The 56,299-nt window shown below is 72.4% G+C and carries 55 protein-coding genes (1 of these 55 cut by a window edge); 19 read left to right on the top strand and 36 right to left on the bottom strand.

Annotated elements, in window-relative coordinates:
- Positions 1–863 precede the first annotated feature (863 nt).
- From QSK22_RS23640 to QSK22_RS23650, 3 genes are all read right to left on the bottom strand, one after another.
- Positions 864–2,066 carry an RNA-guided endonuclease InsQ/TnpB family protein gene (locus QSK22_RS23640; protein ID WP_285496521.1) on the bottom strand — a complete coding sequence of 401 codons (1,203 nt, stop codon included), beginning with the start codon at positions 2,064–2,066 and terminating at the stop codon, positions 864–866.
- A 367-nt stretch (positions 2,067–2,433) separates the two neighbouring features.
- Positions 2,434–2,883: an ATP-binding protein gene (locus QSK22_RS23645; RefSeq protein WP_285496522.1), complete on the bottom strand. Its 450-nt coding sequence runs from the start codon at positions 2,881–2,883 to the stop codon at positions 2,434–2,436.
- Between the two features lie 8 nt (positions 2,884–2,891).
- A complete protein-coding gene (locus QSK22_RS23650; protein WP_285496523.1) occupies positions 2,892–3,065 on the bottom strand; it encodes a hypothetical protein in 174 nt (57 codons plus the stop codon).
- A gap of 372 nt (positions 3,066–3,437) precedes the next feature.
- Between QSK22_RS23650 and QSK22_RS23655 the strand changes: the two genes are divergently transcribed.
- A complete protein-coding gene (locus tag QSK22_RS23655; protein WP_285496524.1) occupies positions 3,438–4,631 on the top strand; it encodes a helix-turn-helix domain-containing protein in 1,194 nt (397 codons plus the stop codon).
- 458 nt (positions 4,632–5,089) lie between these two features.
- The gene (locus QSK22_RS23660) at positions 5,090–5,917 is read left to right on the top strand and encodes a methyltransferase domain-containing protein (RefSeq protein ID WP_285496525.1); all 828 of its coding nucleotides are present in this window, start codon (positions 5,090–5,092) and stop codon (positions 5,915–5,917) included.
- Between the two features lie 58 nt (positions 5,918–5,975).
- Here the strand turns inward: QSK22_RS23660 and QSK22_RS23665 are convergent, their stop codons facing one another.
- Complete coding sequence (locus tag QSK22_RS23665; RefSeq protein ID WP_285496526.1) at positions 5,976–6,725, bottom strand: protein-L-isoaspartate O-methyltransferase family protein; 750 nt, start codon at positions 6,723–6,725, stop codon at positions 5,976–5,978.
- A gap of 474 nt (positions 6,726–7,199) precedes the next feature.
- On the opposite strand from QSK22_RS23665, the gene QSK22_RS23670 reads away from it, so the two are divergent.
- Positions 7,200–8,027 carry a methyltransferase domain-containing protein gene (locus QSK22_RS23670; RefSeq protein ID WP_285496527.1) on the top strand — a complete coding sequence of 276 codons (828 nt, stop codon included), beginning with the start codon at positions 7,200–7,202 and terminating at the stop codon, positions 8,025–8,027.
- A gap of 20 nt (positions 8,028–8,047) precedes the next feature.
- Here QSK22_RS23670 and QSK22_RS23675 read toward each other — a convergent pair whose 3' ends face one another.
- From QSK22_RS23675 to QSK22_RS23690, 4 genes are all read right to left on the bottom strand, one after another.
- Positions 8,048–10,033: an ABC transporter ATP-binding protein gene (locus QSK22_RS23675; RefSeq protein WP_285496528.1), complete on the bottom strand. Its 1,986-nt coding sequence runs from the start codon at positions 10,031–10,033 to the stop codon at positions 8,048–8,050.
- 195 nt (positions 10,034–10,228) lie between these two features.
- Positions 10,229–11,032 carry an SAM-dependent methyltransferase gene (locus tag QSK22_RS23680; protein WP_285496529.1) on the bottom strand — a complete coding sequence of 268 codons (804 nt, stop codon included), beginning with the start codon at positions 11,030–11,032 and terminating at the stop codon, positions 10,229–10,231.
- A 49-nt stretch (positions 11,033–11,081) separates the two neighbouring features.
- Positions 11,082–11,885 (bottom strand): SAM-dependent methyltransferase, encoded by an 804-nt coding sequence (locus QSK22_RS23685; RefSeq protein WP_285496530.1) that lies wholly within the window; start codon positions 11,883–11,885, stop codon positions 11,082–11,084.
- A gap of 154 nt (positions 11,886–12,039) precedes the next feature.
- A complete protein-coding gene (locus tag QSK22_RS23690; protein WP_285496531.1) occupies positions 12,040–12,969 on the bottom strand; it encodes a LysR family transcriptional regulator in 930 nt (309 codons plus the stop codon).
- A gap of 95 nt (positions 12,970–13,064) precedes the next feature.
- Between QSK22_RS23690 and QSK22_RS23695 the strand changes: the two genes are divergently transcribed.
- The 4 genes from QSK22_RS23695 (at position 13,065) to QSK22_RS23710 (ending at position 16,241) form a co-directional block, all read left to right on the top strand.
- The gene (locus tag QSK22_RS23695; RefSeq protein ID WP_285496532.1) at positions 13,065–13,649 is read left to right on the top strand and encodes an ATP-dependent Clp protease proteolytic subunit; all 585 of its coding nucleotides are present in this window, start codon (positions 13,065–13,067) and stop codon (positions 13,647–13,649) included.
- Between the two features lie 58 nt (positions 13,650–13,707).
- On the top strand, positions 13,708–14,187 hold the full coding sequence (locus QSK22_RS23700; protein WP_285496533.1) for a MarR family winged helix-turn-helix transcriptional regulator: 480 nt from the start codon (positions 13,708–13,710) through the stop codon (positions 14,185–14,187).
- Between the two features lie 90 nt (positions 14,188–14,277).
- A complete protein-coding gene (locus QSK22_RS23705) occupies positions 14,278–15,765 on the top strand; it encodes an MFS transporter (protein WP_285496534.1) in 1,488 nt (495 codons plus the stop codon).
- The gene (locus QSK22_RS23710) at positions 15,765–16,241 is read left to right on the top strand and encodes a pyridoxamine 5'-phosphate oxidase family protein (RefSeq protein WP_285496535.1); all 477 of its coding nucleotides are present in this window, start codon (positions 15,765–15,767) and stop codon (positions 16,239–16,241) included. The genes QSK22_RS23705 and QSK22_RS23710 overlap by 1 nt, the downstream gene beginning before the upstream one ends.
- A 13-nt stretch (positions 16,242–16,254) precedes the next feature.
- Here the strand turns inward: QSK22_RS23710 and QSK22_RS23715 are convergent, their stop codons facing one another.
- Together QSK22_RS23715 and QSK22_RS23720 are read right to left on the bottom strand one after the other, a co-directional pair.
- Positions 16,255–17,163 (bottom strand): M56 family metallopeptidase, encoded by a 909-nt coding sequence (locus tag QSK22_RS23715; protein ID WP_285496536.1) that lies wholly within the window; start codon positions 17,161–17,163, stop codon positions 16,255–16,257.
- Complete coding sequence (locus QSK22_RS23720; RefSeq protein ID WP_285496537.1) at positions 17,160–17,633, bottom strand: BlaI/MecI/CopY family transcriptional regulator; 474 nt, start codon at positions 17,631–17,633, stop codon at positions 17,160–17,162. Before QSK22_RS23720 ends, QSK22_RS23715 begins: the two co-directional genes overlap by 4 nt.
- A gap of 92 nt (positions 17,634–17,725) precedes the next feature.
- On the opposite strand from QSK22_RS23720, the gene QSK22_RS23725 reads away from it, so the two are divergent.
- The gene (locus tag QSK22_RS23725) at positions 17,726–19,186 is read left to right on the top strand and encodes a cytochrome ubiquinol oxidase subunit I (RefSeq protein WP_285496538.1); all 1,461 of its coding nucleotides are present in this window, start codon (positions 17,726–17,728) and stop codon (positions 19,184–19,186) included.
- Entirely contained in the window at positions 19,183–20,091 is a 909-nt protein-coding gene (locus tag QSK22_RS23730; protein ID WP_285496539.1) for a cytochrome d ubiquinol oxidase subunit II, read from the top strand. Before QSK22_RS23725 ends, QSK22_RS23730 begins: the two co-directional genes overlap by 4 nt.
- A gap of 105 nt (positions 20,092–20,196) precedes the next feature.
- On the opposite strand, the gene QSK22_RS23735 is transcribed toward QSK22_RS23730, so the two are convergent.
- The 10 genes from QSK22_RS23735 to QSK22_RS33810 all read right to left on the bottom strand — a co-directional run bounded on the left by QSK22_RS23735 (position 20,197) and on the right by QSK22_RS33810 (position 30,404).
- Positions 20,197–20,706, bottom strand: a complete 510-nt coding sequence (locus QSK22_RS23735; protein ID WP_285496541.1) for a flavin reductase family protein — start codon at positions 20,704–20,706, stop codon at positions 20,197–20,199.
- A 65-nt stretch (positions 20,707–20,771) separates the two neighbouring features.
- Complete coding sequence (locus tag QSK22_RS23740; RefSeq protein WP_285496542.1) at positions 20,772–21,923, bottom strand: LLM class flavin-dependent oxidoreductase; 1,152 nt, start codon at positions 21,921–21,923, stop codon at positions 20,772–20,774.
- A gap of 13 nt (positions 21,924–21,936) precedes the next feature.
- Positions 21,937–23,151 carry an SfnB family sulfur acquisition oxidoreductase gene (locus QSK22_RS23745; protein WP_285496543.1) on the bottom strand — a complete coding sequence of 405 codons (1,215 nt, stop codon included), beginning with the start codon at positions 23,149–23,151 and terminating at the stop codon, positions 21,937–21,939.
- 2 nt (positions 23,152–23,153) lie between these two features.
- Positions 23,154–24,581 carry an LLM class flavin-dependent oxidoreductase gene (locus tag QSK22_RS23750; protein ID WP_285496544.1) on the bottom strand — a complete coding sequence of 476 codons (1,428 nt, stop codon included), beginning with the start codon at positions 24,579–24,581 and terminating at the stop codon, positions 23,154–23,156.
- 25 nt (positions 24,582–24,606) lie between these two features.
- The gene (locus QSK22_RS23755) at positions 24,607–25,410 is read right to left on the bottom strand and encodes a carbohydrate ABC transporter permease (RefSeq protein WP_285496545.1); all 804 of its coding nucleotides are present in this window, start codon (positions 25,408–25,410) and stop codon (positions 24,607–24,609) included.
- Complete coding sequence (locus tag QSK22_RS23760) at positions 25,407–26,339, bottom strand: carbohydrate ABC transporter permease (protein ID WP_285496546.1); 933 nt, start codon at positions 26,337–26,339, stop codon at positions 25,407–25,409. Before QSK22_RS23760 ends, QSK22_RS23755 begins: the two co-directional genes overlap by 4 nt.
- Entirely contained in the window at positions 26,332–27,684 is a 1,353-nt protein-coding gene (locus tag QSK22_RS23765; RefSeq protein ID WP_285496547.1) for an ABC transporter substrate-binding protein, read from the bottom strand. Before QSK22_RS23765 ends, QSK22_RS23760 begins: the two co-directional genes overlap by 8 nt.
- A 42-nt stretch (positions 27,685–27,726) precedes the next feature.
- Positions 27,727–28,926, bottom strand: a complete 1,200-nt coding sequence (locus QSK22_RS23770) for an acyl-CoA dehydrogenase family protein (RefSeq protein ID WP_285496548.1) — start codon at positions 28,924–28,926, stop codon at positions 27,727–27,729.
- 23 nt (positions 28,927–28,949) lie between these two features.
- On the bottom strand, positions 28,950–30,158 hold the full coding sequence (locus QSK22_RS23775) for an SfnB family sulfur acquisition oxidoreductase (RefSeq protein ID WP_285496549.1): 1,209 nt from the start codon (positions 30,156–30,158) through the stop codon (positions 28,950–28,952).
- A 180-nt stretch (positions 30,159–30,338) separates the two neighbouring features.
- Entirely contained in the window at positions 30,339–30,404 is a 66-nt protein-coding gene (locus tag QSK22_RS33810; RefSeq protein ID WP_352231474.1) for a putative leader peptide, read from the bottom strand.
- 265 nt (positions 30,405–30,669) lie between these two features.
- Between QSK22_RS33810 and QSK22_RS23780 the strand changes: the two genes are divergently transcribed.
- Positions 30,670–31,461 (top strand): SGNH/GDSL hydrolase family protein, encoded by a 792-nt coding sequence (locus tag QSK22_RS23780; protein WP_285496550.1) that lies wholly within the window; start codon positions 30,670–30,672, stop codon positions 31,459–31,461.
- Between the two features lie 16 nt (positions 31,462–31,477).
- Here QSK22_RS23780 and QSK22_RS23785 read toward each other — a convergent pair whose 3' ends face one another.
- The 6 genes from QSK22_RS23785 to QSK22_RS23810 all read right to left on the bottom strand — a co-directional run bounded on the left by QSK22_RS23785 (position 31,478) and on the right by QSK22_RS23810 (position 35,690).
- The gene (locus QSK22_RS23785; protein WP_285496551.1) at positions 31,478–32,335 is read right to left on the bottom strand and encodes a MerR family transcriptional regulator; all 858 of its coding nucleotides are present in this window, start codon (positions 32,333–32,335) and stop codon (positions 31,478–31,480) included.
- A gap of 31 nt (positions 32,336–32,366) precedes the next feature.
- Entirely contained in the window at positions 32,367–33,257 is an 891-nt protein-coding gene (locus QSK22_RS23790) for a DUF2268 domain-containing putative Zn-dependent protease (RefSeq protein ID WP_285496552.1), read from the bottom strand.
- Between the two features lie 95 nt (positions 33,258–33,352).
- Positions 33,353–33,715, bottom strand: coding sequence for a DUF2516 family protein (locus tag QSK22_RS23795; RefSeq protein WP_285496553.1), 363 nt, complete (start codon positions 33,713–33,715; stop codon positions 33,353–33,355).
- Between the two features lie 160 nt (positions 33,716–33,875).
- Positions 33,876–34,352, bottom strand: a complete 477-nt coding sequence (locus QSK22_RS23800; protein WP_285496554.1) for a hypothetical protein — start codon at positions 34,350–34,352, stop codon at positions 33,876–33,878.
- On the bottom strand, positions 34,349–34,744 hold the full coding sequence (locus tag QSK22_RS23805) for a helix-turn-helix domain-containing protein (RefSeq protein WP_285496555.1): 396 nt from the start codon (positions 34,742–34,744) through the stop codon (positions 34,349–34,351). The genes QSK22_RS23800 and QSK22_RS23805 overlap by 4 nt, the downstream gene beginning before the upstream one ends.
- A 106-nt stretch (positions 34,745–34,850) precedes the next feature.
- Entirely contained in the window at positions 34,851–35,690 is an 840-nt protein-coding gene (locus tag QSK22_RS23810) for a neutral zinc metallopeptidase (RefSeq protein WP_285496556.1), read from the bottom strand.
- 231 nt (positions 35,691–35,921) lie between these two features.
- Here QSK22_RS23810 and QSK22_RS23815 point away from each other — a divergent pair, with 231 nt between their 5' ends.
- The 5 genes from QSK22_RS23815 to QSK22_RS23835 all read left to right on the top strand — a co-directional run bounded on the left by QSK22_RS23815 (position 35,922) and on the right by QSK22_RS23835 (position 40,612).
- The gene (locus tag QSK22_RS23815) at positions 35,922–37,718 is read left to right on the top strand and encodes a DUF2207 domain-containing protein (protein ID WP_285496557.1); all 1,797 of its coding nucleotides are present in this window, start codon (positions 35,922–35,924) and stop codon (positions 37,716–37,718) included.
- A gap of 78 nt (positions 37,719–37,796) precedes the next feature.
- On the top strand, positions 37,797–38,033 hold the full coding sequence (locus tag QSK22_RS23820) for a hypothetical protein (RefSeq protein ID WP_285496558.1): 237 nt from the start codon (positions 37,797–37,799) through the stop codon (positions 38,031–38,033).
- A 91-nt stretch (positions 38,034–38,124) separates the two neighbouring features.
- Positions 38,125–38,874: a FadR/GntR family transcriptional regulator gene (locus QSK22_RS23825; protein ID WP_285496559.1), complete on the top strand. Its 750-nt coding sequence runs from the start codon at positions 38,125–38,127 to the stop codon at positions 38,872–38,874.
- Positions 38,871–40,082: a CynX/NimT family MFS transporter gene (locus QSK22_RS23830; RefSeq protein WP_285496560.1), complete on the top strand. Its 1,212-nt coding sequence runs from the start codon at positions 38,871–38,873 to the stop codon at positions 40,080–40,082. Before QSK22_RS23825 ends, QSK22_RS23830 begins: the two co-directional genes overlap by 4 nt.
- 113 nt (positions 40,083–40,195) lie before the next feature.
- On the top strand, positions 40,196–40,612 hold the full coding sequence (locus tag QSK22_RS23835; protein WP_285496561.1) for a hypothetical protein: 417 nt from the start codon (positions 40,196–40,198) through the stop codon (positions 40,610–40,612).
- A gap of 12 nt (positions 40,613–40,624) precedes the next feature.
- Here QSK22_RS23835 and QSK22_RS23840 read toward each other — a convergent pair whose 3' ends face one another.
- Together QSK22_RS23840 and QSK22_RS23845 are read right to left on the bottom strand one after the other, a co-directional pair.
- Positions 40,625–41,611 (bottom strand): asparaginase, encoded by a 987-nt coding sequence (locus QSK22_RS23840; protein ID WP_285496562.1) that lies wholly within the window; start codon positions 41,609–41,611, stop codon positions 40,625–40,627.
- 59 nt (positions 41,612–41,670) lie between these two features.
- Positions 41,671–42,498, bottom strand: coding sequence for a beta-keto acid cleavage family enzyme (locus tag QSK22_RS23845; RefSeq protein ID WP_285496563.1), 828 nt, complete (start codon positions 42,496–42,498; stop codon positions 41,671–41,673).
- 19 nt (positions 42,499–42,517) lie between these two features.
- Between QSK22_RS23845 and dtd the strand changes: the two genes are divergently transcribed.
- Positions 42,518–42,943 (top strand): D-aminoacyl-tRNA deacylase, encoded by a 426-nt coding sequence (gene dtd / locus QSK22_RS23850; RefSeq protein ID WP_285496564.1) that lies wholly within the window; start codon positions 42,518–42,520, stop codon positions 42,941–42,943.
- Positions 42,944–42,970: 27 nt separating this feature from the next.
- On the opposite strand, the gene QSK22_RS23855 is transcribed toward dtd, so the two are convergent.
- From QSK22_RS23855 to QSK22_RS23870, 4 genes are all read right to left on the bottom strand, one after another.
- Entirely contained in the window at positions 42,971–43,471 is a 501-nt protein-coding gene (locus QSK22_RS23855) for a hypothetical protein (protein ID WP_285496565.1), read from the bottom strand.
- Between the two features lie 66 nt (positions 43,472–43,537).
- Complete coding sequence (gene ygfZ, locus QSK22_RS23860) at positions 43,538–44,530, bottom strand: CAF17-like 4Fe-4S cluster assembly/insertion protein YgfZ (RefSeq protein ID WP_285496566.1); 993 nt, start codon at positions 44,528–44,530, stop codon at positions 43,538–43,540.
- Positions 44,531–44,584: 54 nt separating this feature from the next.
- The gene (locus QSK22_RS23865) at positions 44,585–44,998 is read right to left on the bottom strand and encodes a Fur family transcriptional regulator (protein WP_285496567.1); all 414 of its coding nucleotides are present in this window, start codon (positions 44,996–44,998) and stop codon (positions 44,585–44,587) included.
- Positions 44,999–45,507: 509 nt separating this feature from the next.
- Entirely contained in the window at positions 45,508–46,008 is a 501-nt protein-coding gene (locus tag QSK22_RS23870; RefSeq protein ID WP_285496568.1) for a heme-binding beta-barrel domain-containing protein, read from the bottom strand.
- 252 nt (positions 46,009–46,260) lie between these two features.
- Here QSK22_RS23870 and QSK22_RS23875 point away from each other — a divergent pair, with 252 nt between their 5' ends.
- Entirely contained in the window at positions 46,261–46,623 is a 363-nt protein-coding gene (locus QSK22_RS23875; protein WP_285496569.1) for a DsrE family protein, read from the top strand.
- Positions 46,624–46,709: 86 nt separating this feature from the next.
- Here QSK22_RS23875 and QSK22_RS23880 read toward each other — a convergent pair whose 3' ends face one another.
- Positions 46,710–47,423 carry a type 1 glutamine amidotransferase gene (locus QSK22_RS23880; protein ID WP_285496570.1) on the bottom strand — a complete coding sequence of 238 codons (714 nt, stop codon included), beginning with the start codon at positions 47,421–47,423 and terminating at the stop codon, positions 46,710–46,712.
- Positions 47,413–48,651, bottom strand: coding sequence for a MurT ligase domain-containing protein (locus QSK22_RS23885; RefSeq protein ID WP_285496571.1), 1,239 nt, complete (start codon positions 48,649–48,651; stop codon positions 47,413–47,415). Before QSK22_RS23885 ends, QSK22_RS23880 begins: the two co-directional genes overlap by 11 nt.
- Positions 48,652–49,103: 452 nt before the next feature.
- On the opposite strand from QSK22_RS23885, the gene QSK22_RS23890 reads away from it, so the two are divergent.
- Entirely contained in the window at positions 49,104–50,603 is a 1,500-nt protein-coding gene (locus QSK22_RS23890; protein WP_285496573.1) for a hypothetical protein, read from the top strand.
- A 124-nt stretch (positions 50,604–50,727) separates the two neighbouring features.
- Positions 50,728–51,660 carry a hypothetical protein gene (locus tag QSK22_RS23895; RefSeq protein WP_285496574.1) on the top strand — a complete coding sequence of 311 codons (933 nt, stop codon included), beginning with the start codon at positions 50,728–50,730 and terminating at the stop codon, positions 51,658–51,660.
- A 54-nt stretch (positions 51,661–51,714) separates the two neighbouring features.
- On the opposite strand, the gene QSK22_RS23900 is transcribed toward QSK22_RS23895, so the two are convergent.
- Both QSK22_RS23900 and QSK22_RS23905 read right to left on the bottom strand, forming a co-directional pair.
- Positions 51,715–54,765, bottom strand: a complete 3,051-nt coding sequence (locus QSK22_RS23900; RefSeq protein WP_285496575.1) for an ATP-binding protein — start codon at positions 54,763–54,765, stop codon at positions 51,715–51,717.
- A gap of 42 nt (positions 54,766–54,807) precedes the next feature.
- Positions 54,808–56,299, bottom strand: the 3' portion of a protein-coding gene (locus tag QSK22_RS23905; protein WP_285496576.1) for a coiled-coil domain-containing protein. Its footprint extends 809 nt past the window's final position; the window shows 1,492 of its 2,301 coding nt (coding positions 810–2,301); its start codon lies beyond the right edge, outside the window; the stop codon is at positions 54,808–54,810.

Raw genomic sequence — 56,299 nt, forward strand, 5'->3', positions numbered from 1 at the left:
GCCAGACTGCGCGTCATCGACGGCACCGCACAAGACCCCGAGGACGACAACCGAGAACTCACCGCTTAACCTGCAGCAACAGGATCACGCGGAGGCCGACTCATACACCACTCCGCTGGACGTGACCAGAGAGACCACTCACCCCAGTGGGCCCGACCTGCGACTTTACTCTCGGGTCGCTCATCACCCCTAGAGGGATCGCAACCCGGCGAGGACCTGGTAGCGGCTGGTCTGCCCGTAGGGTCGCTCATCACCCCTAGAGGGATCGCAACCCTACGGACGGCGGGAGTTCATCCGCATCCGTCCGCGTCGCTCATCACCCCTAGAGGGATCGCAACCTTGGCGCCGTACCGGCCGTACTGCTTGCTCGGGTGTCGCTCATCACCCCTAGAGGGATCGCAACTCGATGACGGCGACCTTTTCCCAGAAGCGCTTCTCCAGAGGTCGCTCATCACCCCTAGAGGGATCACCTTGCGGCCCTTCGATCGGATCGCTGTGTCTCGTCGGTCGCACCCGCTAGCGGTCCTCGTCGAGTGAAGCGCTGATGCCGGGGCGTTCGCCGAACGAAACCACGCAACCACCGCACAGGCCACAGACACGGCCAACGCACCAGACACCGAAAGCTGATACGCAATTCGTTCGGCGAGCGGCCGGCAGGGGCGGCGTCACGCCACCGGCAGCGGCCCACGCCAGGCACCCGGCACTCACGCGGGGAGGGGACGCGCGAATGATGCGTCCCCTGGGCGTCGCGCTCGATCTGGTGTCGGCAGCCGGACGTACCTGACCACGCTTCTCACCCGCTGAGCGGCCTGGGCCCGGGACTTTTCATGTGGGCCTTTGGCATGGTTGACTTCCTCCCCCGCCTAAAGGCGGGGGATTCCCGCCCTCACGGGCTGGGCTTCCTGCTTCACAGCCGACCGCACCCGGGAGGACCCGGAGTGTCTCACGTCAGCTCCACAGGCCGACACCGCTCGACCAGCGGCCAGGATGTTCTTGGCGGCGTTGACGTCCCGGTCGTGCCGGGTGCCGCAGGACGGGCACGTCCAGTGCCTCGTGCTCAAGGACAGCTCGGCGAGCAGGTGCCCGCACGCCGAGCAGGTCTTCGATGTAGGGTGCCAGCGGTCGATCACGACCAGGCGGCGCCCGTACCGCTCGCACTTGTACTCCAGCAGGGTGCGGAACTCTCCCCACGCGCAATCGGAGATCGCCCGCGCCAGGCGGCGGTTGCGGACCATCCCGCGCACGTTGAGGTCTTCGATCGCGATCACGTCGTGGTCGCGGACCAGCCGGGTCGTGGTCTTGTGCAGGAAGTCCCGCCGGGCGTTGCGGACCTTGCGGTGCGCGGCGGCGACCTTCGCCTTGGCCTTTTCACGGTTGGCCGATCCCCGCTGTCTGCGGGCCGTCCTGCGCTGGTAGCGGGCCAGGTTCCGCAGCTTGCGTTCCAGGTGGCGCGGGTTGGGGATGCGCTCGCCGTCGGATGTGACGGCGAAGTCCTTCACCCCCAGGTCGACGCCGACGGCGCGGCCGGTGGCGGACATCGGCTCCGGCTCGGTGTCGGTGTCCACCGCCAAGGAGGCGTACCAGCGGCCGTCGCCGTCGCGGGAGATGGTCACCGTGGTGGGGGTGAGCGTGGCCGGGTCCACGTCCGGCCAGGACCACACCAGCCGCAGCGGGCCGTCCATCTTGGCCAGGTACAGCCGCCCGTCGCGCCAGCGGAACGCCGAGCGGGTGTAAGTCGCCGACTGGCGGCCGTGCCGGGACTTGAAACGCGGGTAGCGGGCGCGTCCGGCGAAGAAGTTCACGAACGCCGTGTACTGGTGCCGCAGAGTCTGCTGGAGCGGGACCGAGGACACCTGGTACAGGAACGCGAACTCGGGGTCGCGTTTCAGCTCGGTCAGATACCGGTCGGTCTCGGCGTAGGAGGTCTTCAGGCCCTCCTGGTGGTAGCGGGCATGCCGCCACGCCAGGACCTTGTTCCAGACCAGGCGTACGCAGCCGAACGTGCGGGTCAGCACCGCCGCTTGCTGCTCGGTGGGGTAGACCCGCACCTTGTACGCCGTACGCATGTTCGCGAATTTTACCAATCTTGCGATGATCGGTAAGCAACTTTCGTTGTGGGGTGCCCCGGCTTCGCCGGGCCACCCCGTGCGGGGTCCGGATTCCTCCCCGGCCTGAAGGCCGGGGCCTCCTCCGGAAGTCTCGGTGACCTGGTACTTCCGCCCTCGGGCGGACGCGTGGCGGCGGATCTGCGCGAACAGGCGATGCTCGGTGCAGGCGTCCAACGCGGCGGTGGGCTGGTCGCAGATCGGCAGCCGATCGCGGAGGAGGGCCACGCAGCCGAGTCATGCATGGAATGCGGCGCCTCGTCTTGGGGAAGAAAGACACGCGCTATGACTCGGCTGCGTGGCGGCTTGGGAGTGCTGGAATGATTCCCTAGCACTTCACCTCAAACCACACGTTTCGCCCTGCGGCGTCCGTGTAGTGATCCCAGCGGTGGGCGCAATTGCTCACGATTTCGAGCCCGCGACCTCCGGTGTCGGAATCCGGCTGGACATCGCGAACGCGTGGCGTGCGGTCGGGATCGTTTCCGCTGTCGATCACTTCGACTCTGATCAACGACGGCGCGCAGATGAGAATGATCGTGACTTGTTCGTCCTGCTGTTCGCGTCCGCCGTGCACGATGGCGTTTGTGATGACCTCGGACGCGCACAGTTCGACGGTGTCGATCACGTCGCGGGTGACACCGCCCGGGAAAACGAACGCCTCACCGATGCGCTGCGTGATCCAGGTACGCGCGTGCGCGACTTCACGCGCGTCGGCGGCGATGTCCAGGACCGCGATGACCTGCAGCAATGCTCCGTTCAGCGCGAAGCGCTGGGGCATCGGGCACGTCATGACGCCGGCCCGTAGAACAGCTCCACCTGTCCGATGGCCGCCGCGAGCCCCTCAGGGGTGTCGCTCTCCAGCAGGCCGGACCAGGGGTAGGAGCGCGGCGCCATGGCCCAGTAGCGGCGCGTGGCGCGCCCGAACCAGCACAGCCAGCGCCCTCGGGTCGTGGCTTGCACCGCGCGAGCCAGTACGTCCTCTGGCCTGCGACGTGGGTCACTCGCGATGAGAGAGCCCTGTGGGCCTCTCTGGTGATCGGGTAGGTTCCACATTGGGTTCGGACCTCCACCGTCCGGATCAAGGCCCGGGGCGGTGCTGGTCTCACCGCCTCCGGGCCGCCTTGCTTTTTGGATCTTGCGCCGCCGAGCGTGCGCACCCGTGCAAGTTTCAGCAGTCGGCAGAGAAGATCAACGATCAGAGATCGCCATGTTGATCGTTTTTACTGCCCGACTTCTTTCCCGATCTCGTTGTTCATTGCCGACCCGCCAAGACTGCAGTCCATTTGGTCGAACGGCCTAGCGCACCTTGACACCTCGGAATACCCTTGCCTCATGGAAGTTCGCAGCCTCCCCGAGGCGCTTGAAAGGATCATGAAAGAGCGCGGTTGGACTCAGTGCGACCTCGCTCAGGAGATAGGCAAAGGACAGCCCTGGCTGTCCAGGGTGATCAACGGTTCCCGAGGCACGTCGCTCAACACGGCGATGACGGTCCTCCAACGGGTCGGCTGGGAGCTGGCCATAAGACCCAAAAGGGACGGAAAGGGGGAAGGGTCGGTGAAGCGCCGAGAATTCCACGAGAAGGTAACAAAGGTGGCGGGTGCCGCGATCGCCGGGAAAGTGTCCGGTGTCGTACTCATCCCGTCGGAAAAGGTCAGCCCGTACCAGGACCTGGAATACCTCCGCGGCCTCGTCGAGCACCTGGGCACGATGTACGACCAGATCGGAGGGAACGCACTCGTCTCCACCGCCCGGCGGCACGCCGCTCGGATCAAGGCGGCTATGAACAGCCGAGACCGGCAACTGCAGATGGCGGCATCGGACCTCGCACGGAAAGCGTCGATCATCCTCAACAACGCACGCCACATCAAAGAGGCGAACGACGTCGGCATCTTCTCGCTCGCGCTCGCGAGGCGCGCCGGATACAGCGACGGGGTCGCACACTGTTACGAGAACCTGTGCTACTTCAACGCGGCAGAAGACCCACTCCAGGCCGCGCACTACGCGAAAACGGGGCTGCAGTACCCGGAACTGACCAGCGAGCATCGGGCGAGACTCAACGCCCGCTTCGGCTCTGCGATCGTCAGAGTGGGGAACCTGGACAGAAAGTCCGCGGAATTCGCGTCTCGCTCGGCCGTCGACGAAGCTCGCACCGTAAGCGAGCTTTCCACGGAAGCCGGTGCCGTGGTCCTCGGAAGCTCGGGGAACGTCCTGGCGCGCCTGAAGCGATACGACGAGGCCGATGCGGCCTTCGAGGAGACGCTTCGGCTCCTCCACGATCGCCCGATGCTGCTCGCTAGTTGGACGTGGGGGCGGATCTACGCTTCCTTGGCCGGCGTCCGCCTTTCCGAAGCCGCCGCTCAGATGGAGGATCTGGCGAGGATCGTCCCGATGCTCTCCTCCACTCAACTCGACAAAGAAATCGCGAGAATCATGACGCGTTCGCAGCAGTGGGCAGACGTTCCGGAGATTCGGGCGGCTCGCGACCAGCTCCGATCGGTCATGCCGACACACCCCCTAAAGGCGTGACCAGGCCACGAAGGAACGCCTGACCAGGGCTCACACTCCCCCGTATACAACCGCGGGCGGTCCTGCCTGCGCAGCGTCGCGGGCCCACCTCCACCTGAGCAGCTGGCAAGCGGAGGACGCCGGATGGCGGCGCCGTCCACCCATGCCACGCTGACCACGGCCCAATGCCCCAAAGCCTGCGATGCTGCACCAGAACTCACCGGGAAGGTAACCAAAGCAGCCCCCGCGCGCGCGTGATGGCCACCGGGAGACGGCGGGGAGCAACGGCGTGCCGATGGTGCGACACGACCGGCAGCCGCGTCCCGCTCAACTTTAGAAAGACGAGAAAGAAACGTGGGGAAGCATTCGAAGAAAGTCACGTGCGTTGTGTGCAAGGGGACGGGCGAAATCGAAGTGTCAGTGGACAAGAAGAAAGAGATCCGGCCCTGCTGGGGGTGCAAGGGAACGGGCCAGGTGTGATGGACGTCCGGGAGGCGGTACTCGCGATACCTCGGGCGGACTTCATTCCTGATGTGATCTGGGTGCATCGGGGCGACGGCTGGTCGGTGCCGGTCCGGCGCGATCAGGAACCGGAGAGATGGGCGGAACTGGCGAATTCGGGGGACTCGCTGGTGATCCAGATGGACGATGGGAAAGCCGTCGAGAAAGGCGCTTGGCCCACGTCCTCCAGCACCACACCGGACGGCGTGATCGAAATGATCGGTCTGCTGGACCTTGAGCCGGGGATGCGCGTCTTGGAAATCGGCACCGGAAGCGGCTACAGCGCGGCCGTCCTGGCGTATCTGGTGGGCGCGGAGAACGTGGTATCGATCGAGGTCGACGCCATGCTGGCCGATCATGCCCGCCGGGCGCTCGACCGGGCCGGGTATGCGGTCCGGGTCGTCACGGGTGACGGCATGCAAGGTTACGCGGTCGGCGCTCCCTATGACCGCGTGGCGGTGACCGCGGCGGTGCACACGCTGCCGTACGCCTGGGTGCAGCAGACCACGCCGGGCGGCATCCTCGTGGTGCCGTGGGCGCCGACCTTCCATCCCGACGGCCCTTTGGCCAAGCTCACCGTGGCCGACGACCGAACGGCGGCCGGGCGGTTCATCGGGCCGGGGAACTACATGCCGGTGCGAGATCAGCGCGTATCGCAAGGAGTGTTGCAGCAGGCCAGGGAACGCTGGATCAACGCGGGCAGGCCGGCCTGCACGCGGTACGGCATCACCGTGAGCGCGGAGGGTCAGCGCATCTGGCTGGACTCGCCCGCCAATCCAGTCACGACGGTGAATCCGGAGAAGTGAGGGGCCTCGGCTTCTCTTTCCGTGCGAGCGAGGGCAGGACCGCTGGAGAGAGAGGGTGTCAGTCCGAGCGATAGGTGATCACTTGGCCGGACTTGCTCACCTTCACCCAGAGGTCGTTGCGGCACTCGAGGGCGCGCTGGTCTGCTTGTGAAAGGCCCTGCCCGCGCAAGGGCATGAAGAATGCCGTGCCCTCCATTCCGCCTGCGGCCACGCCTGCGGAGACCGTGAGGACCAGCAACGCGTACTTGTGCCCTTCCCCCGTGTAGGGAGTCACGATGAGACCCCCTTCAACGCATTGCTCCACCCAGGCATAGGGGACGTTCCGGGCCGCGGCGGTGGACAGCACACGGTCGAACGGCGCGTGATCGGGTGCTCCGTGTTCACCGTCACCGGTGATCACGACCACTTCCGGATAGCCGGCCTTCTGCAGGTTGGTGCGGGCGCGGGCGGCGATCACGGCGTCGATCTCGACGGAGACCACCTCGGCTCCGAGCTCGGCCAGGCATGCCGCGTTCCAGCCCGTGCCCGTGCCGATTTCGAGCACCCGCATGCCCGGCTTGAGCCTCAATGCCGCGATCATGTCGGCCATCACCGCGGGGGCGGAGGACGAGGACGATGGCCAGATGCCTCTTTTGAGTTGCGTCGTGATCGCGTCATCGGACGCGACCAGCCGCTCCCATCTGGCCGGATCATCCCGACGCGACAACCGAGCCCACTGCTTGTTCTCCACGACCCAGATGTCGTCGGGGATGAACACGCGCCGGTCTACGGGAGGAAGCGATGGGAACGTGATCGGCTTCTCGGTCATGAACTCCCCGATCCCCGGCAGGTGGGACAGACTGTCATATGCGTACCGCGCTCGTCCCTGCCGTCGCTCGTTATCGGGACTTCTCCCTTTCCTCCACAGGTCCCACAAGCGTCCTCTTTGGTGTGTTTGCCCATTTAACTGAACCTCTCTCACCCTAGTTTGATCACTTGGTATTTGCATGGTGGACTCAGATACTATCCCTTGCCTTCAAGGGGGCGGGCGCCGAACGGAAGCGACTTCTTCCACCTGAGTGACAGGCGCACGACAGGAAGTCACGGTAAATTCACAACAACGTCCGGCAGTGCGGGAGAAAGAGGCGGGCGCCATGGGCAAGCACAGCAAGAAGCAGACGTGTAGCGTGTGCAATGGTCAAAAGGGCCAGTGGGTGACCGATGACGGGAACGGGAAGCGACGCTGGCAGACGTGCATAGCGTGCAATGGGACCGGTGAGCAGTGAGGTCGGCTGAGGAGGCTTTGGCGGCGATCCCCAGGGAGCAGTTCATCCCGGAGGTGGTGTACGTACCGGGTCCTGACCATTTCCTGGTGCCGCTGCGGCGTTCCGCCGATCCCGACCGATGGCGACAGCTTGTGGAAGCCGAGAACGGCGCCGTGATCACCAAGGTCGGCCCTGACCCGATCGTTCCGGCCGACCTGTGCGATCCCGAGAGCGGGCGCGGCATGGTGGCCGCCAGCATCGGCAGTGCGCCGCGCATCATGACCGCAATGATCAACGCTCTCGATCTCTCGCCGGGCATGCGCGTCCTGGAGATCGGCACCGGCACCGGCTATAACGCGGCCGTGCTGGCCTACCTGCTGGGCGAGCACAGCGTGATCAGCGTCGAGATCGACCCCGAGGTCGCCGACAACGCGCGGGCGGCCTTGCACCGGGCCGGGTACCGGGTCGAGGTGATCAACGGGGACGGCGAGGCCGGCTACCCACCCGGCGCCCCCTACGACCGGATCATCGTCACCGCCGCGGCCCACACCGTGCCCTACGCCTGGGTGCAGCAGACCCGACCCGGCGGGGTGATCCTGGTCCCCTGGGCCCCGACGGTCCATCCCGAGCCGCCGCTGGCGCGGTTCACCGTCCGCGAGGACGGAACCGCCGACGGTCGGTTCATCGGCCCCGGGGGATTCATGCCCCTGAACTCCCAGCACCTTCCGCCCCGGGTCAGCCACGAGACCGAGGAGCGATGGATCAAGGCCGGCAAGCCCGACTACGGCCGGTTCGGCATCACCTTGACCGCTGACGGGCAGCGCGTGTGGTTGGACTCGCCCGACAATCCTTGGGAGGGCGGCTGAGCGAACGGCCGCGGCCTCTTTCAGCCCACGTCGGAGCGGGCCTGCCGGTACGCGGAGGCCTGCAGTTCGTACAGCTCGGCGTACAGGCCGCCAAGGCTCATCAGGTGCTCGTGGTCGCCCTCCTCGATGACGCGTCCGCCGTCCAGCACGTAGATGCGGTCGGCGTGCCGGACGCTGGCGAGCCGGTGGGTGATCAGCAGGACGGTGCGGCCGCGCGCGGCGGCGTGGTGGCGGATCTGCTCGAACAGGCGGTGCTCGGCGCGGGCGTCCAACGCGGCGGTCGGCTCGTCGCAGATCAGCAGCGGCGCGTCCCGGTAGAAGCCGCGGGCGGCGGCCAGTCGCTGCCACTGGCCGCCCGACAGCTCGCACCCGTCCACGAACCGCTTGTCCAGCAGCGTGGCCAGCCCGTGCGGCAGTTTGGCGATCACCTCGTCGGCGCCGGACTCGGCCGCCGCCTCCTCCACCGCCCGCCGCACCGGGCCGCTGTCAGGGTCGTCGCCCAGGGCGATGTTGTCGGCGGCGGTCATCGGCCAGTGCGTATGGTCCTGGGCGACCACGGCGATGGCGCGGCGCAGGTCGTCGGGGTCCACGTCGGACACGCGAACACCGTCCCAGCGCACCTCGCCCCCCTGCGGCGTGTACAGGCCCGCCAGGATCTTCGCGAGCGTCGTCTTACCCGACCCGTTCTCCCCGACCAGCGCGACGATCTCGCCCCGCCGCAGCCGCACCGACACCTCGCGCAGGGACGGTGTGTCGCCGCCGGGGTAGGTGAACGTGACCGCCTCGGCCCTGATCTCGCGGAACGCCCGCAACGTCGCCACCGTGCCGGACGTGCCGTTGGAGGCGCCGGGCGCGTCCGCCTCGGCGGCGGTGCCTGTGGGCAGGCGGGCTCCGGCCACCTGGCAGAAGCTGACGTAGTCGCCGAAGTACAGGCCGTCCTCGTAGCAGCGGTTCAGGGCGTAGACGAGGTTGATCAACGAGTTCTGGCCGGTGCGGATCGCCAGGACGGCCGTCCCGGCGACCGCCAGGGGCATGACGCCCTGCCACAGCAGCACGCCGAGGGCCGTGTACATCAAAGCCGTGGTCAGGCCCTTGAGCATGTCGCCCCACACCCGGGTCATGGTCTGGCGGCGGGCGAGGGACAGCAGGACGGCGCGGATGTGGTCGGCGAGGACGCCGTACCGGCGCAGCAGGAAGCCGCGCAGGTTGAACGAGCGGACCTCGGCGGCGTGCACCCGCTCTGTCATCAGCTCCGTGATGATCCAGCTGCGGCGGCGGGCCTCCACCAGGCTCAGCTGGGTCAGGTAGCCCTGGCGGGCCGCGCGCACCGCCGCCCAGCCCTCGGGCAGCGCGGTGAGCAGCAGCAGCGGCAGCAGCACCGGATGCAGCACGCCGAGCGCGCCCGCCGCGGCCGCGACCCCGACCGCGGCGGTGAACAGGTCCACGGCGTTGTCCACCATGGAGGGGGCCGAGTCGACGCCGCGCAGGCGCGCGCGGTGCAGGTGGTCCTGGAAGTCGGCGTCGTCGAAGGCGGTCAGGTCGATGCCGGTGGTGACCTCGTACAGGCGCAGCTCGACGATCTGCTCGACCTGGGGCCGCAGGCGGGCCTGCGCCCACTGCGCCGCCACCGCGAACGCGCCCCGCAGCGTGACGGCCCCGCCGACCAGCAGCAGCGCGGGTGCGGCCGAGCGCACCCGGTCGGGGGTGGGGCCGGCGGCGAACAGGGCCGTCAGGACGCCGGTGGTCGCCAGCAGCCCGAAGGCGGTGAACAGCCCGGCGACGACGTTGAGCACCACGGTGACGATCAGGTCGCGCTTGTTGGCCCGCCATGCCAGCGCCATGACCTGGGCGATGAGCGCGGGCAGCCGCCGGGCCATGGTGAGCATGCCGGTCTGCGACAGCTCGGTGGCCTTGGCGTGCCAGGACGACGAGTCGGCCAGCTTCGGCCCGAGGTCCTCCAGCAGCTCCTCGGGACGGCGTGCCCGTCTGCGCAGGCGCAGCCTCATCGGGGCACCTCGCTCCGGAGAACGCGTGTGGTGCCCGGTTCGGCGTCGACCATCGGCACGGCCTCCCGCGGTGGGTGATCCGGGGACCACCTTCGGTGATCGGGCGCGGTGCGGGAAGACCGCCGACCGACTGTGGTCGCCGCCCGGAGGGCACAGAATTGTTACCTTTGGTAAGCCCGGCGGCGCCGACCGTGCCTACCCGCGGCGGGCGACGCCTCCGTACACCCAGATGGCGTCCAGATGCGGCGACGGGTCGCCGTCCGGCCGCCACAGCGGAAGCTGCACCAGTCCGGGGTCCACCATTTCCAGGCCGTCGAAGAAGCGTTTGATCTCGGCACCGCTGCGGGTGACGAACGGTGCGGTGGCGTTGGCGTAGGGGCGGGAGCCCTCGGCGGACCGTTCGGGGTCGAAGTCATGCGTGGCGTGGCTCAGCACCAGATAGCTTCCGGGCGCCATGTCGCGCATGAATCGTTCCACGATTCCGGCGGGGTCTTCGGAATCGCGGACAAAATGCAGGATCGCCACGAGCAGAAGGGCAACGGGCTGGTCGAAGTCGATGACCGCGCGGACGTCGGGATGCCCCAGGATCGCGTCGGGATCGCGCACGTCCCCTTCGATCACGACGGTGTCCCCAGGGGCGCGGTCGGCCAGCAGGGCCCGGGCGTGCACCAGCACCATGGGGTCGTTGTCGACATAGACGATGCGCGCGTCCGGAGCGACCTCGTGCGCCACCTCGCTGGTGCTGCCCTGCGTGGGCAGCCCCGTGCCGATGTCGAGGAACTGCCGGATCCCGGCCGCGGCCAGAAAACGCACCGCCCGCCCCAGGAAGGCCCGGTTCTCCAACGCCATCAACCGGACCTCGGGCAGGACGCGCAGGACCTGCTCGGCGGCCTCGCGATCCGCCTCGAAGTTGTCCTTGCCGCCGAGGTAGTAGTCGTACATGCGCGCCGGGTGGGGCTTGCTCGGGTCCACCCGCCGATGCCAGTCGTCTGCGCTCACTACCGTTCCTCTATGTCAGCCGAACATAAGACGACGGCGCGGGCCGCTCTTACACGCGGCGGCCGACGCCTCCGTAGAGCCAGATGACGTCCAGGTGCGACGGCGGCTCGCCGTCCGGCCGCCACAGCGGAAGCTGCACCAGTCCGGGATCGACCATTTCCAGGCCGTCGAAGAAACGCTTGATCTCGGCACCGCTGCGGCCGACGGCCGGTGCGGTGGCGTTGGCGTAGGGGCGGACGGCCTCGGCGGACCGTTCGGGGTCGAAGTCATGCGTGCCGTGGCTGATCACCAGATAGCTTCCGGGCGCCATGACGCGCTTGAATCGTTCGACGATTCCGACAGGGTCTTCAGATTCGCGAATGAAATGCAGGATGGCCACGAGCAGAACGGCAACGGGCTGGTCGAAGTCGATGACCGCGCGGACGTCGGGATGCCCCAGGATCGCGTCGGGATCGCGCACATCACCCTCGACCACGACGGTGGACTTCGCGTCGCGGTCGGCCAGCAGGGCCCGGGCATGCACCAGCACCATGGGGTCGTTGTCGACATAGACGATGCGCGCGTCCGGAGCGACCTCGTGCGCCACCTCGCTGGTGCTGCCCTGCGTGGGCAGCCCCGTGCCGATGTCGAGGAACTGCCGGATCCCGGCCGCGGCAAGGAAACGCACCGCCCGCCCCAGGAAGGCCCGGTTCTCCAACGCCATCAACCGGGCCTCGGGCGCGATGCGCAGGACCTGCTCGGCGGCCTTGCGATCCGCCTCGAAGTTGTCCTTGCCGTCAAGGAAGTAGTCGTACATGCGCGCCGGGTGGGGCTTGCTCGGGTCCACCCGCCGATGCCAGTCGTCTGCGCTCACTACCGTTCCCCTGGTCGCCCCTGGTATCGGCCGACCATTCTGCACGATCATGGAAACGCGAAGGTCACGATTGGGCCGACCGTTTCCGTCAAGATCGGTGACGGCACTGGTGAACGCCGGTGGATGACCGAATGCGGACATCCGGGGCATGGGATCAGGTGCGGTAGGCGTCCGGAATCCAGTGGCCGGGGTCGTCCGGCGGCGGCGGGGTCGGGGCGGGCAGCAGGCGCAGCATGCGGCGCAGTGCAGGGCCGCTGTTCCCGCGGTGCCACACGACCGACCAGGGGGCCAGCGGCACCGGGTCGACCAGCCGGATGCGGTGCAGGCCGAAGTCGGGCGGGATCTCGATGCCGGCCTCGCCGAGCGCCACGTCGTGTTTCTCGCGGCGTACCAGTTCGCCGTAGTGGCGGTGCCCGATCGCCGGTTCGTAGAAGCGGATCGGCACGCCGAAGCGGCGGGCCAGGCCGGTCAGGTAGCCGCGCGCCTCGCTCGCGCCGCCCGGGTCGGCCATGGCGATGCCCGGCAGTTCGGACGGGCGCATCGCGTCCCGGGACGCCAGCGGATGGTCCAGCGGGACGAAGGCGTGCATCGGCTCCAGGTGCACCAGCCGGTGCGCCAGCTCCGGCGGCAGCGGCTCGGGCAGGTCCATGACCTGGCCGAACGCGGCGTCGATCTCGCGGGTGCGCAGGGCGGGCAGCGCCAGTGCCAGGCCCTGGCGCATGCTGGGCTGGACGCGCAGCGACGGGTCGTGTTCCAGCAGCCCGCGCAGCAGCCGCATGGGGCTGAAGCGCTCGTCGAAGACGTCGACGCGCAGCGGCTGGGAGGTCTCGCGCACCGAGGCGACGGCCGCGTCGAACGCGGCGAGCGCGTCCTTGGCCAGCGGCAGGAACCGATGCCCGGCCGGGGTCAGCTCGACGCGGCGCGTGGTGCGCTCGAACAGCGACGCCGACAGCGCCTCCTCCAGCCTTCGGATGCGTTTGGACAGCGCCTGCTGCGTCAGGAACAGCCGGGCGGCGGCGCGTCCGAAGTGCATCTCCTCCGCGGCGGCGACGAACGCGCGCACGAGCTGGAGATCCACGTCCACGCGTCCAGAGTAACCACCGCCGGTTGTCAATCACCCGTGAAGAGTTGTTGGACGCCGTCGGCGCCGGGCGCTTTGCTGGGGCCATGACCACGGCCATGACGACAAAGGACGAAACGCCGTCCGGCTTCGACCCGGTGTTCCAGCGGCTGCTGCGCGAGCGCGTCATCTTCCTCGGGCAGCAGGTGGACGACGCCATCGCCAATCGGATCTGCGCCGAGATGCTGCTGCTGTCGGCCGAGGACCGCAGCCGCGACATCTTCCTGTACATCAACTCCCCCGGCGGCTCGATCACCGCCGGGATGGCGATCTACGACATCATGCAGTATGTGCCCAACGACGTGGCCACGGTGTCGCTGGGCTTCACCGCGTCCATGGGCCAGTTCCTGCTGTCGGCGGGGACGCCCGGCAAGCGGTACGCCCTGCCGCACGCGCGGATTTTGATGCACCAGCCGTCCGGCGGTGTCGCGGGCACCGCGTCCGACGTGCGGATCCAGGCGGAGAACATGCGGTACACCAAGCGGATCGTGCAGGAGCTGATAGCGCATCACACCGGTCAGCCGGTCGAGCGGATCGAGGCCGACTCCGACCGCGACCGGTTCTTCACCGCCGTGGAGGCCAGGGAGTACGGCTTCGTCGACCATGTCGTGCGCACTGCTCCCCGGGTGACCGCCGCCGCCTGAGCCCGGCCGGCAGATAGGTCATGTTCCGGATAATCCGCTGACGAACTAATCTGGCGGCATGACCGTCACGCGAACGATTCCGGACCTGTCCTACCTGTTCAACCACACCAGCCATGTGCTGAAGACGCACATGACGGCCGCCCTCGACGAGATCGGGCTGACCCCGCGCATGCACTGCGTCCTCGTGCACGCCCTGGAGGAGGAGCGCACCCAGATTCAGCTCGCCGAGGTGTGCGACATGGACAAGACCACCATGGTGGTCACGTTGGACGCGCTGGAGAAGGCCGGGTACGCCGAGCGCCGCCCGTCCAGCCGCGACCGGCGCGCCCGGATCGTCTCGGTCACCGAGCGCGGTGCCGAGATCGCCGAGCGCAGCATGCGGATCGTCGACCGGGTGCACGGCGCGGTCCTGGAGGCGCTGCCCGAAGGCGAGCGGGAGGTGTTCGTGCGCGCCATGGAGCGTTTGGCCGGCGGCCATCTGGCCGAACCGGTGGACGCCTCCTGCCGCCGGCCGCGCGAGCGCGCCGCCGCCAGATAGGTCCGAATCGGATAGGCAACAAGAGGATCGTCTACTAAAAAACCATCTGCTACTGTCTCTCCTGTCCAGCTCGTCCCGTGCTGACAGGAGATGACCCATGTCCGAGACCCCCTCCCCGCGACCGGGACCGCACCCCCGCGGCCCGCGGTCGGCCCGGACAAGGCCGCGGCGCCCGAGTCCCGGTGCCGCTGGTACGCGCTGGCCGTGCTGTGCGCCGCGTCTCTGATGATCATCTTGGACGGCAGCATCGTCACCGTGGCGCTGCCCGCCATCCAGGCCGACCTGGGGTTCAGCCCGTCCGGCCTGACCTGGACGGTGAACGCCTACATGATCGCGTTCGGCGGGCTGCTGCTGCTAGCCGGGCGCCTGGGCGACCTGGCGGGCCGCCGCCGGGTGCTGCTGGCCGGGCTGGGAGTGTTCACCGCCGCCTCGGTGCTGTGCGGGCTGGCCGCCACGCCCGCGATGCTGGTCGCCGCCCGGTTCGCCCAGGGCGCCGGGGGCGCGCTGGCCTCCGCGGTCTCCCTCGGGATCATCGTGACGCTGTTCACCGACCCGGGCGAGCGGGGCCGGGCCATCGGCGCGTTCGCGTTCACCGGCGCGACCGGCGCCGCGCTCGGGCAGGTGCTCGGCGGGCTGCTCACCGACGGGCTCGGCTGGAACTGGGTGTTCTTCATCAACGTGCCGATCGGCGCGGTCGCGCTGGTCGGGGTGGTGCGGCTGCTGCCCGACGACCCCGGGCTCGGGCTGCGGCGCGGCGCCGACGTGCTCGGCGGCGTGTTCGTCACCGCCGGGTCCATGCTGACCGTGTACGCGATCGTGCAGGTCGAGCGGTCCGGCTGGGCGTCGGCGCGCACTCTCGGCCTGGCCGCCGGCGCGGTGGTGCTGCTGGCCGCGTTCGTCGCCCGCCAGGCCACCGCCGCCGCTCCCCTGCTGCCGCTGCGGGCGCTGCGGGTCCGCAACGTGTGGGGCGCCAACCTGGTGCAGCTGCTGATGATCGCGGCGATGTTCGGGTTCCAGATCCTCATCGCGCTGCACATGCAGCAGGTGCGCGGCTACAACGCGACCGAGACCGGCCTGGCCATGCTGCCCGCCGCGATCACCATCGGCGGGCTGTCGCTGGGGGTGTCGGCGCGGCTGATCGGCCGGTTCGGCGAGCGGACGGTCCTGCTGGCCGGGCTCGTCCCGGTGCTGGTCGGGTACGCGGGGCTGACCCGCCTGCCGGCGGACGGCGCCTACGCCGTCCGGCTGCTGCCGGTGATGGTGCTGGTCGGCGGGGTCGGTCTGGCCATGCCCGCGCTGACCGGCCTGGGCATGTCCGGGGCGCGCAACGACGACGCCGGGGCGGTGTCCGGGCTGTTCAACACCACCCAGCAGATCGGCGCGGCGCTCGGTGTCGCGGCCCTGTCCACGTTCGCCGCCGCCCGGGCCGATCACCTGGGCGAGGACGGCATGGCGGAGGCGCTGGCGCTGACCGGCGGGCACCGGCTGGCGTTCACCGTCGGCGCCGGGCTGCTGGTGGCCGCGATCGCGACCGCACTGCTCGTGCTGCGCCGCATCCCCGCCGAGAAGAAGGGCTGATGGAAGTGACCGGCGGATACTCTCCCGGAACCGGACCCGGGCCGAAGAAGCTGACCGACGAGGAGCTGTCGCGCCTGCTCGGCGAGCACCGGTTCGGCGCGCTGGCGACCAACAAGAGCAACGGGCACCCCGCGCTGTCAACGGTGCTGTACCACTGGGATCCGGAAGAACGCCTCCTGCGCTTCTCCACCACGGCCGACCGGCTCAAGGTGCGCCATGTGCGCAACGACCCCCGCGTGGCGCTGTACGTCACCTCCGCCGACCACATGACGTACGTGGTGGCCGAGGGCGTGGCGGAGGCGTCCCCGATGAGCGAGCGGCCCGGCGACGAGACCGGCCGCGAGCTGCTGGCCATCAACCCGGCCGAGCTGAGCCCCGCCGATCAGGCCGTCTTCCTGGAGAACATGGTCAAGGACCGGCGGCTGGTGGTCAGGATCCGGGTGACGCGGCTGTACGGGCTGACCATCGACGGCTGAGCCCCGAAACCGGTCAGTGCGGCAGCGCGTACAGCAGCAGCGGAACGAGCGCGAGGAGCGGGACGGCGACCGTCGCGGCGACCCGGGTGGGACGGCCCAGCGGCACCGGCTGCAGCAGCCGGTTGACCCGGGCCATGACCGGGATGTCGTCGGCGGTCGCGACGCCGAGGGTGCCGGACGGGGCGGCCGCGGGGCGGGCCGCGGCGAACCGCAGCAGCGCGGTGGCCAGCTCCCGGGGCGAGCGGTGCCGCCGGGCGCGGTCGTCGGCGGCCATCTCGATGAGCAGCTCGACCGCGTCCAGGCACCGCCCGACCAGCCCGATCTGCGGGAAGACCTGGCGCAGCGAGGCGAACGGCAGCAGCACCAGGTCGTGCCGCTCGCGGGCGTGGGCGCGTTCGTGCGCCAGCACCGCGGCCAGCTCGGCCGGGTCGAGCAGCTCCAGCGTCCCGGCGCTGACCACGACCTTGGACGAGCGCACGCCCGGCACGCAGTAGGCGGCGGCCGCGGGGTGGTCGAGCACGAGGGTGCCGGGGACGGCGGCGTCGCGGCGGGAGATCAGCGCCAGCAGCGCCCGGTGCCGGCGCCGGGCCCGCACCACCCGCACCACCGCGTAGGCCAGCATCGCCAGCAGCACGGCGGCCAGGGTGACCGCCGCCAGCAGCGCGGCGACGTGCCAGACGTCGAGGCGGGCGGAATGGTCGGCCAGCAGCAGCGGCACGCCGCCGACGATGCCGTGGTCGTAGGGCAGGAGAGCGAAGCCCAGCAGGGCGCCGATCGTGGCGACGCCCCAGCCCAGCCCGAGGGCCTGCCAGAGGGCTATCGCGGTGCGGGGGGAACGCCACGTCCACCGGGCCCGCGATAGCAGGTGCGCCCCGCCAACGGTCCCGATGGAGATCAGTGCGAGCAGGGCGGCGCCGGTCATGCCGGTGGCTCCTTGCCGGTGGTGAGGTTCCGGTCGGACGGGTTCGCCTCAGGCGGCTCCCCCTCCCGCAGCTTAGCGCCGGGAGGGCCGTCGGCGGTGCCGTTGCCGGTCAGCTCCGCTAGGGCCTGGCGGATCACGTCGGCCTCGGTCTGCGACACCGAGTGCACGAAGCGCACCAGGGCCGCGTCGCGGTCGCCGGTCTCGTTGAGGGCGCCCAGCATCAGCTCGGTGACGTACTCCTCGCGGCTGGCGACCGGGCGGTAGCGCCAGGCGCGGCCGTCCCGCTCGCGCTGCAGGAAGCCCTTCTTGGCCAAGCGGTCCAGGACCGTCATGACGGTGGTGTGCGCGAGATCCCGCTCGCTCGCCAGGGCTCTGCTGACGTCGCGGGCGGTGGCGGCCGGCAGTCCGGCGCCGTCCCGCTCCCAGAGGACCTCCATGACCGTGCGTTCAAGCTCTCCCAGACCCTTCACGCCCGCCAGGGTATCCGACTGAGAGGGACGTCACCACGGCCGGTAGTACCACCGCATGTAGTACTACGGCTTGTAGTACTACAGTGTGTCCCATGAGCTCCCTCGCGCTGCTCGCGCAGAACGCGACCGGGGCGGCCACCCCGGCGGACTTCATGGCCGCGCGCCAGCAGATGGCGTTCACCCTCGGCTTCCACATCATCCTGGCCGGCATCGGCATCGGACTGCCCGCGATCACCCTGCTGGCCGAGTGGCGGTCGCTGCGCACCGGCGACGCCGTCTACGCCGAGCTGGCCCGGCGCTGGATGAAGGCCGCGGGCGTGCTGTTCGCGGTCGGCGCCGTCTCCGGCACCGTGCTGTCGTTCGAGATGGGCACCCTGTGGCCGGGATTCATGGACACCTACGGGCAGGTGTTCGGCGCCGCGTTCGCCCTGGAGGGCATCGCCTTCTTCATCGAGGCCATCTTCATGGGCGTCTACCTGTACGGCTGGGACCGGCTGTCGCCCCGGGCGCACTTGCTCACCGGCGTCCCCGTGGTGATCGGGGGCCTGCTGTCGGCCTCGTTCGTGGTGACGGTGAACGCGTGGATGAACCAGCCGCGCGGGTTCCGGCTGGAGAACGGCAAGGTCACCGACGTCGACCCGCTGGCGGCGATGTTCAACCCGGCCACCCCGACGCAGGCGGTGCACCTGGTGCTGGCGTCGCTCATGATGTGCGGGTTCATCGTCGCGTCGGTGTACGCGGTGGCGCTGCTGCGGGACGCGCGCGCGGGCCGTGTCGACCGCTACCACCGGCTCGGCTTCGCCATCCCCTTCTCCCTGGGCGCGGTGTGCGCCCCGCTCCAGGTGCTGGTGGGCGACTGGGCGGTGCGGTTCGTCGCCGACAACCAGCCGGTCAAGTTCGCCGCCATGGAGGGCGTCGAGCACACCGAGGCGGGAGTGCCGTTCCGGTTCGCCGTGCTGGAGGTCCCCAACGCGCTGTCGCTGATGCTGCGGTTCGACGCGAACGCGCGGCTGCGCGGGCTGGACTCCTTCCCCGCGGACGTGCGGCCGCCCGCCGAGGTCGTCCGGACCTCCTTCGAGATCATGGTCGCGATCGGGACGGCGCTGCTGGCGCTGGCCGCCTGGTGGGGCCTGGCCTGGTGGCTGCGCCGCCGGGCGGGCGGGGCGCGCGCCGACCTGCCGTGGCGGCCGTGGTTCCTGCGGCTGGCCGCCGCGTCCGGGGTCGCCGCGTCGGTCGCCATGCTCGCCGGATGGACCACCACCGAGGTGGGGCGGCAGCCGTGGATCGTGTACGGGGTGATGCGCACCGAGGAGGCGGTCAACCCCAGCCCCGGCCTGCGCTACGGCCTCTACGTCGTGCTGGCGGTGTACACCGTCCTGGCCGCCGCGACGATCAGCGTGCTGCGGCGGATGCGGCGCCGCCCCGAGCCCGCGGCGGCGGACGGGCCGTCCGCGCCGCCTGAGGCCGGCACCGGCGCGGCCCAGACCACCGGCGAGCCCGCGGACCGGGAGGCGGCGGCCTCCGGCGCGGGCGGGACGAGGAGCCTGCGATGAGCTACGCGGACGCCGCGATCGGCCTGATTTTGGTGGGCCTGTCGGCCTACCTGCTGTTCGGCGGGGCGGACTTCGGCGCCGGGCTGTGGCATCTGGTGTCGCGGCGGCGCGCCGACCAGCGGGTCATCGAGCACGCCATGGGCCCGCTGTGGGAGGCCAACCACGTCTGGCTGATCTTCGTGATGGTGCTGACCTGGACGGCGTTCCCGCCGGTGTTCGCCGACGTGATGGCGACGCACTGGGTGCCGCTGTCGCTGGCGGCCCTCGGCATCGTGGCGCGCGGCAGCACGTTCGTGTTCGCCAAGGCCGTGCCGGACCAGGGCTGGTACCGGTGGATCTTCGGGGTGTCGTCGGTGCTGACGCCCTACTGCCTGGGCGCGGTGGCCGCCGCGCTCGCCGTCGGCGCATCCGGCTGGCTCACGGCGGTCGGGCTGTACGGCGGGGTGCTGACCACCGTGCTGTGCGCGTACCTGGCGGCCGTCTACCTGATCTGGGACGCGCGGCGGCTCGGCGACCAGGGCGCCTCCCTGCGGTTCCGCGGCTTGGCGCTGGTGTCCGGCGCGGCGGTCGGGCTGCTGGCGCTGCCCGGCGCCGCCGCGTTCGGGGTGCACGCCCCGCTGATCTGGGTGTCGGCGGCGGCCGGGCTGGTCTCGCTGGTGCTGCTGGTGCGGCGGTCCTATCTGGCGGTGCGGGTGACCGGCGCGCTCGCCGTGGTCACCGTGCTGTGGGGCGCCGCCGCCATGGCCGACCTGGACCTGGACGCGGCCGCCGCGCACGACGCCGTGCTGAAGGTCGTGCTGTTCTCCCTCGGCGCGGGGGCGCTGATCCTCGTGCCGTCGATGGCGTGGCTGTTCGTCCTGTTCCAGCGCGGGGCACCGCAGGGCGAGCGGCCCCGCGCCACCTGACCAGCGGCGCGCCGGACGGTCACGGTCGGCAACCTTTCGTCCGGCGCGCCGTCTGCCCGCAAGCTCCGCGGCCGGGACGTCTCGCCCTCGGCGTCCCGGCCGCGGTCACGCCTCCTGCGGCAGGAAGTGCCCGAACCGCCCCCGGTGGTAGAGCAGCGGCCGGTCGGACCCGCGGATGTCGGTGGACGTCACCAGGCCCACGACCAGGATGTGGTCGCCGATGTCGATCGTCGTGTACGGGACGCACAGCAGGTGGGCGCACACGCCGTCCAGCAGCGGGGTGCCGTCGGCGTGCGGGCGCCACCGGGTGGGCGGGGCGAACCGGTCGATGCCGCGCCGGGCGAACCGGGCCGCCACGTCGGCCTGGCCGGACTCCAGGATGTTCACCGCGAACCGCTCCGCGCGGCGCATCGACGGCCAGGTGGTCGAGCCGCGGTCCACGTAGAACGACACCAGCGGCGGGGACAGGCTGACCGAGGAGAACGAGGTCGCGGTCAGCCCCACCGGCTCCGTGCCGCACGCGGCGGTGACCACCACCACCCCGGCCGCGTGCAGCGCCAGGGCGCGCCGGAACCGGTCCTCGTCGATCATCTGGTCGGGCAGCAGTTCGGTCATCGCGGTGTCCTTTCGCGCGGGGGCGTCAATCCCGGGGCGGTCAGCGTGGTCGGACGGGACGGGGTCTAGACGAAGGGGACGGCGGGTGCGGCCAGGTCGGGGCGGCCCGCGGGGTGCTTCCACAGGCCGCGGTCGGCCAGCAGGGGCAGGACGCCCTCGCCGAACCAGTACGCCTCCTCCAGGTGCGGGTAGCCGGACAGGACGAACTCCTCCAGGCCCAGCTCGGCGTACTCGGCGATCCGGTCGGCGACCTCGGCGTGGCTGCCGACCAGGGCCGTCCCGGCGCCGCCGCGGACCAGGCCCACGCCCGCCCACAGGTTGGGGGCGACCTCCAGTTCGCGCAGGTCGCGGCGGGCGGCGCCGCCGTGCAGTGCGAGCATGCGCCGCTGCCCCTCCGACTCGCTGCGCCGCAGGTTCGCCTGCACCTGCTCGATCGTCTCCGGGGAGATGCCGGCCAGCAGCCGCCCGGCGTGCGCCCACGCCTCCTCGGCGGTGTCGCGGCTGATGACGTGCAGCCGGATGCCGAACCGCACGCGGCGGCCCTGCTCGTCGGCCAGCCGGCGGATCCAGGCGATCTTCTCGGCGACGGCGGCGGGCGGCTCGCCCCAGGTCAGGTAGACGTCGGTGTGCCGGGCCGCCACCGGGCCCGCCTCCTTCGACGACCCGCCGAAGTACAGCGGCGGGACGGGGTGCGGCGGCTTGGCGAGCCGGGCGCCCTCGACCTTGATGTGGCGGCCTGCGAAGTCCAGCTTCTCGCCCCGCCACAGGGCGCGCACGACGTGCAGGAACTCGTCGGTGCGGGCGTAGCGCCCGGCCTTGTCGAGGAAGTCGCCGTAGGCGCGCTGCTCGTGGGCCTCGCCGCCGGTGACGACGTTCAGCAGCAGCCGCCCTCGCGAGTGCCGCTGGTAGGTGGCGGCCATCTGGGCGGCCAGCACCGGGCTGAGCAGGCCCGGCCGGAACGCCACGAGGAACTTGAGCGTCTCGGAGGTCTCCACGAGCAGCGCCGTGGTGAGCCAGGCGTCCTCGCACCACGCGCCGGTGGGGGTGAGGGCGCCCTCGAAGCCGAGCTGCTCGGCGGCGGCCACGATCTGGCCCAGGTAGCGCAAAGTGGCGGGGCGGTCTCCGGCGGCGGCGCCCGCGTCCAGGCCGTGGCCTCCGCCGACGATGTAGCGGCTGTCGCCGTAGGTGGGCAGGAACCAATGGAAGGTCAGTGTCACGGGGGCCTCTCTGTCAGATCACGCCGTGCCGGGGCGGCGGCGTTCCGTTGAGCAGGTGCCGGCCGATGTGCTGGATCTTCCAGCGCACCGGGTCGTGCAGGGTGTGGGTGCGGGCGTTGCGCCAGTGCCGGTGCAGGTTCAGCCCGTCCAGGCTGGAGCGGGTGCCCGACACCTCGAACAGCGCGTTGGTGATCTCGATGGCGGCGCGGTCGGCGGCCGTCTTGGCGACGGCGACGGCGATGGACGCCTCGGCGGCCGTCTCGTCGGTGAGGTCGTGCCGGGCCTTCTCCACCGCGCGTCCCGCCTCGGCCAGCAGCGCCCGCGCCGAGCGTTCGACGACGGCCAGCTCGCCGAACCGCTGGATGAGCAGCGGCTCTTCGGCGGCGGTGTCGTAGCCGCTCTCGAACCACGGGCGGGCCTTGGTCCGCACGAACTCGGCGGCCTCGCGCAGCGCGCCCCCGGCGATGCCGGTGTCGATGGCCGTGTGCAGCAGCTGCGCGTAGGCGCCGTGCACCTGCGGGCCGGTGAATGTCAGGTGGTGCGGGACGACGCGTTCGGCAGGGACGCGCACGTCGTTGAGCCGCACGGTGCCGCTGGCGGTGGTGCGCTGCCCCATGCCGGACCAGTCGTCCACGATCTCCAGCCCGGGGGCGTCCCTGGGCACGTAGGCGACGTGCAGCCGGTCGCCCTCGCCGGGGACCTCCAGCTGGGCGAGCACCGGCACCCAGTGGGCGAACAGCGCGCCCGTGCAGTAGAACTTCTCGCCGGTCAGGACGTAGCCGCCGTCGCGGTGCGGGCGCAGACGGGTGCGGTAGTCCTGGACGTGCTTGGTGTGCGCCTCGGACTGGGCGTTGCCGAACCGCTTGCCCGCCAGCGCCTCGGCGAAGAAGAACTTGCGCTGCTCGGCGTCGCCCTGCTGGGCCAGCACCCGCAGGTACACCACGTGGCTCTGCGGGATCTGCGCGATGCTGGGATCGGCCTCGGCCAGCAGCCGGTACACCTCGGCGAGCGTGTCGGCGCGCACGTCCGCGCCGCCGTGCTCGCGCGGCACGGTGATCGCCAGCAGGCCGCTGCGGGACAGCTCGTCCAGCTCGGTGTGCGGCAGGATCCGCCGGGCATCGCGTTCGGCCGCGCCGGCGGCGAAGCCGGCGGCCAGCCGCGCGGCGGTCTCCACGGCCTCCTCGTCGGATTGGATGATGTGCGCGTGCTCGTGGTCGTGGTCGGCCATGGTCATCCCACCTTTTCCACGGGGCGGGCGGCATCGGGTGCGGTGGCGGTGCGGCGGTGCCGGGCCCCGGGGTGGTCGTCGCGCAGGCGGACCTGGCCGGGGCCGAGCAGGTTCTCGCGCAGGGTCGCCGACTCGTAGTCCGCCGGCACCCGGCCCCGGCGCCGCAGCTCGGGGACGACGAGGTCGACGAAGTCGGCGAAGGTGCCGGGCGTGACGGCGTAGGCGAGGTTGAACCCGTCGATGCCGGTCTCGTCCACCCACGACTCCAGCTCGTCGGCCACGGTGGACGGGGAGCCCGCCACGACCGGGCCGATCCCGCCGATCGCCAGGTAGCGGCCGATGTCGCGGGGCGTCCAGCGGTGCTCCGGGTCGATCGTGGTGAAGATCTCCAGCGCGGACTGGACGGCGTCGGTGCGCACGTATTCGAGCGGCTCGTCGGGGTCGTACTTAGACAGGTCCAGGCCGCTCCACCCGCCGTACAGCGCCATCGCGCCCTCGTGGGAGGAGTAGCGCAGGTAGTCGTCGTGCTTGGCGCGGGCCTCGGCATCGGTGGGCGCGGTGATCGCGGTGAACAGGATGAAGATCTTCAGGCTGTCGGGGTCGCGGCCGGCGCGGGCGGCGCGGGCGCGGATGTCGGCGACGCGCCCCCGCAGCCCCTCCTTGGTGACCGCGTTGATGAACACGCCCTCGGCGTGCCGCGCGGCGAACGCCCGGCCCGGCGTGGACGCGCCCGCCTGGTAGATCACGGGGGTGCGCTGCGGCGACGGTTCGCTGAGGAACACCCCGGGCACCTCGAAGTGCCGGCCCTTGTGCGCGATCTCGTGCACCTTGGCGGGGTCGGTGAACACGCCCCGGCGCGCGTCCCGGACGACGGCGTCGTCCTCCCAGGACCCCTCCCACAGCTTGTAGCAGACCTCGAGGAACTCCTCGGCGACCTCGTACCGGTCGTCGTGGTCGCGCTGGCGCCGCATGCCCAGGTTGCGGGCGGCGCTGTCGAGGTAGGACGTGACGACGTTCCAGGCGATCCGGCCCTTGGTCAGGTGGTCCAGCGTGGTGAACTTGCGGGCCAGGTTGTAGGGCTGCTCGTAGGTGAGGGACACCGTCACGCCGAAGCCGAGGTGCCGGGTGGCCGCCGCCATCGCCGACACCACCAGCAGCGGGTCGTTCAGCGGGATCTGCGTCGCCTGCCGCACGGCCGGGTCGCGCGAGCCGGTGTAGACGTCGTACACGCCGAGCACGTCGGCCAGGAAGAGCGAGTCGAACCGCCCCCGCTCCAGCAGGCGCGCCAGGTCGATCCAGTAGTCCAGATCGGTGTACCGGTACGCCTGGTCGTCGGGATGCCGCCACAGCCCGGGGGCCTGGTGGCCGACGCAGCTCATGTCGAAGGCGTTGAGGAAGATCCGTTTCTTCCGTTCCGGGACGGGCGTCATGCGCAACTCCTTTGCTGAGAACGGGTCATTTCACGGCACCCGCGGACAGGCCCGCCACCAGGCGCCGCTGGGCCAGCAGCGCCAGCACGTACACCGGGGCCACGCCGACGATCGAGGCGACCGCCTGCTGGCCGAACTGGATGTTCCGGTCGCCCTGGAACCGCGACAGCGCGACGGGCAGCGTCTGCACCGAGGTCTCCTGGGCGAAGCTCAGCGCGAACAGCAGCTCGTTGTAGCCCAGGAAGAAGCAGATCAGCCCGGACGCGACGATGCCCGGCGCGGCCAGCGGGACGACCACGTGCCGCAGCGCGCCCCAGCTGCCCAGGCCGTCCAGCCACGCCGCCTCCTCCACCTCGCGCGGCACCCGGCGGACGAACCCGTCCAGCAGCCACACCGCGACCGGCACGTTCGCCAGCCCGGTGACCAGCGCCAGCCCGGTGAGGGTGTTGCCGAGCCCGGCGGTGCGCAGCAGGTAGAACAGCGGCAGCACGGCCACCACCGGCGGCGCGCAGTACGAGGCGAGCACCAGCGACAGCAGCCGCTCCCCGCCGCGCCGGGCGCGGGCGGTGTAGTACGCGGCGGGCACCGCGATCACGAGGGTGAGGGCGGCGCCCCCCGCCGCGACGATCCACGAGTTGGCCAGGTGGCGGGGCAGGTCGATGGACCCGAAGGTGTCGGGCCAGTTCCGCCAGAACAGCGTGCTCGGCAGCAGCCCGCCGTTCAGCACGTCGTCGCGCGACCGCACCGACAGCGACACGATGTACACCAGCGGCACCGCCATCAGCGCCGCGACCAGCGCCAGCAGCGCCGTGATCCAGCGGCGGCTCACCGCTCGGCCCTCACGGCCCGCCGCCGCACGGCCGCCACCAGCGTGGCGACCGCCCCGACCACCAGCGAGAACAGCAGCGTCTCGGCGGCGGCCGTGCCGACCTTGAACGACTCCAGCGCGGTCCGCTGGATCTCGTAGGTGGAGGTGTTGGTGGCGGCGCCGGGGCCTCCGGCCGTCACCACGTACACGATGTCGAACACTTTGAACCCGCCGACCAGCCGCAGCAGCAGCACGGCCAGCAGCGCCGGACGCACGTACGGCAGCACCACCGACACCAGCAGCCGCAGCCGGCCCGCGCCGTCGAGCAGCGCCGCCTCGCGCAGCTCGCCCGGCACGCCCAGCAGCGCCGCGTACACCAGCAGCGCCACGAACGGCGTCCACTGCCAGGTGTCGATCACGACCAGCGCGAGGAACGCGCCGCGCTCGTCGCCCAGCGGGTTGACCGGGGCCAGCCCGGCCAGGCCGAGCGCCCCGTTGAGCGCGCCGCCCACCGGGGCCAGCAGCAGCTTCCACGCGACCCCGACCATGACGGGCGGGGTGACCAGCGGCAGCAGCAGGAACCCGCCGAGCAGGCCGAGCCGGCGGCCGCGCGCGTGCAGCGCCAGTGCCAGCGCCGTCCCCGCCACCAGCTGGACGGACGCCGCCAGCACCGCGAACACCGTCGAGCGCCACAGCGACCCGGTGAACACGTCGTTTTCCAGCGCGGCGCGGAAGTTGTCGGTGCCGACCCATTCGCGCAGCGGCTGCGCCAGCGTCGACTCGGTGAGCGCCAGGGCCACCAGGTAGACCAGCGGGTAGGCGGTGAACACCAGCAGGGCGAGGGTGACCGGCGCGGCCTGCCAGGGGGACACGCCCGACCAGCGGCGGGCGCGGTGCCTTCGCAGCGCACCCCACCGCACGGCCGGGCGGCCGATCGCGCTGTCAGCCAAGCCGCTTCTCCCAGGCGCTCTGCACCTTCTCCAGGGTCTGCCGCGCCTGCTGCTTGCCCTGCAGGGCCAGCGCCAGCTCGTCGACCAGCGTCTGCAGCAGCTCGGGCGCCTCGGGGCCGTTCGGCCAGACCAGCGGCTTGCCCGACAGTCCCTCGGCGACGACGTCGGCGGCGCGGCCGAACGACTTGCGGAAGACCTGGGAGCTAAGGGTGCTGGTGCGGACGGGGTCCGAGCCGCTGGTCGAGACGGCGATCTGCGCCTCGTTCTGCTTGCGGCTCGCGGCGAATTTCACGAACGCGGCGGCGGCCTCCTTCTTCTTCGACAGCTTCGACACGCCGAGCGCGAACCCGGCGTCCAGCGAGGTGTTGTGCGCGGTGTTGGAGCCGCCGATCGGCAGCGTCACCACGTCCCACTTGTCGACGACCTTGGACTGCTTGGGGTCCTGCGCCTTGACCGAGTGGTCGGTCCAGAACTCCAGCTGGGCGGCCCGTCCGGACAAAAACGCCGGCAGCGCCTGGTCGAAACCGGTCTGCAGCGGGGTCGGCAGGGCGTGCGGGGCGACGTCCAGCAGCGATTGCAGCGCCGCCACCGCCTGCTCGGAGGCCAGCGCGGGTCTGCCGTTGTCGTCCAGGAAGCGGCCGCCGAAGCCGACGAGCCGGTTGGCGAACGTGCAGCCGAGGATGATCGGCACCTGCTGGCCTTCGACGATCACGCCGTAGTGCTCGCCGCGCCCGTCCTTGGTGATCTTCTCGGCGGCGGCGTTGGAGTCCTCCCAGGTCTTCGGGGCGTCCAGCCTGTACTTCTCGAACAGCTCGGTGTTGTAGAAGAGGATGTGGGTGTCGCCGTCGAACGGCAGGCCCCACCGCCGCCCCTGGTACAGGGTGTACGGGTCGTAGATCGACGGCAGCAGGTCGCCGGTGTCGATGTCGGGGTTGGCCTTGATGTAGTCGGTCAGGTCCTCCAGGACGCCGCCCTCGGCCAGGCTGCCCAGCCCGACGTACCAGTACATGATCACGTCGTACTGCCCCGCGCCGGACTGCGCGTCCAGCATCGCCGTGGCCAGCAGCTTGTCGTACGGCACCGGGGTGACCTGGATGTCGGCGCCGGTCTCGGCCTTGAACGTCCGCCGCAACACCTCGAACGCCCCGGCGTTGGGCTGGTTGACCAGCACCTTGAGGGTCTCGCCGGCGAGTTTCGGCTTGGCGGCCGGGTCCAGCGCATCGCCGCCGCCGTCGCCGCCGCAGGCGCCCAGCAGCGGACCGGCGGCGGCCAGCGCGCCGGCGCCGAGGGCGCCGCGCAGCACGGCGCGCCGGGACAGGAGATGGGGCAGGTGGGCTCGGGACATCGTGCGTCCGTTCTGCGGGGTTGGTTCGGTCGGGGGCGTTGATCAGGTGTAGAGGGAGAACTCGGGTACCGCGCCGGTCAGAAAGTGGGCTCCGACCTCGCGCTTCTTGTAGGAGACGGGGTCGTGCAGGGTGTGCGTGCGGGCGTTGCGCCAGAACCGGTCCAGGGCCAGCGCCGCCCGGGTCGAGCGGGCGCCCGTCACCTCGAAGATCCGGGACGAGACGTTCAGCGACACCTCGGTCGCGGCGACCTTGGCGGCGGCGATCAGCACGGCCAGTTCGCCGCGCCGCCGCTCGGTCAGCGCCTCCCGGTCGGGGGCGTGCAGCACCTGGTCGATCTCCTCGACCGCCTGGTCGGCCAGCGCCCGGGCCGCCTTCACCCGGGCCAGCAGGTCGCCGTAGAGGGCCAGCACGTAGGGGTCGTCCACGGCCCGGTCCACGCCGCTGAACAGCCACGGCCGGGTGGTCGTGCGGGTGTAGTCGCGGGCGGCCGCCAGCGCGCCTTCGGCGATACCGATGTAGAACTGCACGAACACCAGCTGGATCGCGGGCGTCACCAGCGTCGTCCACGGGGACGGGTCGGCCAGCGACCCGATGACGTCCTCCTCGGGCACCGGGACGGCGGAGAACGACACGCTTCCGCTGGCCGACAGCCGCTGCCCGATGTTGTCCCAGTCGTCCGGCCGGTGCACCCCCTCGTGCCGGGGGTCGACGATCACGACGAGCGGTTCGCCGGTGTGCGCGTGCACCGCGCCGACGGCGAGGCGGTCGCCCACCCGCGCGCCGGTGGCGAACGTCTTGGTGCCGTTCAGCTCGAACCCGCCGTCCTTCGGGGTCAGCGTCAGGTCGGGGTCGCGGGGGTTGAACGCGCCGCCCCACAGCCAGCGCTCCTCGGCGGCCTGCGGCTCGACGCGCTCGCGCAGCTTCTCCTCGCCGAAGAAGTGCAGGTTCCACGACAGCAGGTAGTGGTAGCCGAGCAGCTGCCCGATGCCGCCGTCGGCCGCGGCGATCTCCCTGGTCACCTGGTAGGCGGTGCGCCAGGTCTGGCCCCCGCCGCCGCGCTCGGCGGGGATCAGCAGCGTCAGCAGCCCGGCCCGGCGCAGCACCTGCACCTCGGCGAACGGCGGGCGGCCCGCCCGGTCGCGTTCGGCCGCGTCCTCGGCCAGCTCGGCGGCGGCCGCGCGGGCCCGCGCGAGCCACCCCTCGTGGTCGCGCGGTGTCGTCTCGGTCTCGATGGTCGTCACGTTGGGTCTCCCGGAAACAAAGGTCAGACGATGCCGTTGCGCGGCGGGACGGTGCCGTTGAGGGCGTGGTCGCCGAGGTGCTGCAGCTTCCAGCGGCGCGGGTCGTGCAGGGTGTGGGTGCGGGCGTTCCGCCAGTGCCGGTCGAGGTTGTACCGTTCCAGCGACGCGCGGGCGCCGACCACGCCCAGCACCTCGCTGGCCACCGTCAGCGCGGCGATGTCGGCCTGCGCCCGCGCCGCCGCGACGGCCAGCGACGCCTCCGCCACCGGGTCGGGGTCCGTCAGGCTCCCCGTGTCGAGGGCGGGCGCGCCCGCCGGCACCGCGTCCAGGGCCTGCCCGGCGCGCACCAGCAGCGCCTCGGCCGCGCGGACCAGCAGCGCCAGCTCGCCGAACTTCTGGATCACCAGCGGCTCCTCGGCCAGCCGGTCCACCTTCGCCTCCGGCCAGGGCCGGGCCGACTCGCGGACGAAGGCCGCCCCCTCCTTCAGCGCTCCCCCGGCGATGCCGACGTCGATCGCGGCGTGCATGTACTGCCCGTAGGCGCCGAACACCTCGGGCCGCTCGAACGTGCGGTAGTGCGGCACGACCCGGTCGGCGGGGACCCGCACGTCCCGCAGGTGGACGGTGCCGCTGCCCGTGCCGCGCTGCCCGAAGCCGGACCAGTCGTCCACCACCTCCAGCCCGGGCGCGCCCGCGGGGACGAACACCGCGTGCACGCGGTTCTGGTCGTCCGTCGCGTACACCGGAATCCAGTCGGCGAACGGAGACCCGGTGGCATAGGACTTGGTGCCGGTGACGGTGTAGCCGCCGTCCGGCAGCGGTGTCAGCCGGGTGCGGAACTCGAACGCGTCGCGTGCACCGGCCTCGGCCAGCGCGTTGCCGAACAGCCGGCCCTTGAGCAGTTCGGCGTAGAAGAACTCGCGCTGCTCCTTTGTGCCGTTCTCGGCCAGCACCCGGACGAAGAAGAAGTGGTTCTGCGGGATCTGCCCGACGCTGGGATCGGCTGCCGCCAGCAGCCGGAACACCTCCCCCAGCGTCACCGCGCCCACCCCGGCGCCGCCGTGCTCGCGCGGCACCGTGATACCCAGCAGCCCCGACTCCGCCAGCTCGGCGATCTCGGTCACCGGCGGCGTGCGCTCGGCGTCGCGGCGGGCCGCGCCCACCGCAAGCCGCGCCGCCAGCCGCCGGGCGACCTCGAGCGCCTCGGCGTCATCACGGATCAGATAGGCCATGACCGGCCCGACCTCCAGGGGACAATGCGCGCAGGCCGAGAGGGCATGCGCGTACTTCGGCAGAAAAGGCGATCATCACTGCGGACTCCGGAGGCGTCGTCGCCCGGGCGGTCCGCGGCTCGCAGCGTCTGTCAGTACGTCTGTCAGTACGTCGGTCAGTACGTCAGAGCGAGTCAGCACTCACAGCGAACAGAGGGCGCTGGCCACGCGGCACAGATCCACGTGCCCACGACTGGTCAAGCACATCGTCACCGACACACCACGAGACTAAACGGACATCCCAACTAAGTCAATCAAACATGTAGGAATTATGGGCTTACTTCGCGGGCACCCCGCCACGGCGACGCGCTGTGGTCCGCCGAACGGGCCCGCCGCCCGGATAGGATGCCGACCGGCCGGACGCCGCCCGCACTACGCGCCCACCGCCACCCGGCCCGAACGACGCTCCCGCCGTTGCGTCGAACTCCACCGCCGCGAACTCCACCGCCGCACGAGGAAGGCCATCCAGCCGTTGTCCCGACGTGTCCGTTCGGCACTGGTCGTGCTGCTGGCGCTCGGACTGGCCGGGGCGGCCGCGGTCTACCTGCGCTCCGGTTCGACGTCCGCCCGCAACACCGCACCGCGCCCCCGGCCGCCGGTGGTGTACGTGATGGGCGACAGCTTCACCACCGGGATCCGCGGGCTCACCAAGGAGCAGGCGTACGCGGGGCAGGCGGCGCGGATGCTGGGCTGGCAGGTGGTGATCGGCGGACGGGTCGGCTCCGGCTTCGCCGAGCCCGGCCCCGCCAAGCAGCGCTTCGACACCCTGTTCACCAGGCAGTTCGCCTGGCGGCCCGCCCCCGACATGATGCTGGTCTCCGGCGGGCACAACGACGTGCTCACCCCCATGAGGCAGGTGCGCCGCCGCACCGTGGCGCTGATCCGCCGGATCAGGGCGCACTGGCCCGGCACCCACCTGGTGATCATGGGGCCGACGTGGGGGCGGGACGTGGGGGCCAAGGCCATCCGCGTGCGCAATACCATCCGCGCCGCCGCGGTGTCCGAACGCGTGCCGTTCATCGACCCGATCGGGCAGCGCTGGTTCACCGGCAACCGCAAGAAGGGCACCGGCAACGCGGTGCGCTACATCCGGGCCGACAACATCCACCCCAACCCGGCGGGCAACCGGCACATGGCCGCGTGCCTCGTCGCCAACCTGCGGACGCTCGGCCTGGCCCGTCCCGTCCGGGGCCGCCCCGCGAGCCCGTCGCCGGCCGCCACCCCGTCACCGGTCACCGCCCCGACCGCCGCGGCCACGCCCTGAGCCGCGCCTCGGGCGGTCACTCCCAGGTCGCGGTCTGCGGATCGACGCCGTGCGCCGCGGCGTTCGCGAAGATCACGTCGCGCAGCCAGACGGCCAGGCCCGGCGCGAACGCGTCGAAGAAGTCGGCGAATCCGGGTTCGCAGACGTAGCCGCGCGCGATGCAGGCGTGCATCGCGTGCGTGCAGTCGAAATACCTGGACATCAGCGCCCGATGCCGCTCGGCGAGGGTGTTCGCCTCGGCGGAGCCGGGCGCGACGCCGGCGCGGCAGGCGGCGGCGAGGTCGGCGTGCAGGGCGTCGGTCTCGGCCTTGACGTCCCTCCAGTCCTGCGGCGTCATCGCGGCGGCCCGCTCGGCGTACTGCGCCCACTGGGCGCTGTCGCCCCAGCGCGCCTCGGCCTCCTCGACCCAGGCGGGCCGCCAGTCGGCACCGAAGATCTCCACCTGCTCCTCGGGGGTCAGCCGCATCCCGCGGCCGGACGCCTCCAGCATGCGGTCGACCGCGTCGACCATCTTCTGCAGGCGGGTGATGCGCTCGACGAGCTGCGCCCGCTGCCGGCGCAGGTGGTCGCGCTCGTCGGCGTCCGGATCGTCGAGGATGCGGCCGATCTCGGCGAGCGGGAACCCCAGTTCCCGGTAGACCAGGACCCGGTGCATCCGGGCGACGTCGTCGCCCGAGTACACCCGGTGCCCCGCCCAGGTGCGTCCGCTCGGGCGCACCAGGCCGATCGCGTCCCAGTGGTGCAGCGTCTTCACGCTGACCCCGACCAGCGCGGCCGCCCGGCCGACGGTGAGCCCGTCGGCGGACGGGGGCGCCCCTTCCCGTCGGCGGGCGTCTCGGTGGGCGTCACTCGTCACCAGCACAGTGTCGCTCACCTCACCCGAGTGCGCGGGCCTCGCCGGGGGCTCACGCGGTGGTCGGGACGCCCGCGTTCACCAGGACGTCGCGTGCGGGCAGCGCGACGCTCTGCGCGGCGGTCAGGCCGGAGGCCGCGATGTGGGCGTCGGCGATCCGCAGACCGGCCGCGTACCCGGCGAAGTCCGGCAGGCCGACGGGCTGCTGCCCCATGCGCCGGGCGGTGGCGTCGCCGTGCACGTACGCGGTGAGGTTCTGCATCCCGGCCACGTCGATGTCCGCCGTGACCTTCTGGTAGACCTCGTCCAGTTCCGCACCGGTCAGCCGCGTCGCCCACGGCCCCAAGGCCTGCTCGCCCGCCAGTTCCCGCACGAACGCCTCGGCCAGCCCCTCGGCCACGACCTGCTCGCCGACCGTGACCGCCGTGGGGTCCCAGGCGACGTTGGCGTAGCGCACGTTGTGGTGGAGTTCGTGCGCGGCGGCGTAGCCGATCTTCGCCAGGCTGGTCTCGGTGGGCCACATCGTCAGGTGGATCGCCCCCGGGAAGCCGCCCATGCCGAAGTAGCCGGCGCTGCGGACCGTCAGGTGGTCGTCATCGGGGTTGCCGAGCACCAGGACGACATGCACGGTGTCGGCGTGGTCGGCCTCGGGGGCGGCGTCGCCGAGCCGCTGCCACGCCGCGGCGAGGCATTCCTCGATGCGGCTCCACACGTCCGCGTCCCGCATCTGCTGCAGGGCGGTGAGGTAGCGCGGGTCGTCGCGGTCGATCCGGAAGCCGCTGCCCATCTGCTGGTGCATCCGGACCATGTCCATGCCGGGCGGCATGGGCATCGCGTCCTCCAGCGGGCGGTAGATCTCGCGCAGGGCGTCGGGCCGCTCGTCCACCGGGAGGCGCAGGAGGTCGGCCATGGCGGACGCGGTGTCGTGAACCACGATCTTCATGCCCCGAGACCGTAGGACCTCCTGTTACAGGAGGGGCAAGCCGCGCACGGCCGCCATAGGTGCGCCGGGGCGTTCAGCGGAGCGGGGGCGCGGGGTCACCAGGGGCCGTAGGGGCCCATGTTGGAGCGGCCGCCACCGCCGCCGCGCTTCTTGTAGGGCTGGACGGCGGGGCGGACGTCGGCGAGATAGACGGCGGCGGCGATGAAGGCCGCCACCGGCAGGATGCGGACGAGCAGCAGGATCGGGTCGGCGCCCTGCAGGGGCAGCACGGCATGGGCGAGGCCCAGGGCTGCGGCAATGCCGAGGATGATCGTCCACAGCTTCTTGCTCTGCTTGCCGGCCGCCACATAAGCGTCGTTGGGGACGGTCAGGGAGTCGACCAGCGCCCACGCCTCCATGGCGAACGCGATGACCAGGAGAGCCCAGAAGAACAGCTGCAGTATTCCGAAAGCTTGCACCGGTCAGCGCTCCTGCCTGTCTCGGCCGCGAGGTCCTCGGACCCACCTTATGGGCAACCCGCGCGTCACATACAAGACGACGGGGCCCGGCCGGGATGTTCCCGGACCGGGCCCCGCGCGCCGGTGTTGCGGGCCTGGGGACGCCCAGGCGGCCGCAGGCTCAGACGCCGCCCTTCCGGCTGCTGGCGGCGGCGGCGCGGGACTGCGTGGTGCGCCGGGTGCCGCGGGCCCGGGTGGCGGGCTTGGCGTCGGCTTCGGTGATCTCGGCGACGGCGGCGGCCTCCCGGTGCACGACGCGCTTGCCCCGCTCGGCCAGCTCGTCGATGAACTCCACGGCGCGGCTGGCGCCGTGCGTCATGTACGCGACGGCGGCGTTGGGAAGGTCCGTGACCTCGATGCGCTCCTGCACGCGGCCGACGTTGTCGCGGACCTCGCCGCGGTAGCGCTCCACCGCCTCGCGGAACTGGCCCCGGTAGCGCTCCAAGAGCTCGCGCACGTCCTGCTGGTACTTGACGGCGGTCTCGCGGGCCTTGACGACCTGCTCGGGCATCTCGCGGATCTTCTCGACCGCCAGGTCGCCCGCGCCGGCGATGGTGTAGACGGCCTTATTGTCGCGGAGGGTGGTAGCCAATGTCATTCCACCTCGTCCTTCCCTGTGTCCCTGTGACGCTCGGATGTGGCGGCGGCAGCCTCGTTCTCCTTGCGGAACGACTCGTAGACGTCCAGCAGCACCTGCTTCTGCCGTTCGGTGAGGAGGAGGTCGGCCCGGATCGCGGTCTGCACGTCGGTGTCGGCGTCGCGGTGCTCCAGGATGCCCGCCTGCACGTACAGGGCCTCGGCCGAGATCCGCAGCCCCTTGGCGATCTGCTGGAGGATCTCGGCGCTGGGCTTGCGCAGCCCGCGTTCGATCTGGCTCAGGTACGGGTTGGAGATGCCCGACACATCGGCGAGCTGGCGCAGCGAGATCTTCGCTCGGGTGCGCTGCTCGCGGATGTACTCGCCGATCGAGCCGACCTTCGGACTTGCCATGGTTCCACCCTGCGTCAGAGTGCTTGCAATTGCAAGCACGGTAGCTAGCACTGATCCGTGAGAACCCTCACAGCGGGTTCGGCGGTGAGATTCGACGGGAAGGGGTTCACTCGACCGCGCTGGACGGCGCGGTCCAGGTGTTGCACACGGCCAGGCCGTCGCCGCGGAAGCCGATCGCGACCCAGCCCGCGTAGTTGCGGGACGAGCCGTGGTCGCGCTGGTCGGGGGGCAGCCGCTCGTCGCCCCGGCCCCGCACGTCCTCCATCATCGCCAGGTACTGGCGGCGCGTGAGGCCCATCGCGCGGCGCTCGGCGCCGAGGAACGCGCCCGCCAGGCACTGCGCCTGCAGCTCGATGCGGCGGCTGGTCTCCATGCGGGCGGTGGCGGTGGACGCGGTCTCCATCTGCTGGTGCCCGTACCGCAGGATCCCGGCGCGCTCCTGGACGTGGTGGCCGTACTCGTGCGCGACCACCCGGGCGAACACCGCGAAGTTCGACAGCGGCTCGCCGCCGGAGGTCTCCACGACGTGCCGCAGCCCCACGTACATCGTGTTGTTGGCGGGGCAGTAGAACGCCGAGGCGCCGGGGTTGGGGTAGGTGCCGCACGGGCTGCGGCCGGACGTCTCCCAGAACACCCGCTTGGGCGGGCTGAACGCCATGTGGGCCTTGCCGAACTGGGTCCGCCAGGAGGCGTCGAGGCAGTCGCTGAGCGCGTTCATGAAGCGGCGCATCGACTCGGGGGCCTGGTCGATCGCCGGGAGGCGGCAGGCGACGGGGGTGAGCGCGCCGGTGGCGTACAGGCGGTTGTCGGTGGCGTCGGCGCGGGAGGCGGCAGGCTGCCGTCCCAGGCCGGGGCCGAGCGTGCCGCCGTCGCCGTCCCAGAACAGCCAGAACCCCACGACGGCCAGCACCACGAACGCGGCCAGCAGGCCGACGAGCCCGGCCACGGTGCCCCCTGTGGTGCGGCGCGGCCCGCGCCGGGGCGGGGTGTAGCGGTACTCCCCGGGTCGCCGGGCGGGCGGGCGAGGCGGTGCCGGCGCCGATGCCGGCGGGGGGTACTGGCCTGGCATAGGGAAGAATCATCCCACACCGCCGAAATTCCACGTGCAGGTCACGGATTTGGACGGGGCGGGCGTGCCCCGTGGCAGGGGGGCGCCGGGCGGCTACGATTTGCGCCCATGTCGGGTCGTTCGCGGCCAGTGGTCGCCTCCCTCACGCTCGCCGCACTCGTCGCCCTGCTCGTGTCGGGGCGTCCCGCCCAAGCGGCCGCCGCACCGTCCGCTCATGCAGGCACCGCGCCCGTCGCCGCCGCAGCGGCGGAGAAGGTGGTGCGGGACCAGGTGGCGCTGCAGGTCGGCGAAGGCGGCACGCTGCACGCCCGCGAGACGATCGTCTACGAGTTCGCCGGGCAGCGCGGCTTCACCCGCTCGTTCGTGACCCGCGAGCACGAGAGCGTCACCCGCGACCGGGTGTACCGGCTGGAGAACGTGCGGGCGTCCAGCCCCGACGGCGGGCCCACCCAGGTGTCGGTGTCCACGTCCGACACGCACACGAACGTGCGGGTGAGCGGCGCGGGGGCGCTGACCGGGCGGCGCACCGTGGTCCTGGAATATGACGTGCGCGGCGCCATCGCCCCGATGGGCGACACCGAGGAGCTGCGCTGGCCCGCGGCCGGCGGCTGGCGGGTGCCGTTGGCCGAGGCGCGCGCCACCGTCGACGGCGGCGCGATGATCCGCAACATCAACTGCTTCGCCGGGCCGCCCGGCACCGCGATCGGCTGCACGCAGTTCTACACCAACCACACGCACACCCAGGGCGTGTTCAGCCAGCAGGAGATGCCGGCGGGCGAGTACCTGACCGTCGTGGTCGGATACCCGCCGGGCGCCACCGGGGGCCAGGCGATCCACGAGCGGCGGCACACCGTGGCCACCGCCTTCTCGATCAACGCGGTGACCGCGTCGGCGCTGCTGGGGCTGCTGGTGCTGCTGCTCGGCGGCATCGTCCTGCTGTACCTGCTGCGCGGGCGGGACGCGCGGGTCGTCGGCCGCCGGGCCGCCGAGGGCGACCACGCGCCGGTGGCGGGCGCCCGGTTCGAGCCGCCGGACGGGGTGCGCCCCGGCCAGATCGGCACGCTGATCGACGAGCAGGCCGACGTGATCGACGTGACCGCGACGATCGTCGACCTGGCGGTGCGCGGCCACCTGCTGATCGAGGAGCAGGACCGGGAGGCCACCGGCCGCCTGGACTGGACGCTGCGCCGCCTGCCCGCCCCGCCCGATGACCTGCTGCGCTACGAGCGGATCCTGCTGGAGGCCCTGTTCACCGGCGCCGACGGCGCCCCGCGCGACAGCGTCCGGCTGTCGGAACTGGACGGCACGTTCGCCCGCTCCCTGGCGCGGGTGCGCAGCGCGATGTACGACGACGTGGTGGAGCAGGGCTGGTTCGCGCGCCGTCCCGACGCGGTGCGCTCGCGCTGGACGATCGCGGGCATGGTGCTCACCGTGCTCGGCGTCGCGGGCACCGTGGCGCTGGCGCTGTTCACCGACATGGCGCTGGCCGGGCTCGCGGTGATCATCGCGGGGGCGGCGCTGGCATACGGCGGCCAGTACATGCCCGCCAAGACCGCGCGCGGCTCGACGGTGCTGGCGCACACGATCGGGTTCCGGGCCTTCCTGGAGCGCGGGGAGCTGCCGGCGGAGGCCGGGGCCGAGCTCGGATCGCGGGAGCGCATCGCGCTGTTCTCCCGGTTCCTGCCGTACGCGGTGGTGTTCGGCGTGGTCGGTCCGTGGGCCAAGACGGTGGAGGACGCGGGCGAGCGCGCCGAAGGCGCCGACAACCTCGCCTGGTACGAGGGCCCCGCCGAGTGGGACCTGTCCCGGTTCGCCGAGTCGATGCGGGTGTTCACGCTGACGACGTCGGGGGCGATCTCGCAGTCGCGGGGCCTGCGCGGAGTGCTCGCCAATCCGGAGGGCTGATCCGCCGGACCGCCGAGGAACATTCGGGCATCGCGGTTGGAATCCCCCCGCCGGGTAGGGGCCGGGCGAGGAGGTGCGATGGTCGTGGCTGCGACTTTTCCCCTCGGCGACAACTACTGGCAGATCCTGGGCCCGATCGTGATCGCGCTGGCGCTCGTCGCCTGGTTGCTGCTGCTGTGGTACGGGCAGCACAAGCGGGTGCGCATCGAGCGAATGCACGGCCGGTCCGCGCACCGCGGCGCCGTGACGGGCGGCATCATCGAGGGCAGCCCGGCGCAGCGGACGCGCCGCGACGAGGCCGAACGCAAGAGCTGATCCCGGTGCACGGCGTGCGGCGGTAGGGGCCGGACGCGGCGGGGTGCGCGCCGATCGTAAGATGTCAGACATCTTACGAGAGGAGCATGTGGTGACGTTGAGTCCCGTCCCGCGCGGATCCACCGTGGAGGCCGTGCTCGACCAGCTCCAGGCCGAGGTCAGCGGCGGCGCCTGGCGGGTGGGCGAGCGCATCCCCGGCGAAATGGACCTGGCGGCCCGGCTGGGCGTCAGCCGCCCGGCGGTGCGCGAGGCCATCCGGGCGCTCGCGCACGTCGGGGTGCTGGAGGTGCGCCGCGGCGACGGCACGTACGTGCGCAGCGCCGCCGACCCGCGGCCGCTGCTGCGCCGCGTCCAGGGGGCGACGCTGCGCGATGTGTTCGAGGTGCAGCTCGCCTACGACGTGCAGGCGGCCCGGCTGGCCGCGCACCGCCGCACCCCCGCCGACCTGGCCCGGCTGGAGGAGCTGCTGGCGGCCCGGGACGCGGCCGAGGACGCCGACGAGTTCGGCGCCGCCGACTCCCGCTTCCACCTGGGCGTCGCCGAGGCCACCGGCAACCCGGTGCTGGTCGAGGCGTGCCGGTACTTCCTCGGGCGGCTGCACGAGTCGCTGAGCGCGGTCCGCCTGGACCACCGCATCCCCGAGGCCGGCCCCGAGCGGCACCGCGCCGTCCTGGACGCCATCGCCGCCGGCGACGCCGACGCCGCCGCCCGGGCCGCCGCCGCGGTGATCGAACCGACCCTGGCCGTGGTGTCCGCCCTGCTGGAGTCCGAATCCGCCGCACAGCCCGGGGACCGCTCGGACGGGGCGGGCGCCGGAGACGGCGGGGAGGGCCGGGCGTGAGCGAACGGCGCGGCGCACTCGTCCTGCGGATCCTGCTGATCGTCCTGGTGGCGGTGAACCTGCGGCCCGCCCTCGCCGCGGTCGGGCCGCTGCTCACCGACATCCGCACCGACCTCGGCCTGTCCGGCACCGGAGCGGGCGCGGTGACCACGCTGCCGCTGGCGTTCTTCGGCGCCTACGGGCTGCTGGCGGCGTTCCTGCGGCGCACCCCGCGCGGCGAGACGCTGCTGGTGACGGCCATGGGGTTGCTGGTGGCCGGGCTGCTGCTGCGGCTGGCGCCGAGCAGTACGGCGCTGTTCACCGGGTCGCTGGTCGCCGGGATCGCGATCAGCATCGGCAACGTCGCGATCCCCGCGATCATCAAGCGCGACCACCCGGGGTCGATCACCACGGTCACCGCGATCTACACGGTGGCGGTCACCACCGGGGCGGCGGTGTCGTCGGGGGCCGCGGTGCCCGTCCAGCGGGCGCTGGACGGGTCGTGGCGGCTGCCGCTGGGCCTGCTGGCGATCCCGGCGGCGCTGGCGGGGCTGGCCTGGCTGCCGCGGCTGCGCCGTTCCGCGCCGGCCGCGTCGGTCGCCGCGGGCGCCTCGCGCCGGGTGGCCGCGCGGGTGTGGCGGTCCGGGCTGGCCTGGCAGATCACGGTCTTCATGGGCGTGCAGTCGTTGCTGAACTACGTGGTGCTCGGCTGGCTGCCGACGATCTGCCAGGACCGCGGCATGGCCGAGACGTCCGCCGGCTACGTGCTGGCGCTGTCGGCGCTGGCCCAGGCGGTCGGGTCGCTGTCGGTGCCCGCGATCGCCCGCCGCACCCGCGACCAGCGGCCGGTCGTCGTGCTGGCGGTCGCGCTGTGCCTGGCCGGGTTCGCCGGGATCGCCTGGGCGCCGATCGGGTCGGTGTGGCTGTGGACGGTCGTGCTCGGCTTCGCCCAGGGCGCGCTGTTCGCCACCGCGCTGGCGCTGCTCGGCCTGCGGGCGCACGACGCCCAGGTGGCCGCGCAGCTGTCGGGCATGGCGCAGGGCGTCGGATACGTGATCGCGGCGCTGGGCCCGCTGCTGGTCGGCGCGCTGCACGACATGACCGGCGGCTGGACGGTCCCCATGGCGGTCGTGCTGGCGGTCACCGCCGGTCTGGCGGTACCCGGACTGGCCGCGGCCCGCGAGCGCACCGTGGGCGCCCCGGTTCCGGCCGAGCCCGCGCGGGTATGAGTTCCGGATAAACGCGCTGACCTGCGCGAATGCGGGTACATAACGATGTGAGTAGGCGCGGTGCACATGGGTATCCGCCCGTTTCGAAGCATTCCGCTCGGGAGGTGGGAGACGTGGTGGTACTGCCCGGAGCCGTTCACATCGGTCCGGAGATCGCGCTGTGGATCGGCCCGCCGATCGTGGTGATCGGCATTCTCGTGTGGATGACGATGACGATCCTCGCCTCGTCGAGGAAGATCCACCCGGACCGCCGGTGCGACCAGTCCCCGCACTGGGGGCCGGTCGAGGGCGGCGCCTATCACTACTGGCCGGGGATGTACTCGCACAGTACGCCGAACATGCAGTTCCCCAAGGACCTGTATCCGGCGCCGGAGCGGCCGAACCGGCAGCCCACGCCGGTGACCATCGAGGGGGAGGCGCCGAAGGCCGAGGTATCCGCGGCCGGCGAGCCCAAGGCGGGGGCGCAGGCCAAGGCCGGGGCGGAGGGCAAGGCCCCCGCCCGGCACGGCCCCGGGGCGCCGTCCGCCTGAGCGGACGCCGGGTCAGCGCGCCGCCGTGAACAGGCCGGCGGCGGGTCGGATCGTGCCCACGACCTGCTCGCCGCCGGTCAGCGGCGCAGCCGCCAGCTCGTCCAGGGCGGCGGCGTCCACCCCTTCGGCGGCGTCGACGCCGAGCGCCCGCAGCAACGCGACCGTGACGGGCGTGCGGGCCCGCGACGCACCATCGTCGATCTTGACGACGCCGGCGCGCCCGTCCGCGGCGGCGAACGCGTCCACGCCCTCGGCGCCGCACTTGACCAGCAGCCCCGGCACCGCGTCCATGAGGCGGCGCTCGTCGCGGCGCGTGCCCGACGTCCACTGCGGGTGCGCCCGCATCGCGTCGGCGACGCGGCGTTCGGCGGTGCCGGGCGCGGCCAGCACCAGCGCGCGGAACGCCCGCGCCACCCCGGCTGCGGACAATGCGAACAGCGGGGCCCCGCATCCGTCGACGCCGACCGCGGCGACCCGCTCGCCCGCCAGCTCCTCGACCGTGGCGCGCACGGCCTTCTGCAGCGGGTGGTCGGGGTCCAGGTAGGACGCGGTGGGCCAGCCCGCCGCCACGCACGTCGCCAGCATGGCCGCGTGCTTGCCCGAGCAGTTCATCAGCAGCCGCGACCGGTCGCCGCCGGACCGCGCCAGCTCCGCGACGAGCCGCAGCTCCAGCGGCCAGTCGGGCGGGCAGCGCAGCGCCCCCTCGTCCAGCCCGGCGGCGGCGAGGATGGCGCGGGCGCCCTCGACGTGGAAGTCCTCGCCCGAGTGACTGCCCGCGGCCAGCGCCAGCAGCTCGCCGTCCAGGTCCAGCCCGGCGCGCAGCATGGCCACCGCCTGCATGGGCTTGTTCGCCGACCGGGGGAAGACCGGCGCGTCGGGGTCGCCGGCGCACACCGCCACCGAGCCGTCGGCGGCCAGCCCCACCGCGGATCCGCGATGCCGCGACTCCACGAACCCGGAACGTTCCACCTCGACCAGCACCGGATGGGTGTCCACCATGCTCCCAACGCCGTGACCTGCGGTTGACCACCCACAGGATAGGGAGCTCGAAGCCGTGGTCAGCGCGGTGCGACGCCCAGGAAGGCGCGTGCCTCGGCGGGCGGCATGGCGGGACGCTGCGCCAGGTCGGCGAGGGCGGCCGCGCGCTCCACGAGCTGGGCGTTGGACGTCACCGGCCGACCCTTGGCGAAGGTGAGCGTGTCCTCCATGCCGACGCGCAGGTGACCGCCCGCCGACAGCGCCGCGTACATGACGGGAAGCGTGGTGCGGCCCACGCCGGTGGCCGACCAGGTCGCCCCGTCCGGCAGCGCGTCCACCGCCGCGACCAGCGTCCGCGCGTCGCCCGGCATGCCGCCCGGCACGCCCATCACCAGGTCGCAGTGGACACGGCCGCCGTACGGCGCGCCGTGCTTGTCGAGCAGCCGGTGCAGCGCGGCGATGTGCCCGAGGTCGAACAGCTCGAACTCGGGGACGATCCGCAGCTCCTGGGTGCGCCGGTACAGCTCGGCCATGAACGGCCACGGGTTCATGAACACCTCGTCGCCGAAGTTGACGGTGCCGCAGGTCAGCGAGCACGCGTCCGGCCCGGCCTCCAGGACGCGCAGCCGGTCCTCGTAGGGGTCGGTGACCGCGCCGCCCGTGGACAGCTGGACGACCAGGTCGGTGGCCTCGCGCAGCGCCCGCACCGTGTCGCGCAGCCGGGACAGGTCGAGCGTGGGCCGGGCGTCGTCGTCCCGGATGTGCACGTGGATCACCGCGGCGCCCGCGGCCTGGCACTGCTTGGCCGTCTGGACCAGCTCGTCCAGCGTCACCGGCAGCGCCGGGACGTCGGCCTTGGCGGACTCGGCCCCGGTGGGCGCCACCGTGATGAGCGTCTTTGCTCCCATCCAGGCAGAATGCATGGCCATGAGGGCTGTAGTCCAGAGGGTGAGCCGCGCATCGGTGACCGTGGACGACCGCGTGGTGGGCGCGATCGACGGGCCGGGCCTGCTGGCGCTGGTAGGGGTGACCCACGACGACACGCCGGAGCGGGCCCGCAAGCTGGCCGCCAAGCTGTGGGGGCTGCGCATCCTGCCCGACGAGAGGTCGTGCTCGGACCTGGGCGCCCCGCTGCTGGTGGTCAGCCAGTTCACGCTCTACGGGGACACGCGCAAGGGGCGGCGTCCCAGCTGGATCGCGGCCGCGCCCGGCCCGGTCGCCGAGCCGCTGGTGGACGAGGTCGTGGCCGAGCTGCGCGCGCTGGGCGCCAAGGTCGAGACGGGCGTGTTCGGCGCCGACATGAAGGTGTCCCTGGTCAACGACGGCCCGGTCACCCTGATCGTCGAGACCTGACCTGTGTCGGGGCCGCGGCCCGAGGGGTCACAGGTCGAAGCCGTAGACCACCCCGGCGATCGTGACGAGGGTGCCCAGGGCGGCCAGCAGGATGAGGGTGCGGTCGGCCTGGGCGAGCCGACCGCGCACCGCAGGCGAGACCACCAGCGTGCCGGTCGCGCGGTTCGGGTCGGCCTTGGGCGGGCGGCGCAGCGGGTTGCGCAGCCCCACCAGGCGCCACAGCGCGTCCGTCTTGACCTGCTGGTGGCCGGGCGAGCAGGCGAACAGGCGGCCGCGTGCGGGCTCGCGGCAGGAGTAGCCCCGGCGCGTGGCGACCCGGCAGATCGTGGGGACGAACACCAGCTCGTACAGGCACCACAGCAGCAGGGTCAGCATCGCCAGCCGCCAGGACCGCCACCACCCCGCGGCCGCCAGGAGGACGGCGAACGCACCCCACCAGACCAGGGCCGACTCGCGGCGCCGTCGGCGGCGCCGTCCGGGCGCGCCCTTGCGGACGAGCGGCGGCCCCTGCTTCCCCTGCGCGACCATCGGACCGGACCCACCCCCTGCCGGTTTCCGTCTACGACAGACGAGTCTGCCCGGAAGGTAGGAACTTTACGCCCGGCGAGCGGCTTGTCGGGGGAAATTTATCTTGGCGTTCGCGCCGGTGTCCGGGGACACGATGACCTCCTGGGCGGCGGCCACGCCCCCGGCGAGCAGCTCGGCGTCAACCGGGACGTTCCGCTTGACCAGCGCCAGCGCGATCGGCCCCAGCTCGTGGTGCCGCGCCGCCGACCCCACGAACCCCACCGTCCGGCCGCCCGGGATCTCCACCGGGTCGCCGTGGGCGGGCAGCCGGTCGACGCTGCCGTCCAGGTGCAGGAAGACGAGGCGGCGCGGCGGGCGGCCCAGGTTGTGGACGCGGGCCACGGTCTCCTGGCCCCGGTAGCAGCCCTTGGACAGGTGGACGGCGGTCTCGATCAGGCCCATCTCGTGCGGGATGGAGCGGTGGTCGGTGTCCAGGCCCAGGCGCGGGCGGTGCGCGGCGATCCGCAGCGCCTCGTACGCCCAGATGCCGGCGGGCCGCGCGGTCTCGGGCAGCCCGGCCAGCTCCTCCCGCTTGACGATCTGCGCGGTGCCGGCCACGTCGGGCAGGGCCAGGGCGCCCGGCCCGGGGTCGCGCCCGGTGGTCACCACCGCGTACGCGTCGCTGACGTCGGCCACCTCGACGCGCAGCATGAACCGCATCTTGTCGAGGAACTCCACCAGCGCCCCGGCCGTGCCCGGCTCGACGTGCATCCAGACCGCCTCGCCGTCGTCCACCAGGTGCATGTGGTGCTCGATGTGGCCGTGCGGGCTCAGCAGCAGCGCCTCGGTCGGCTCGTACGGCTTGAGGTTCTGCAGGTGCTGGCTGGTCAGGCTGTGCAGCCAGCTCAGCCGGTCCGGCCCGGAAACACGCACGACCCCCCGGTTGCTCCGGTCGACGAACGCCTCGCCCGCCTCCAGCGCGCGTTGCTCCTGCGCCGGTTCACCGTAGTGGGCGGCGATATCCTGGTCGGGCGCGTCCGCGGCGACGGCCCCCGGCAGCTTCAACAGCGGGCTCTCCATGCGTCCCAGACTATTTCCCGCCGCCTGCGCCCTTGAGCCCCGCCCGGGGGCGCGCTAGTCGCGGCAGGAGCCGCAGCGGCCGTAGACGGTGAGGTGGTGGACGTCGGTCTCGAATCCGAACTGCCTCTCCAGCAGCTCCGCCAGCCCGGCGGCGGCCTCGGGCTCGACGTCGTTGACGGCGCCGCAGTCGCGGCAGACCAGGTGGATGTGCTCGGCCTCGGCCGCAAGGTGGTAGTTGGGCGGGCCGTGTCCCAAGTGGGCGTGCTTGACCAGCCCGAGTTCCTCCAGCAGTTCGAGCGTCCGGTACACGGTGGAGATGTTGACGCCGCGGGCGGTGCGCTGGACCTCGGCGCAGATCTGCTCCGGGGTCCCGTGCTCCAGGTTCGTCACCGCCTCCAGTACCAGCTGGCGCTGAGGTGTGACCCGGTAGCCCTTCGCCCGCAGCTCCTCCTGCCACGTGTCCGCCATGTGCAGATTCTATGTTGTGCCGGATGTCACCGTGAGGGCCTTTCGGCCCTGTGCAGCGGGCCTTCCGGGCGCGCCCGCGGGGTCCCTTCCGCGGGCCGGACGGCGGGGTGTCCGCCCAGCGCGCGCGGGGCGCCGCGCGCACGAGAAGGCCCCCGGACCTTCCGCTTGACGCGGGTGATGGGAGGACTCACCCATCGGTCCGGGGGCCCGGTGTCTGCCTGGTATTCACCGGTCGACGCCGCGACCGGCCTACGTCTCCCTCAGGACGGTTGGCTCGTCCGCGGAATCGGTAGTGCCAAGGCGTGACGGCGACCTAGTGGACAGCCACCTCGCAAGTCCTACAGTCACTCATGCCTAGGACCACCTCCTTTCCTGCGTGGGACGCAGGCTATGCGAGGCCGACGCCAGGGGCAAGGAGTTTTTACGCTGGGCGGACACCGCAAGATCCGACCCCGGGGAAAGGGCCGCGGGCAGCGTCCGCAAGCACCGGCCCCACGCGCCCGGTGCCGTCAGCCGACCTTCTTGAGCTGGGCCGACAGGTGGGCCTGCAGGGGCTGCCCCATGGCCGCCATCTCATACACCCAGCCCAGGTCGCGCTTGCCGTCCTTCTCCGGCATCAGCCCGTACAGCCGCCGCCCGGCGGTGACCTCCTTGGCGGACCTGGTCCGCGCCACCACGTCGGTCTGCATCTCCACCCGGTTGAACGCCACGTTCCCGACGTAGATCTCGACGATGCCGGTGGGGTGGGCCAGGGTCACCTCGACCTGGTTGTCGGGCTGCGGCCGCCAGTACCCGCTCTCGGTGCCGAGGGGCGCGCCGAGGGAGCCGTCCTTCTCGATCAGCCAGCTGCGGCTGGTGTAGATCAGGAACGGCTTCCCGTTGTGGGTGAACGAGACCTCCTGCCCGAAGTTGAACGCCTCGATCGTGGGGTAGTCGCCGACTCCGGCGCCCTCCCACGTGCCCAGCAGGAACTCCAGCGGCTTGAGGTCGGGGTGCAGCTCAGGCTCCATGGCCACCGAGCGTAGCGGCGCGCCGGAGGGCTCGGGACATCGCCGAACCCGCCGCCTGCCGCCGGGGCGCCGCCGCTGTCAGCGCATCCGCGACAGCCGCACCACCACCAGCATCGCCGCCACCGCGACCAGGCCGAGCACCGCGACCAGGACCACCGCGTTCACCATGCCGCCCACGGCACCGAACCCTACGCCGCCGCGGCCCCCGCCCGCGCCCCGACGCGCCTCCCCGGCCCCGGCTAGGCTGCGGGCATGGCGAGATCTCTTGTGATCAAGGCCACGGCGGGCGCCGACGCGCCCGAACGCTGCAACCAGGCGTTCAACGTCGCGGCGGCCGCGGTGGTCAGCGGCGTGCCGGTGTCGCTGTGGCTGACCGGCGAGTCCTCCTGGTTCGCGCTGCCCGGCCGCGCCAAGGAGTTCTCCCTGCCGCACGCGACCCCGCTGGAGGACCTGCTGGACGCGGTGCTGACCGGCGGCCGGGTGACGCTGTGCACGCAGTGCGCGGCGCGCCGCGGCATCGGCCCCGACGACGTGCTGCCCGGGGTGCGCATCGCGGGCGCCCCCACGTTCGTGGAGGAGATCACCGCGGACGGCGTGCAGGCGCTCGTCTACTGACCGCCGGAAAACGTACCCCGGCCGAGCCGGTCAGGACGGGCCGGTCAGGACGAGCCGGTCAGGACGGGCCGGTCAGGACGGGCCGGTCAGGACGACAGGACGGCGTTGAGGCGCTCCTCGCGCAGCCGGCCGGCCCAGGAGTCGTCGATGGGCGGCAGGTCCCGGCCGATCGCCCAGCGCAGCAGCAGGTCGGCCAGGCCGGGGTTGCGGACCAGCGCCGGGCCGTGCATGTAGGTGCCGATGATGCGCCCGGCGTAGGCCCCCTCGTACCCGTCGCCGTTGCCGACGCCGTGCACGACGCGCGCCAGCGGCCGGGCGTTCGGGCCCAGCCGGGTGACGCCCTGGTGGTTCTCGAACCCGGTGATGCGCGGCACGTTCAGCTCCGGCGCGACATCGCCGACGATCTCGCCGACGGCGCGCTGCTCGCCGCGTCCGCTGCTGATGTCCAGCAGGCCGAGGCCCTGGACGGGCTGGCCCTCCTCGCCGCCGAACTGGGTGCCGAGCAGCTGGTAGCCCGCGCACACGGCGAAGATCACCGCGCCGCGCTCGGCCGCGCGGTACAGGCCGCCGTCGTTGCGCAGCCGCTGGGCGGCCAGGATCTGCGGCCGGTCCTCGCCGCCGCCGAGCAGGTAGATATGGCCGTCGACGGGCACCGGCTCGTCCGAGCGCACCTGCACGGTCTCGTAGGGGATGCCGCGCAGCGCCGTGCGGCGCTCCAGGATGATGGTGTTGCCCTGGTCGCCGTAGGTGCTCAGCAGGTCGGGGTAGATCCAGACGATCTTCAGGCGGTCAGACGACACGGCCGTACCTCGCTCGGATGTTCTGGAAGGCGGTGTAGTTGGCGATCACGTCCAGGTGCCCGGGCGGCACCGCCATGACCGCCTGCTCGATGTCGTCCACGACGGTGAACGACACGTCGGCGGCCTCCAGGCGGACGGCCAGGTCGATGCGGCGCTCGCCGGTCACCCACACGGGGCGGCCGCGCAGGATGCGGTAGTCGACGTCCCACAGCCAGGAGGTGTCGCGGCCGTCCGGCCCCTGCGCGTTGATCGACAGCGCGACCGGGCCGGGCGCGGGCTGCAGCACGTCGAACGCCTCCAGCCAGCCCGCCGGGTTCTTCGACAGCAGCAGGCGGATCTGCCGGCCCTGGTGCTCGACCGTGGTGTAGCGGCCGGCGACCGACTTGACCTGCGCCAGCAACGGGAGCGCCTGCTCGGGCGGGACGCCGAACTGGGCGACGACGGCCAGCGCGATCGCGGCGTTGGACCGGTTGGCGCGGCCGGGCAGCGACAGCCCCGCCAGCGAGTAGGCGCGGCCGTCCGGGGCGGTCACCACGTCGCCCTGCAGGACCCAGTCGGGGCGCGGGCGGGCGAAGGCGCACTGGCGGCAGCGCCAGTCCTGCCCCTCGCGGTCCAGCGGGCCGCCGCACTCGGGGCAGCACCAGGAGTCCTCGAGCCAGTGCTGCCCGGCGGCCACCCATGTGACGCTCTTGGCGGTGGACGCGCCCCAGGTCACCAGGGGGTCGTCGCAGTTGGCGACGACGTGGCTGTGCGGCGCCCCCTCCAGGGCCCGGCGCCACTTGCCCGCCAGCAGCCAGATCTCGGCGGCGCGGTCCATCTGGTCGCGGCTCAGGTTCATCAGCGCGACGACGTTGGCGCCGGTCTCCCCGAGCACCATCGGCACGTACTTCTCGTCGCACTCCAGCACGCCGTAGCGGGCATCCGGAGCGGAGGCCAGCGCGGACACGTGCCCGGTCGGCATGTTGGCGCCGAAGGCGTTGGTGGCGACCTCCCCCAGCGGGGTCATCGCCGAGGTGATCAGCCGGGTGGTCGTGGTCTTGCCGTTGGTGGCGCTGACGAGGACGAGCTTGCGGTCCCGGGCGAGCCTGGTGAGCAGTTCGGGGTCGAGGGCCAGTCCGACCCGCCCCCCGATCACCGATCCGTCACCCCGGCCCGCCAGCCGGGACATCCTCGCGGCCGTACGACCGAGCGCGACGGCCAGCTGCGAACGCAGCGGTAGATCGCTCATGGGCTCCGTCTTCTCTGGTTGTGCATCCGGGCGCCTGGAAACCGCTCCGAGCCTAGCCGCACGTGCGGGTGTCCCGTCGCCCGACCGGACGATCAAGGTGGACGGGTCGCCGCGGCGGCCCGTCCGGGTCACCTTCCGCAGTGCGACGAGCGTCACACCGAGGCGGGCGAACCAGGCCTCTCCATCTTGACTCTCACCGCATGTCGTGGTTCGGTGCGAGCCCCGGCGACGGCGCGGCGGGACCGGCCGTCCTTGCCATCCGGGCGCGGCACAGCGCCCCCACCTAGTAATTTGTCCGGGGCCCTACTGTTTCGCGGGGAAAGCGGCAACAAGGCGAGGTCTGAGCCATGCAGTGTCCGACGTGCGGTACGAACACGCCCGGCACGCCGGGCACGTGTCCGAACTGCCACGCGCCGCTGGGCGCCCCGGCGAACGGGCCGATGGGCGCTCCGATGGCCCACGGGCCCGCCGCGGCCGGCGAGACGGTCGTCATGTCGGCGCCGCCCGCCCCGCCGGCCGCCCAGTCGGACTCTCCGTCGGCGTCCACGGCGCCGTCCAAGCCCGTCGGCGGGGATCCGGAGGCGACGTCGGCGTGGGCGTTCGACGCCGCCGACGTGGCGCAGGCCGCGGAGCCGCCCAAGACTCCCGCCGCCGGCGCGCCGACCGTCGTCGTGCCCGCCGTCGCCCCCGCCGACGCGCCCACACCGTCGAACGGCTTCACTCCGCCCGCAGCGCCCGCGCCGGCCGAGCCCGGACCGAGCGAGCCCGCGCCCGCGCCCGCCGAGCCTGCGTCGGCCGAGCCCGCCCCTTCGGCGCCCGCGCCTTCCGCCGCCGACGCCCCGGCCGCGTCTCCTCCGCCGCCCGCAGGGGCTGAGAAGGACGGCGACGCGCAGGGCGCGGCAGGGCCGCAGGATCCGACGGCACCCGAGCCGATCATCCCGGAGTCGTGGTTCGCCCAGCCCAAGCGCCCGCAGGAGAACCAGGGCGAGCAGGGGCAGGCCGCCCAGGCGCAGCAGCCGCCCCCGGCCTGGGGCATGGCCGCCACGCCCCCGGCCGACAACGCGCCGCCCGGGGCGACCGCCGTCCTCGACGTCGGCGCTTCGCAGCCGCCCGCGCCGCCCACCCTCATGGACCAGGGCATGTACGCGAACCAGGCGCCGGGGCTCCCCCCGGGCACCGGGGCCGGCGGCCCGAACTACGGCGCGCCCTTCCACAACCCGGCCGCCGGGCAGTTCACCCACCCCATCCAGGGGGCCGACACCGCTCCCCCGGATTTCCCGCCCTACCCGGCCGACCCGCACGCCAAGGCCAAGAAGGGGGTGAGCAAGCCGCTGCTCATCACCGTCTCCGGGCTCGTCGTCGCGGCGCTGGTGTCGGTGGGGCTGGTCATGTTCAGCAAGGACGACACCAAGTCACAGCAGCCCGTGGCCAACGCGGCGTCGCCGTCCCCCGCCCAGACGGCGTCGGCGCCGAAGCAGAAGCCGACGACGCAGGCCGCGGCCACCATGCAGAGCCAGGCCAAGGAAGTGAACGCGATCCTGGCCGCCAGCCGCGACACCCACAACCAGCTCAAGCGCGCGGTCGGCGCCGCCGGCTCCTGCAAGACCCTGCCCCAGGCCATGGCCGGTTTCCAGACCGTCAAGACCCGGCGGACCAACCAGCTGCGCCGCACACAGGCCTTGAAGCTCGACAAGGTGCCCAACGGCGAACGCCTGCGCGCCAGCATGCAGCAGGCGTTCCAGGCGTCGCTGCAGGCCGACCAGGCGCTCATCACGTGGGGGCAGCGCGCGCAGCGCAACTGCCGCGGCAAGCCGCGTCCCGCCGTGAGCCGCGCGTCGGGGCGCGTGGCCGCCGAACGCAAGGCGATCATCGCCAAGCGCAGGCTCGTCGCGATCTGGAACCCGATCGCCAAAAAGGCCGGCCTGCCGCACCGGATCGCCGCCAATCTGTGACCGCCCGATCGCGGGATGAATTGCGGCCCACCCGGCATTGCCGCACTATGTTGGGACGGGTCTTCCAACACGGCAAAGGACTGCGATGCGCTGTCCGGCATGCGGTAGCGACACCACGCCTGCGTTGCCACGTTGCACACGCTGCGACGCTCCGCTCGGCGGTGACGAACCCACCCTGGTCGGCGACGGCCCGCGGCCCCGGGACGACGACTCGACCGCCACCCGGGTCTTCGGCGACGACAGCGCCACACGTTTCTTCGGTGACGACTCGGCCACGCGCGCCTTCGGCGATGACGTCACCGTCCCCGACTCCCACGCGCGGGACCCGTACGCGCCGCCGCCCGTCCCCCCGCAGGACCCTCCACCGTGGATGACCCCGCCCTCCGCGCCGGGGGAGACGGCCATCTCGCTGTCGCCGGAGCCGTGGGACGAGCCGCAGATGTGGCAGCCGCCCCCGCCCCGCAAGCGCCGCCGCGCGATGCCGTACCTGCTGTTCCTCGCGGGCTGGGTGGTGCTGGTCGCGGTGGCGGTCGCCATCGTCCTGTGGCCGCGCGGCGACGGCGGAGGCGCCGCCCCCTCGACGAGCACCGTCGTCAGCCCGCAGAAGAACGAGTCGGCCACCGCAGAGGACCCCTCACCCGAGGAGTCGCCGTCGGGTGACGGCGACGCCGCCCGGGAGGCCACCGAGATCGACGGGCTGCTGTCGGAGATGGCCACCACCCGGTCCGAGCTGGGCGGCGTCATCGCGGGCGGATGCCGGCCGTCGGCGCTGGAGCGCATCCGCCGGCAGCGGCAGGAGCAGCTGAGCCGGGCCCGCGCGCTGGAGGTCGACGACCTCGACCAGGGCGCCGAGATGAAGGACGCGCTCGTGCGGGCGCTCCAGGCGTCGGTGGAGTCCAACCAGCGCTACCTGGACGCGGCGCCCGGCTGCCCGTCCGACAGCGAGGTCGCCGACGTCAACGGGCGGGCCAGCGACGCCAAGGCCGAGTTCATGCGCTACTGGCAGCCGATCGCCGAGCAGCAGGGGCTGTCGCCGCGCTCGGCCGACACGATCTGACCCGCCGCGATCCGCCCCGCCGCGATCTGACCCGCCGCGATCTGACCCGCACGGTCAGGCGTCCGGGAACGGCGGGCCCGGCGGGTTTTTCTCGAACGCGTCGATGAACCGGTCCGGCCAGGTCAGCACCGGCTCCAGCCACGAGGCGACGCGCATGGTCTCGGCGATCTGGTCGAGCTGCTCCTCCTCGGGCACGCCGATCGCGACGGCGGCCAGGTCGCGGGCGAACGCCTCGTGCTCGTCGTCGCCGCCCAGCGCGGTGAGCGCGACGGGGCGGTTGCGTTGCAGCTCCATCGACAGCGGGTGGCGGCGCAGCGCCCGCAGCCGGTGGCCGAGCTTGGGTTCGGGCGGCTGCTTCAACCCGGGAAGCTGGTAGTCCAGGGGCGGGGCGGGCGCGTGCTTGTCGGGGACGCCGGCGCCGTAGGGGAACAGCTTGTCCATCTCGTGCAGCCACCGCACCTGGGGGATCACCCACCCGGGTCCCGGTGCCGTGCCGACGAGTTCGTACGCGCCGTCCAGCAGCCGCTGCGCGACCTCCGCGGCCTTGGCGGTCAGCTCGGCGGGCGGGTAGGCGGTGCGCAGCGCCCACGCGCGGCGCGTCACCGCGCGTTCCACGACGGTCGCCAGCGCGCACTCGCGCAGCCGCGGCGCCAGCCGCGACCAGGTGCGCGACAGGTCCGGCGGGACGGCGGGCAGCGGCCGGTTGACCACGTGCGCGAGCACCAGCACGTCCGCCCACAGCCGCAGCCACGCCCCGTCGGGGCCGGCGGCCAGCAGATCGGCCTCGCGCAGCTCGATCAGCGTGCAGGCGCGGCCCAGTCGGCACTCGCAGCCGCAGGCGGCCGAGCGGCGCCCGTCGATCGGGGGCGGCGGGCCGGGCAGCGCCTTCTCGCGGCCCTCGCCCAGCGGCACCCGCACCCGCAGCGGCCGGTCCATGCCGTCGGCGAACACCGCCGCCACGCCGGGCCGCAGCGACACCACCTCGCGGGACTGGTCGTCGTCCAGGTTCATCGCCGCGCCCACCTGGTGCCGGTCGTCGAACGCCGGAAGCCGGTGCACGACCTTCAGCGCGGTGTTCTTGATGACGTCCGGCACCAGCTTGGTGGGGATCTGCTCGGCGACGATGATGCCCTCGCCGTACGCGCGGATCTCCGCCAGCATCCCGGCGAACAGCTCCACGGCGTGCGAGCTGGTGCGCTCGGGGCCGCGGTTGCGCAGCAGCCGGTGCGCCTCCTCGATCACGATGACGTGCCGCAGCCCCGGCGCGGTGCCGCCGGCGCGGGCCCGCATCCGCAGGTGCTCGACGATGCGGATGATCAGCGTGCCCATGAGGAACGCCTTGTCCTCGTCGTTTGCGACGTCCTCGATGGCCAGCACGATGTTCTCGCGCAGCATGCCGCCGACGTCGGCGGGATGCCCGCCCTCGAAGAACCGCCCGGCCGAACCGATGCGCAGGCTGCGCAGCCGCACGTCCACGAACCCCTGCACGTCGGCCATCAGCTCCCGCCCGTAGCCGACCTCGCCGATGACCTGCAGCGCGGCGTTCTGCAGCTGTTCCAGCGTGGGGACCGCGGGTTCGATGAGCGAGCCGGGCACGCCGCCGCCGGTCACCACGTCCCACCCGTTGGCCTCGTACACCCGCTGCAGCGCCTGCGCCATGATCTGCGGGAACGGCTCCTCGGCGTCGAAGGCGGCCTGGAACAGCGCGCGCACCATGTCGATGTGGGCCTGCACCGGGTAGCCGGGCTCGGGCGCCAGCGGGTTGACCGACAGCGGCACCGCCGCCGGGTCGGACGGGTTCACCACCGTGACCCCGCCGCCGAGGTCGCGGATGCGGCCCGCCATGGCCGCGTACTCCGACTTGGCCGGTTCGATCGCCAGCCACGGGATGCCCGCGCGGGTGAGCTGCTCCAGCAGGTGCCGGACGGTCTGCGACTTGCCCGCCCCGGTGGCGCCGGTGACGAACACATGCCGGTTGATCGTGGAGCGGGGCACGGTGAACCGGCCGACCTGCCGGTCCTGCCCGTCCAGGATCGCGCCGAGCTCGATGCGCGGTTCGTGCGCGGCGGTGGACTGCGGTTCGTCGGTCTCGGAGGTGACGTCGAAGTAGCCGGCGTCCAGCACCCGCAGGCCGGGCACCTCGCGGCGCGGCAGCCCGGCGAGCGCAGCCAGCGCCCCGGCCGTGGCGACGAACGGGAACCGCTGCTCGCCGTCCACGAGCCCGGGGTCGGGGCGGCGGGTCTGCCCCCGGTACGCGGCGGCGTCCGCGCGGTAGCGGGCCGGTTCGGCGGCCCGGTAGCCGTCGGCGGCCCGGTACGGGCCCACGTCCAGCATCTCGCTGAACGTGCCGGTGATCTGCCCCGACCGCAGCCGGTACGGGTGGTGGCCCAGCTCCATCGACCCGACGAGCACGGGCGCGATCTGGCCCAGCTCGGCCGGGTTCGCCGCGCCCGCCAGCACCCGCACCCGCCACAGCCCGGCCTCGCGGAACGCGTCCAGTTCGGCCAGCCGCTGGTCGGCGCGGGCGACGGCGAGCCGGGCCTGCTCGTCCTCGCCGCGCCGCAGCATGCGCAGCTCGTGGTGCAGCTCGCGCATCTCGACGTCGACCTGCCGTTCGTCGCACGGGTCGGCGACCACGAACCAGCCGAACGGCCGCTCCATGAGGGTGACCAGCGTCGACTCGAACAGCCCGAACCCCTCGTCGGGGCGGGACGCCTGCGGGGCCAGCCGACCGGGGCAGCGGGTCCAGGTCATCCGCTCGGCCTGGCGCAGCCACCCGTCCCCGATCGCCACGCCGCGCGCGCCGCTGGGGAACAGCAGCCCGCGGGTCTCGCCGTCCCGGGCGGGCGGCCCGCCGACCGGCCCGGCGTTGGTGATCAGCTGCAGGGGCGCGCCGCCGCCGGGCGACAGCCAGCCCACCACGAACGGGCGGCGCCGCCGCGCCGCCGACAACGCGGCGGGCAGCACGCTGACGAAGTCCCATTCGGCGGAGGCGGTGCGCCGCGGCGCCGGAATCGCCTGGATCCGGTACCACGGCCCCGCCAGTACGGATCCGCCCTGCTGGAGTTCGGCACCTGAGGACTGCGCATCCGGGGCTGATGTCACCCCAGCATCCTTACCGGCCCCCGGCCGCTCGCGCCAGAGCTCCTAGCGTCCCTGCGGAGGGTCGGCGGCGTGCCTGCCGCTGGACCGCAGTGACGGGACGATCCGCGTCCCCCGGCGGGCACCGCCGTGCCTGCCGCGCCGCACCGCACCGTTCACCTCGCCGTTCGTGCCGCTGTTCGCGCCGCGGCCCGCACTGCCGTTCGCGCCGCTGTTCACGCTGCGGCCAGTGTCGCGGTTCGCGCTGCGGCCAGTGTCGCGGTCCGCCTCTCCGTGCGCGTTGCGGTTCGTGGCGTGGTCCGTGGCGCCGCTGCCGGGTGCCGCGTCGTGAGGGGCGGCGGGCGGTGCGGCGGACGACCGGCCGTGCGACCCGTTGGGCGCTTCGGGGGCCTGCGCGTCGGACGAGCCGTCCGGCGGCGGGGCGTCACCGCTGTCGCGTTCCAGTCCCACCTGGCCGTCCTGCTTCTCCTGCTCGCGCAGATACTCCTCGAACTGCATCGAGTGCGTGGTGGGCAGGGTGATGATGCCCGGGTTGGCGTCCACCAGCAGGATGCGGCGGCCGCTGCCGCCCGCGTGGGTGAAGACCATCGCGGTGGGCGGGAGCTCCTGCAGCTGGTGCGGTTCGACGAGCAGTTCGCGGGAGCGCTGCTTGCCCGCGCCGTCGGCGCCGACGGTGCGGCCCCAGGCGGTGGCCGAGCCGATGACCCGGGCGAGCGCCGCGTCGTCGGCCGGGCCGGGCAGCGGCGACCACACCGGGTCGGTCAGCCCGTCGCCGCGGACGCGGGCGTAGGCGACCGTGCTGGCGTAGCCCTCCGCGGCGACGTCGTCCGGCAGCGCCTCACCGGCCGAGTCGGTCATCTCGGCGACGAGCAGCCGCTGACCCGCGCCGATGTGGTCGGCGGCGACGCGGGCGTCCTCGGGGTTGCCCACGCGCATGAACCCGACGGCGGCGTGCCCGCGGCGGCCGAGCCGTTCGCGCACGTGCGGCGGGATCGACCGGTACATCAGCACCAGCCCGGTGCCGGCGGCCTCGCAGGCGTCGATCAGCCGGTCGAGCACGTCGCCGCGCAGCTTCTCGGCCCCGCACAGGAACAGGGTGTGGTCCCAGCGTCCGCCGGGCGGCGACTGCCGGATGCGGTGGGTGAGCGCGGTGGTGACGTACGTGCCGAGGATCCGGTTGGTGAGCACCCCGGCGCGGCGGTCCATGGACAGCACGTGCAGGCGCGACGGCGGCAGCCGCACCGGCTCGGTGGCCAGCTTCTCCAGCTTGCGCAGCTGCGCCTCCAGCGCCCAGGCGCGGCGCACCACGATCCGGTCGGTGGCGTCCCGGCCGAACATCGTGGCCAGGCGTTCCAGCTGGTCGTCGGTGAGCAGGCCGCGGCGCAGGTCGTCGCGCGGGTCGCCGACCTGGGCCAGCACCCGCAGCGCGGCGGTGATCTGCGGGATGGTGGGCTCGGCGGTGCTCCTTCGGCCGGCGGGCCGCAGCACGTCGATGACGCGCTCCAGGATGGAGTTGTCGAACGACAGGTCGCGGGTG

This window comes from Actinomadura sp. NBRC 104425 (genome assembly GCF_030269545.1).
In the GTDB taxonomy this organism is placed as follows: Bacteria; Actinomycetota; Actinomycetes; order Streptosporangiales; family Streptosporangiaceae; genus Spirillospora; species Spirillospora keratinilytica.

Coding starts and splice junctions, on each gene's coding strand:
- QSK22_RS23890 (WP_285496573.1), top strand. CDS start 49,104: ATGGCCCACGGGCCCGCCGCGGCCGGCGAGACGGTCGTCATGTCGGCG.
- QSK22_RS23765 (WP_285496547.1), bottom strand. CDS start 27,684: ATGTCCCGAGCCCACCTGCCCCATCTCCTGTCCCGGCGCGCCGTGCTG.
- ygfZ (WP_285496566.1), bottom strand. CDS start 44,530: ATGGAGAGCCCGCTGTTGAAGCTGCCGGGGGCCGTCGCCGCGGACGCG.
- QSK22_RS23790 (WP_285496552.1), bottom strand. CDS start 33,257: ATGAAGATCGTGGTTCACGACACCGCGTCCGCCATGGCCGACCTCCTG.
- QSK22_RS23845 (WP_285496563.1), bottom strand. CDS start 42,498: ATGGGAGCAAAGACGCTCATCACGGTGGCGCCCACCGGGGCCGAGTCC.
- QSK22_RS23800 (WP_285496554.1), bottom strand. CDS start 34,352: ATGACATTGGCTACCACCCTCCGCGACAATAAGGCCGTCTACACCATC.
- QSK22_RS23805 (WP_285496555.1), bottom strand. CDS start 34,744: ATGGCAAGTCCGAAGGTCGGCTCGATCGGCGAGTACATCCGCGAGCAG.
- QSK22_RS23840 (WP_285496562.1), bottom strand. CDS start 41,611: ATGGTGGACACCCATCCGGTGCTGGTCGAGGTGGAACGTTCCGGGTTC.
- QSK22_RS23655 (WP_285496524.1), top strand. CDS start 3,438: ATGGAAGTTCGCAGCCTCCCCGAGGCGCTTGAAAGGATCATGAAAGAG.
- QSK22_RS23745 (WP_285496543.1), bottom strand. CDS start 23,151: ATGGCCGACCACGACCACGAGCACGCGCACATCATCCAATCCGACGAG.
- QSK22_RS23885 (WP_285496571.1), bottom strand. CDS start 48,651: ATGAGCGATCTACCGCTGCGTTCGCAGCTGGCCGTCGCGCTCGGTCGT.
- QSK22_RS23645 (WP_285496522.1), bottom strand. CDS start 2,883: ATGCCCCAGCGCTTCGCGCTGAACGGAGCATTGCTGCAGGTCATCGCG.
- QSK22_RS23725 (WP_285496538.1), top strand. CDS start 17,726: ATGAGCTCCCTCGCGCTGCTCGCGCAGAACGCGACCGGGGCGGCCACC.
- QSK22_RS23710 (WP_285496535.1), top strand. CDS start 15,765: ATGGAAGTGACCGGCGGATACTCTCCCGGAACCGGACCCGGGCCGAAG.
- QSK22_RS23775 (WP_285496549.1), bottom strand. CDS start 30,158: ATGGCCTATCTGATCCGTGATGACGCCGAGGCGCTCGAGGTCGCCCGG.
- QSK22_RS23855 (WP_285496565.1), bottom strand. CDS start 43,471: ATGGTCGCGCAGGGGAAGCAGGGGCCGCCGCTCGTCCGCAAGGGCGCG.
- QSK22_RS23640 (WP_285496521.1), bottom strand. CDS start 2,066: ATGCGTACGGCGTACAAGGTGCGGGTCTACCCCACCGAGCAGCAAGCG.
- QSK22_RS23870 (WP_285496568.1), bottom strand. CDS start 46,008: ATGGAGCCTGAGCTGCACCCCGACCTCAAGCCGCTGGAGTTCCTGCTG.
- QSK22_RS23820 (WP_285496558.1), top strand. CDS start 37,797: ATGGTCGTGGCTGCGACTTTTCCCCTCGGCGACAACTACTGGCAGATC.
- QSK22_RS23715 (WP_285496536.1), bottom strand. CDS start 17,163: ATGACCGGCGCCGCCCTGCTCGCACTGATCTCCATCGGGACCGTTGGC.
- QSK22_RS23660 (WP_285496525.1), top strand. CDS start 5,090: ATGGACGTCCGGGAGGCGGTACTCGCGATACCTCGGGCGGACTTCATT.
- QSK22_RS23675 (WP_285496528.1), bottom strand. CDS start 10,033: ATGAGGCTGCGCCTGCGCAGACGGGCACGCCGTCCCGAGGAGCTGCTG.
- QSK22_RS23750 (WP_285496544.1), bottom strand. CDS start 24,581: ATGACGCCCGTCCCGGAACGGAAGAAACGGATCTTCCTCAACGCCTTC.
- QSK22_RS23875 (WP_285496569.1), top strand. CDS start 46,261: ATGGCGAGATCTCTTGTGATCAAGGCCACGGCGGGCGCCGACGCGCCC.
- QSK22_RS23700 (WP_285496533.1), top strand. CDS start 13,708: ATGACCGTCACGCGAACGATTCCGGACCTGTCCTACCTGTTCAACCAC.
- QSK22_RS23735 (WP_285496541.1), bottom strand. CDS start 20,706: ATGACCGAACTGCTGCCCGACCAGATGATCGACGAGGACCGGTTCCGG.
- dtd (WP_285496564.1), top strand. CDS start 42,518: ATGAGGGCTGTAGTCCAGAGGGTGAGCCGCGCATCGGTGACCGTGGAC.
- QSK22_RS23865 (WP_285496567.1), bottom strand. CDS start 44,998: ATGGCGGACACGTGGCAGGAGGAGCTGCGGGCGAAGGGCTACCGGGTC.
- QSK22_RS23815 (WP_285496557.1), top strand. CDS start 35,922: ATGTCGGGTCGTTCGCGGCCAGTGGTCGCCTCCCTCACGCTCGCCGCA.
- QSK22_RS23695 (WP_285496532.1), top strand. CDS start 13,065: ATGACGACAAAGGACGAAACGCCGTCCGGCTTCGACCCGGTGTTCCAG.
- QSK22_RS23705 (WP_285496534.1), top strand. CDS start 14,278: ATGACCCATGTCCGAGACCCCCTCCCCGCGACCGGGACCGCACCCCCG.
- QSK22_RS23665 (WP_285496526.1), bottom strand. CDS start 6,725: ATGACCGAGAAGCCGATCACGTTCCCATCGCTTCCTCCCGTAGACCGG.
- QSK22_RS23730 (WP_285496539.1), top strand. CDS start 19,183: ATGAGCTACGCGGACGCCGCGATCGGCCTGATTTTGGTGGGCCTGTCG.